The sequence below is a fragment of the Pseudomonas mediterranea CFBP 5447 genome (assembly GCF_000774145.1).
GTDB classification, from domain to species: domain Bacteria; phylum Pseudomonadota; class Gammaproteobacteria; order Pseudomonadales; family Pseudomonadaceae; genus Aquipseudomonas; species Aquipseudomonas mediterranea.
This window is the reverse complement of record NZ_KN322956.1, coordinates 1-56105: the sequence shown is the minus strand read 5'-3', so window position 1 is coordinate 56105 and position 56105 is coordinate 1. Positions and strand designations below refer to the sequence as shown.

Here is a 56105-nt window from a genome sequence, read left to right as displayed (position 1 = left end):
CATCCTTTCAGGCTGTCGACGAGGGCGGTGGAGTAGTCATCGATTGGCTGGCCGACCAGGTCGTGCATGCCCAACAGGTTCAAGGCGCTTTCGTTGGCCAGTTGCACCCGGCGTTGACGATCGAGCACCAGGATGCCGGTGCGCATGCGTTGCAGGATCAAGGCGTTGAGGGTTTCCAGGCTGGTCACCTCGCTGGCCCGCCGCTCGGCCAGGGTTTCGCTGGCTTCCAGTCGTCGGGTCAGGCCCTGCACCAGCAGCGCGGCGGCAAAGCACAGCGCACCGAGGGTACCGGCCTGCAAATAGCTGCCGGGAGGGTTCGAGTCGTTCAGGCCAAGGAAGAAACTAGAGCCGACGATGCCGATCGTGGCGACCGCGGCGATCAACAGGCCGATCCGGCCGCGCAACAGCGTATTGCCGATGGCCACCGAGACGATGAGCAGGTTGCCGATGGCACTGGGGGCACCGCCCGCGACGAAGAACAGCCACGACAGCAGCAGCACGTCGGTGAGCGCCAGGCCGAACAGCCGGGCCGGGCGGCGGGTGTTTTCCAGGAACACCACCAGCAGGATGTTCAGTACCAGGTACAACCAACTGCCACTGCGCAGCAGGTCGTCGTTGGCGAAGGCCAGCAGGCGGTTGTCCATGTTGCTGGAAATCAGCAGCACCAGGGTGATGCCGATGCTCAAGCGGTACAGGTGATAGAGACGCAGCAGGCGCTGCGTCTGTCTGACGCGGGGGCTTGAAGCCTCAGTGATCACGAGGGCCCGGGCCTTGCTCGAGGTGAGCCTGGCTGCAGTACCACTGTTGTTGGAGGGGGAGTGCCCGGTCACGCGGCAGGTGCACGCCACAATGGGCGCAACGCACCATGGGCGGCGCATCCTGTTCCCGGGAGGACTTTGCCGCGGAGGCCTTGGGCTTCACGTTGCGAAAGATCCATATGGCAGAGGCAACTACGGCGAACAAGATTATTAGACGAAGCATGATGGGCGGCTTTCTGGCGAGAGATGAGCCAGTTTAGCCAAGGACTGGAGCGGCGCACAGTTCAATAGGGACCAGGCATGAAAAAGGGAGACCGTCGGGTCTCCCTTTCTGTTGATGCCCTGTACTCAGTCGAACAGGCCGAAGGTCATGTAGCTGAACCAGGAGCGGTCGCTGGAGCTGCTCTCGGACTCCGGTTCTTCGATCACATCGCCATTCTCATCCTTGGGCTTGAGCTCGTTCGGAATGGCTTCCTTGGCATCCTGGAACTGACGCTGTACGTCCTGGTTGGCGCGGGTTTCACCCGGCGGCAGCGGTGGACGGGATTCGATCAGGCCCAGGGTCGCCTTGCTCAGCCATGAACGGTTGTCGGCTTCTGCAACGCGTGGGGTGAACTGGCCGTCGACCAGGGTAGGGTGGTCCGGGTAGTTCAGTTTCAGGGTTTCCAGGCTGCTGGCCGCCAGTTCGTCCAGGTGCAGGCGTTGGTACGCCTCGGTCATCACCGCCAGGCCGTCACCCACCGAAGGGGTTTCCTGGAAGTTTTCCACCACGTAGCGGCCACGGTTGGCGGCGGCGACGTAGGCCTGACGGGTCAGGTAGTAGTCGGCCACGTGGATCTCGTAGGAAGCCAGCAGGTTGCGCAGGTAGATCATGCGCTGCTTGGCATCCGGCGAGTAGCGGCTGTTGGGGAAGCGGCTGGTCAGCTGGGCGAACTCGTTGTACGAGTCGCGCGCGGCGCCCGGGTCACGCTTGGTCATGTCCAGCGGCAGGAAGCGCGCCAGCAGGCCGACATCCTGGTCGAAGGAGGTCAGGCCCTTGAGGTAGTAGGCGTAATCGACGTTCGGGTGCTGTGGATGCAGGCGAATGAAGCGTTCGGCAGCGGATTTCGCCGCTTCCGGCTCGGCGTTCTTGTAGTTGGCGTAGATCAGCTCCAGCTGGGCCTGATCGGCATAGCGACCGAACGGGTACCGCGACTCCAGGGCCTTGAGCTTGGCAGTGGCGCTGGTGTAGCTGTTGTTGTCCAAGTCTTTCTGCGCCTGTTGGTACAGTTCGACTTCGCTCAGGTTTTCGTCTACGACTTCCTTCGACGAGCAAGCAGCAGTCAATGCGAGGATGGCGATCAGCAGCAGGTGTTTCACTTGCATGGCGGCTTGCGTCCCTATGACGGCCGCTGTCTTGGGCGGGGCCGTCCTGTTATGATGAGCGCCCCGTTGAAAGCCTCGGGGCAAAAGACGCCGTATTTAACCACAAGCGCGCAGCCGAAACCAAAGGCTGTGCCGACGCCCAGTCCGAGCATGTCCGATAAAATAGAACTTCGCGCAGAGGTGCCGTCCGATTTGGGCGGCCAACGCCTCGATCAAGTCGCCGCCCAACTCTTCACCGAGCATTCGCGCTCGCGCCTTTCCGCCTGGATCAAGGACGGCCGCCTGACGGTGGATGGGGCGGTCATCCGTCCGCGCGACATCGTCCATGGCGGCGCCATCCTCGAGCTGACCGCCGAACAGGAGGCCCAGGGCGAATGGGTTGCCCAGGACATTGCCCTGGACATCGTCTATGAAGACGACGACATCCTGGTGATCAACAAGCCGGCGGGCCTGGTGGTGCATCCGGCCGCCGGTCACGCCGACGGCACCCTGCTCAATGCCCTGCTGCACCACGTGCCGGATATCGTCAATGTGCCCAGGGCCGGTATCGTGCATCGGCTCGACAAGGACACCACCGGTCTGATGGTAGTGGCCAAGACCATCCAGGCGCAGACCCAGCTGGTCGCACAACTGCAAAGCCGCAGTGTCAGCCGTATCTATGAATGCATCGTGATCGGCGTAGTGACCGCTGGCGGCAAGATCAACGCCCCCATCGGTCGTCACGGTCAGCAACGCCAGCGCATGGCGGTGATGGAGGGCGGCAAGCCGGCGGTCAGTCACTACCGCGTGCTTGAACGCTTCCGCTCCCACACCCATGTGCGGGTCAAGCTGGAAACCGGTCGTACCCACCAGATCCGCGTGCACATGGCCCACATCAACTTCCCGCTGGTGGGCGACCCGGCCTATGGCGGCCGCTTCCGCATTCCGCCGGCCGCCAGTGTGACCATGGTCGAATCCCTGAAGCACTTCCCGCGTCAGGCGCTGCATGCGCGTTTCCTGGAACTGGATCATCCGACCACCGGTAAGCGCATGAGCTGGGAGTCGCCGTTGCCGGATGACTTCGTCTGGCTGCTGACATTGCTCAAGCAGGACCGCGAGGCGTTCGTCGGATGAGTGACTGGCTGATACCCGACTGGCCCGCGCCGGCCCGGGTCAAGGCCTGCGTCACTACTCGTGCGGGCGGCGTCAGTGTGGCGCCGTTCGACAGCCTCAACCTCGGCGACCATGTCGATGACGACCCTGAAGCCGTCACCGAAAATCGGCGGCGTCTCACCGATCAGTTCGCCATCCGTCCGGCCTGGCTGCAGCAGGTCCATGGGATTGCCGTGGTCGAGGCCGACCCGACCCGGGTGGCGACCGCCGATGCCAGTTGGACCGCCACGCCGGGTATCGCCTGCACGGCGATGACGGCGGACTGCCTGCCCGTACTGTTCTGTAATCGCGCCGGTACGCGTGTCGCGGCCGCCCATGCCGGTTGGCGCGGGTTGGCGAACGGCGTACTGGAAGCCACCCTCGACAGCCTCGCAACGCCGGCGGATGAGATTCTCGCCTGGCTCGGCCCGGCCATCGGCCCACAGGCCTTCGAAGTCGGGCCGGAAGTGCGTGAAGCATTCATCGCGCACCTGCCCCAGGCGGTACAAGCCTTTGTGCCGAGCCACAACGCCGGCAAGTTCCTGGCCGACATCTATGCGCTGGCGCGCCTGCGGTTGGCCGCGCGGGGTGTCTCGGCGGTCTACGGCGGCGGGCTGTGCACCGTGACCGATCCCCGCTTCTTTTCCTACCGCCGCAGCCCGCGCACCGGTCGCTTCGCCTCCCTGGTCTGGATCGAACGGTAGAAGGCTGTTCGGCGTGCCACCGCTATCGCGAGCAGGCTCGCTCCCACAAGTCCGGCGGCGTCCATAATACTGCGTACACCGCAAATCCTCTGTGGGAGCGAGCCTGCTCGCGAAAGCGGTGTGTCAGCTAACCTTTAACTGATTGGCACACCGCTACCGCGAGCCGGCTCGCTTCCACAGGTCCTCGTTTGACTGATCTGTATCAAACAGGCCCTGCTTGAATCTTCCAGAATCGTCCACATCTATAACGGTATCTGGCAGGTTTCTTCATTCAGGATGTTTTTCGGTCCGGCCTGCTCAAAAGGAAGGTGACCTTATGCGTATTGACCGTTTAACCAGTAAGTTGCAATTGGCGCTGTCCGACGCCCAGTCCCTGGCCGTCGGCCTGGACCACCCGGGTATCGAACCGGCGCATTTGATGCAGGCCATGCTCGAACAGCAGGGCGGCTCCATCAAGCCTCTGCTGATGCAGGTGGGCTTCGACGTCAACAGCCTGCGAAAAGAACTGACGAAAGAACTCGACCAGTTGCCCAAGATCCAGAACCCGACTGGCGACGTGAACATGTCCCAGGACCTGGCGCGGCTGCTCAACCAGGCCGACCGCCTGGCCCAGCAGAAGGGCGACCAGTTCATTTCCAGCGAACTGGTGCTGCTCGCCGCCATGGACGAGAACAGCAAGCTGGGCAAGTTGCTGCTCGGCCAAGGCGTGAGCAAGAAAGCACTGGAGAATGCCATCAATAACCTGCGTGGTGGCGAGGCCGTCAACGATGCCAACCATGAAGAATCCCGGCAGGCGCTGGACAAATACACCGTTGACCTGACCAAGCGTGCCGAGGAAGGCAAGCTCGACCCGGTGATTGGCCGCGACGACGAGATCCGTCGCACGATCCAGGTGCTCCAACGTCGCACCAAGAACAACCCGGTGTTGATCGGTGAGCCTGGCGTGGGCAAGACCGCCATCGCCGAGGGCCTGGCCCAACGGATCATCAACGGTGAAGTGCCGGACGGCCTCAAGGGCAAGCGGTTGCTGTCCCTGGACATGGGGGCGCTGATCGCCGGTGCCAAGTATCGGGGCGAATTCGAAGAGCGGCTCAAGGCCCTGCTCAATGAGCTGTCGAAGCAGGAAGGGCAGATCATTCTGTTCATCGACGAATTGCACACCATGGTCGGCGCCGGCAAGGGCGAAGGCTCAATGGACGCCGGCAACATGCTCAAGCCCGCGCTGGCCCGTGGCGAGTTGCATTGCGTCGGCGCGACCACGCTTAACGAGTACCGCCAGTACATCGAGAAAGACGCAGCCCTCGAGCGGCGCTTCCAGAAAGTACTGGTGGACGAGCCGAGCGAAGAGGACACCATCGCTATCCTGCGTGGCCTCAAGGAGCGCTATGAAGTCCACCACAAGGTGGCCATCACTGACGGCGCGATCATCGCGGCGGCCAAGCTCAGCCACCGCTATATCACCGACCGTCAGTTGCCGGACAAGGCCATCGACCTGATCGACGAGGCCGCCAGTCGCATCCGCATGGAAATCGACTCCAAGCCGGAAGTGCTGGATCGCCTGGAGCGACGCCTGATCCAGCTCAAGGTCGAATCCCAGGCCCTGAAGAAAGAAAGCGACGAAGCGGCGAAGAAGCGCCTGGAGAGACTGCAGGAAGAAATCGTTCGTCACGAGCGCGAATATTCCGATCTCGAAGAAATCTGGAACTCAGAGAAAGCCGAAGTCCAAGGTTCGGCGCAGATCCAGCAAAAGATCGAACAGTCCCGCCAGGAGCTGGAAGCGGCCCGGCGCAAGGGCGATCTCAATCGCATGGCCGAGCTGCAATACGGGGTGATCCCGGACCTGGAGCGCAGCCTGCAGATGGTCGACCAACACGGCAAGAGTGAAAACCAGTTGCTGCGCAGCAAGGTCACCGAGGAAGAAATCGCCGAAGTGGTCTCCAAGTGGACCGGTATTCCGGTATCGAAGATGCTCGAAGGCGAGCGCGACAAGCTGTTGAAGATGGAAAGCCTGCTGCATCAGCGTGTGATCGGCCAGGAAGAAGCGGTCGTGGCGGTCGCCAATGCGGTGCGTCGGTCCCGTGCCGGGTTGTCGGACCCGAACCGGCCGAGTGGTTCGTTCATGTTCCTCGGCCCGACCGGTGTCGGTAAAACCGAGCTGTGCAAGGCGCTGGCCGAGTTCCTCTTCGACACCGAGGAAGCGATGGTCCGTATCGACATGTCCGAGTTCATGGAGAAGCACTCCGTGGCCCGGCTGATCGGCGCACCGCCGGGTTATGTCGGCTATGAGGAGGGCGGTTACCTGACCGAAGCCGTGCGCCGCAAGCCATACTCGGTAATTCTGCTCGATGAGGTCGAGAAGGCCCATCCGGATGTGTTCAACATCCTGCTGCAGGTGCTGGAAGATGGTCGTCTGACCGACAGCCACGGGCGCACGGTGGATTTCCGCAATACGGTGATCGTGATGACCTCCAACCTGGGGTCGGCGCAGATCCAGGAACTGGTGGGGGATCGCGAGGCACAACGGGCGGCGGTGATGGACGCGATTTCTACCCACTTCCGGCCCGAGTTCATCAACCGGGTCGACGAAGTGGTGATCTTCGAGCCACTGGCCCGCGATCAGATTGCCGGCATTACCGAGATCCAGCTGGGTCGTCTGCGCAGCCGCCTCACCGAGCGCGAGCTGAAGCTGCAACTGAGCGATGAGGCCCTGGATAAGTTGATTGCCGTGGGCTACGACCCGGTCTATGGGGCACGGCCGTTGAAACGGGCCATCCAGCGCTGGATCGAAAACCCGTTGGCGCAGTTGATCCTGTCTGGTCGCTTCATGCCGGGTGAAACCGTAACCGGAACGGTGGAAAACGACGAAATCGTCTTCAACTGACAAGCTGCACCGTCGTTGACCGAATGGCCTCGCATTGCGAGGCCATTTTTTTCATCAGGCCGTTGAACTCAAAGGAAAAGGCTTGTAAAGTGCGCCCCGCAGTCAGTCACCCCCACGGGTTACTTCTCCCGGAGAAGGAATCCAAAATAAGTTGCAAATCATTGTCTTGAAAGCAATTTAAGGGGTTGACAGAGGTTTTTAAGATTGTAGAATAGCGCGCCTCAGACACACGAACGCAGCGATGCAGACGGGTAGAAGAGGTTGAAGCTGGCTTCAATCAGGCTTCAAGGTTGCAACTTGAAATATCAGTTCCGTGATAGCTCAGTCGGTAGAGCAAATGACTGTTAATCATTGGGTCCCAGGTTCGAGTCCTGGTCACGGAGCCATTTCAATCGGGGTATAGCGCAGTCCGGTAGCGCGCCTGCTTTGGGAGCAGGATGTCAGGAGTTCGAATCCCCTTACCCCGACCATATTTGGGTCGTTAGCTCAGTTGGTAGAGCAGTTGGCTTTTAACCAATTGGTCGTAGGTTCGAATCCCACACGACCCACCATTTTTGAGACCAGTTCGCTGGAATCGAATCTTAAGATCAGAGGCCAAAAGCGCTGATCGAGGAAGGCGACTTGAAAAGGTCGCCTTTTTATTACCGGGGTATAGCGCAGTCCGGTAGCGCGCCTGCTTTGGGAGCAGGATGTCAGGAGTTCGAATCCCCTTACCCCGACCATATTGAAAATCCCCGTATCGAAAGATATGGGGATTTTTTTTGTCTGCGCAAAAAGCGTTTGTAAGTCTTAAGTTATCGTACAACTTGCCGATAGCCCACCGACAGGGGCGTGGCCCCATCTCAGGCCAATAACAAAAAAGGCGCCCGTTATGTTTCTTCGTCAACTGAATATCGCCCCACGCGCGGCGCTGGGTTTTGCCCTGATCGCCGTGCTGGTGGCACTGCTCGGGATGTTTGCGCTGGGGCAGATGTCGAGCATCCGTGACAGTGAGGTCGCGGTGGAAACCCAGTGGCTACCGAGCATTCGCGGCGGTGACGAGATTCGTGAATGGATGCTGCGCATTCGTACCATCTCCCTGCGCATGGCCCTGGACCAGGACCCCAAGAACACTTCGGTCTACCGTGGGCAAATGGACGTCCGTGACAAGGAACTGAGCGAAAAAATCGCCAGTTACGAAAAGCTTGTCGTGACCCCTGAAGGCAAAGCGCTCTACGATCAGTTCAAGCAGACTTTTGCCGCCTACCGCGCGGGTATCGCGCAATCCTTCGTCCTCGCGGAGCAGGGGCGCCGCGACGAGCTGATCAAACTGCTGCTGGTGGACATGAAAACCGTCGTGGACGGCTCCGGCAAGCAGCTCAACGATCTGGCGGAACTGTTTTCCAAACAGGTGTCCATCGAGAGCCAGAAGTCCCAGGAGCACTACGCCAATTCCCGCATGATCGTCAGCCTCTTCATCGTGCTGGCCGCCCTGGCTACGGTGGCCCTGGCGATGTTACTGACACGCAGTATCGTCAAGCCCCTGGGTGAGGCGCTGAGCGCCGCAGAAAGCGTGGCTGACGGTGACCTGACCCGGCCGATCGAAACCCATGGTAACGACGAAGTGAGCCGTTTGCTCAAGGCCCTGGCGACCATGCAGAAAAACCTGCGCGATACGTTGCAGAGCATCAGTGGTTCGGCGGCGCAGCTGGCAACGGCAGCCGATGAACTGAACGCTGTCACCCTCGACAGCACCCAGAGCCTGCAACAGCAGAACAACGAAATCGAACAGGCCGCCACGGCCGTGACCGAAATGACCACCGCCGTAGAGGAAGTGGCGCGCAACGCGGTTTCCACCTCCGACGCCACGCGCCAGTCCAGTGAGTCGGCATCGCTTGGACAGCAGCGGGTCAGCGACACGGTTGAGGCGATTGGCGCCCTCGCCAGCGACGTGCAGGTGACGGGTGGGCTGGTGCAGTCCCTGGCCAACCAGTCGCAGGATATCGGTAAGGTCCTGGACGTGATCCGGGCCATTGCCGAGCAAACCAATTTGCTGGCCCTCAACGCGGCCATTGAAGCGGCCCGGGCCGGCGAAAGCGGTCGTGGGTTTGCGGTGGTGGCTGATGAAGTGCGAGCGCTGGCTTATCGCACGCAGCAATCGACCCAGGAAATCGAACAGATGGTCCAAGGCATGCGCAGCGGCGCCACCCAGGCCCTGGATTCCATGCAGGCCAGCTCGACGCGCGCCGCCAGCACCCTGGCGATGGCCGAACGGGCGGGGGAGGCGTTGCAGACCATCACCACGTCGGTCAGCGAAATCCACGAGCGCAACCTGGTGATCGCCAGCGCCGCGGAAGAGCAGGCCCAGGTGGCCCGCGAGGTTGATCGCAACCTGGTGAACATCCGTGATCTGTCGGTGCGCTCGGCCACTGGCGCAGACCAGACCAGTGCATCCAGCCATGAGCTGTCGCAGCTGGCAAACTCGTTGCGCACGATGGTGCAGCGGTTTCAGGTTTGAGTGTAGGGTTGTAGATCTGCGCCGACGGCACCGCCGTCTTCGCGAGCAGGCTCGCTCCCACATGGGGGCCGGGGGATGCAGTATTTGTGTACGCCACCAAACCCGGTGGGAGCCGGGCTTGTCCGCGAAGGCGGCGGTACATTCAACCTCTAAGTGACAGGTCCATCGTTTTCGCGAGCAAGCTCGCTCCCACATCGGATCTGCATGTGCGCGGTATCTGCATACGCCACCAAACCCTGTGGGAGCGAGCCTGCTCGCGAAAGCGGTGTGTCAGGCCACTGCTATTTTCAGTGCAACTTGAGCCGCGGCTCGGTCCCGCGTCCGATCTTGCTGCCCAGCATCAACATGGCCGTACGGAACATTCCATACAACGCCATCTGGTGCATGCGGTACAGCGACACGTAGAACATCCGCGCCAGCCAGCCTTCGAGCATCACGCTGCCGGTGAGATTACCCATCAGGTTGCCCACCGCCGAGAACCTCGACAGCGAGATCAGCGAGCCGTAGTCGGTGTACTTGTAATGCGGCAACGCCTTGCCTTCGATCCGCAGCTTCAAAGACTTGGCCAACAGCGATGCCTGCTGGTGCGCCGCCTGGGCGCGGGGCGGTACGTTGCGGTCGCTGCCTGGTTGCGGACAGGCGGCGCAGTCGCCGAAGGCGAAGATGTTTTCGTCGCGGGTGGTCTGCAGGGTCGGCAATACGTGCAGCTGGTTGATCCGGTTGGTCTCCAGCCCGTCGATGTCCTTGAGGAAGTCCGGTGCGCGAATCCCGGCGGCCCAGACTTTCAGGCTGGCATCGATCACCTTGCCATCGACGGTGATCAGGCTGTCGGCCGTCACCTGGCCGACCGCGGCGTTGGTCATGACATTGACCCCGAGCTTTTCCAGGGTCTTGTGCACAGGCCCGCCGATACGCTCCGGCAAGGCCGGCAGCACCCGTGGCCCGGCTTCGATCAGGGTGATGTGCATGTTCTCCGGCTTGATCCGGTCCAGGCCATAGGCCGCCAGCTCATGGGCGGCGTTATGCAACTCGGCCGCCAGTTCGACGCCAGTGGCGCCGGCACCGACGATGGCAACGCTGATCCGCTCGACAGCATCGGCCTGACCGGCGTGGGCCCGCAGGTAATGATTGAGCAGTTGCTGGTGGAAGCGCTCGGCCTGTTTGCGGGTATCGAGGAACAGGCAATGCTGCGCCGCGCCCTCGGTGCCGAAGTCGTTGGTGGTGCTGCCGACGGCAATCACCAGGGTGTCGTAGCCCAGCACGCGGGCCGGCAGCAGTTCCACGCCGGCTTCGTCGTAGGTGGCTGCCAGCTGGATACGCTTGCGTTCGCGGTCCAGGCCGCTCATGCGCCCGAGCTGGAACTCGAAGTGGTTCCATTTCGCCTGGGCGACGTAGTTGAGTTCGTCTTCGGAGGAGTTCAGGGAGCCCGCCGCCACTTCGTGCAGCAGGGGTTTCCAGATGTGCGTCAGGTTCGCGTCGACCAGCATCACACTGGCCGTGCCACGCTTGCCCAGGGTCTTACCCAGACGGGTAGCCAACTCCAGGCCGCCGGCGCCGCCGCCAACGATGACAATACGATGAGTCATGGGGATATCTCGCAAGGCTAAAGGAAATCGGTGCAGTTACCCTCGCGAGCGCCAGTGTCGTATCCCTCGATGGCAGGCAGCTCATAGCGTCAGGTAACTGATCAGTCGGCTCAACAGGCCCAGGCCGATCGTCACGGCCAGCACCACCACCAGGAGCATCCACGGCCGGAAAGGCCGGCGCTCGACTCGGTGCTGGGACAATTGCAGGTACTCTTCGACATGCTTCTGGTCGTCAGGGTTCAGGCGGCTGGTCATAAAGGCCTCGTCAGGTAGACGTTGCGAAGTGTGCGTACGTTACAGGGGATTGCTTGCGGCTGCGAACAGCATAGCCGCCAGGTATCGGATGCGATGATGATTCACAGGCTGATCCCCACATCGAACACGATGCTGCGCCCCAGGTTGCCACGCAGGAAATCCGGCGCATCGGGATGGGCGAACAACACCCGGGCGAAGGTCGGCCCCACCAGCGACAGCGAGCGCCAGCCCTGGCGCAGGTATTCGGTTGGCGGCGGGAAATGGCTGTTGAGATCCAGCACTTCGCGCTTGAGGCTGGCGAAGGCAATGATATCCAGCTCTCCCAGGTCCATGCCGCGTTCGGTGTAGTTGTGGGCTTTCTTGCGCAGGGTCGGCGCCAGCCTCAGCAGGAATTCATTGGCCGGAATCCGCCTGGGCTTGGCTTCGCGGCGCACCAGTTGGCTCAGGGAGAATGCACTGCGGCGGCGTTGCAGTTCGTCACGCCATTCGTCATTGAGCCGCCGGCCCTCGTCGAGGACGAAGAACACCTCGAAGTTGGCGTCACGGAACAACACGTCCGGCGGCTCCCCGGCGGGGGCGAATTCGTCGGCGCGGTAGGGCACGTTCAGCCCTTGCAGCAGTCGCTGGCAGACCCAACGCTCACGCTCCCATTTGCGGGCATTGGAGAGAAACGCGTTGGCTTGCTCGGCCGCGATGGTCAGCAGGCGTAAGTAATCGGAATCATCCATGAACTCAAGCTTAGCGTTCAATTGCGACAAGCTGGAAGCGTTGCGTTGATTAGTGGTTGTCCGGGGCGGTGTAGACTGCCGACATGAAACGACGGTAGCGAGGAAGATACCGTTTGCGGGCGAAGCCCTCAGGAGGGGGCTGCTGCGCCGAACGCGGACCGGCCCAGCGGGAGCAAGCTCCCTCGCCACGGAACTCAAGGGTTAAAAGGTGTAGTCCCTATGATCGGAGCCGAACTGCTTTCACCCCAGACGCTTGCGGTTGGCTGGCTGGTCTATGTCCCGGTGCTGGCCTGGGCGGTGTGGCGGGCGCCGTGGGTGGAGCTGTTTACCGACAGCCGTCGTCAGCATCTGCTATTCGGCACGGTGCTGGCGCTGTTCATGCTGTGGTTGGTGCGACGGGATTTCGATACCGGTGTGTCCTACCATTTCATCGGCATGACCGCTGTGACGCTGCTGCTGGACTGGCCGCTGGCGATCCTCGGTGGCCTCGTCGCCCAGCTTGCATTGGTGCTGCTGGGGCGTCAGGACATGGTCGCGCTGGGTGTGAACGGGGTGCTGTTGGTCTTGCTGCCGGTGCTGGTCACCGAATGCTGCGCGATCCTGGTGGAGCGTACCCAGCCGCGTAATCTGTTCGTGTATATCTTCTGCTCGGGGTTCCTCGCCGCGGCCCTGTCGGCATTGCTGTGCCTGCTGTTGGGACTGGGGCTGCTATGGTACGACGGCGTATTCGCCATGCCTTACTGGCTGAGCGATTTCATCGGCTACCTCTGGTTGATCATTTTCCCCGAAGCGTTCATCAACGGCATGGTGATCAGTGCATTGGTGGTGTTCAGCCCCGAATGGCTGGAAACCTTCAACCGCACGCGCTATCTGTCGGCACCCTGGAAGGATGACGACAAGTCTTGATGCATATCAAGGCCTTGCAGGCAGGCGCCGCTCATGCTCTGGAAAACTTCCAGGAGCACAGCGATGAGTGTTTATGAGTGGGCGAGACAAGAAATCAGGCGTAGTCACGATGCCGCCATGGAAATCGGTTTCGATCCGGGCCTGAGCCTGCGTGCCTTGCTCAGTGCGATCGTGCAGCAGAGCAAGACAGTGCGCAGTACCGAGGATCTGGCCGATGAGTTGAGCTTCCTGGCGGAAAATCTCGACGATAAACAGGACTACGGTTTCATGCGGCCTTAGTGATGTGAGCGGGGGTTGAAGTCTTCGCTGAACAGCTCGTCCTCGGCATCGGGGCTGACGGGGATCTTGTGTTCTTCCGACGCCCAGGCGCCGAGGTCGATGAGTTTGCAGCGGTCGGAACAGAATGGCCGGAACTTGCTCTCCGGAGTCCATTCGACAGGGGCGCCGCAGGTCGGGCAATCAACGGTTGGGATCTGGCTCATGATTGGCCTCCACGCAATGTAAGGTAAGAATGGTGCAAGCGTTCGACCTCGCTGTGCAGCCAAGCGAGGTCGCGGTCGTTGACCACCACGTCGTCGGCATGGTCCAGGCGATCCTGGCGACTGGATTGTGCCTTGAGGATCGCCTGGACCTGTTGTTCGCTGATCTGGTCGCGTTGCAAGGTCCGTTCGACCTGAAGTTGTTCAGGCGCGTCGATCACCAGGATGCGTTGGGTCATGGCGTACTGCCCTGACTCGATCAACAGCGGCGACACCAGGATGGCGTATGACGATCGGGCCTGGGCCAGGTGATGGGCAATTTCGTCGGCGATCAACGGGTGCAGCAGCGCCTCGAGCCAGCGGCGCTCATCGGCGTTCTCGAAAATCAGCTTGCGCAGGGCCGCGCGATCCAGCGTACCGTCGGCCTGAAGCACGTCCGGGCCGAAGTGTTCGGCGATTTTCGCCAGTGCCGGACGCCCCGGTTCGACTACCCAGCGCGCCGCATGGTCGGCGTCGACCACATGCACGCCCAGGTCTATGAAGTGCTGGGCCGCGGCACTTTTGCCGCTGCCGATACCGCCGGTCAGGCCGAGAATCCAGGGTTTTTCCACGGGATTGTTCATAAGGAAATCGTTAGAAACCGACAGAGTGCCAATAGAAGTCGGTTATTTGACCACCCCAGAGCAAGGCAATCCAGCCGGCAATGGCCAAATAGGGGCCGAAGGGGATCTGTGTCGACGCCGGAGCATTGCGCATGCGCAACATGACGACCCCGACCACGGCGCCCACCAGCGACGACAGCAGCAGCGTCAGTGGCAGGATCTGCCAGCCGCCCCAGGCCCCGAGCATCGCCAGCAGCTTGAAGTCGCCGTAGCCCATGCCTTCCTTGCCGGTGATCAACTTGAAGATCCAGAACACCGACCACAACGTCAGGTAGCCGGCCACTGCGCCCCACATCGCCTGGTTCAGCGAGACGAACAGCCCGAAGCTGTTGACGATCAGCCCCAGCCACAATAACGGCAGCACCAGTGTATCGGGCAGCAGTTGATGCTCGGCATCGATCAGGCTCATGCCCAGCAGGCCCCAGCTCAGGACCATCACCAGCGCGGCCTGCCAACCGAAGCCGAAATGCCAGGCGACGAATGCCGACAGTGCGCCGCAGGCCAGCTCGGTAAGAGGGTAACGGCGCCCGATGGGGGTGGCGCAACTGGAACAGCGGCCATGCAGTGCGAGGTAGCTGAACAACGGGATATTTTCCCAGGCCCGGATACGGTGGCCGCAGTGAGGGCATTGGGAATGGGGCAGCATCAGGTTGTAGACCGGGCCGGGCGTTTCGGCAGGCAGGCCCAGCAGGTCGTGGGCCTGTAGTCGCCATTCCCGGGTGAGCATCTTGGGCAGGCGCCACACCAGGACATTGAGGAAGCTGCCGACGATCAGCCCGAGCAAAAGCGCTGTCAGCACGAAGGCCATGGGATAAAGCACGAAAAATTCGCTCAGGGGCATGTCAGATCGCAGAGCCGAGTTGAAAGATGGGCAGGTACATGGCAACCACCAGACCGCCGACGACCACCCCCAGGATCACCATGATGAACGGTTCCATCAGGCTGGTGAGATTGTCCACCAGGTTGTCGACCTCGGCCTCATAGAAACTTGCCACCTTGTCGAGCATGTCGTCCAACGCCCCGGACTCCTCGCCGATGGCGGTCATCTGGATCGCCAGGTTGGGGAATATGCCTGAGGCGCGCATGGAAAAATTCAACTGCATGCCGGTCGAGACATCCTGCCGGATGCGCTGGACCGCACGTTTGAACACCACGTTGCCGGTGGCGCCGGAGACCGAGTCCAACGCCTCCACCAGTGGCACGCCGGCGGCGAAGGTGGTGGACAGTGTCCGGGCGTAGCGGGCTACCGCGGATTTGTACATCAGCGCGCCCACCAGCGGTAGCTTGAGCAGCCATTTATCGCGCCAGTCACGAAAGCCCTGGGAGCGCTTGAGCGCATACTTCACGCCAAAAAACGCACCCACTGCCCCGCCCAGCAGCAGCCACCATGAGTCTTGCATGAACTCAGACAGGCCGATGACCATCACGGTGAACGCAGGCAGTTTCGCGCCGAACCCGGCGAACACCGATTCGAATTGCGGCACCACCTTGACCAGCAGAATGCCGGTGACCACCGCCGCGACGACCACAACGGCCGCCGGATAGGTCATGGCTTTCTTGATCTTGGCCTTGAGGGCCTCGCTCTTTTCCTTGTAGGTCGCGACCCGGTCCAGCAAGGTGTCCAGGGCGCCGGCCTGTTCACCTGCGTCCACCAGGTTGCAGTACAGCTCATCGAAGTATTGCGGGCACTTGCGCAACGACGCGGCGAAACTGTTGCCTGCGGCGACCTCCTGTTTCACCTCGTCCACCAGCTTGCGCATGTTGGCATTGTCGAAGCCCTCGCCAATGATGTCGAAGGCTTGCAGCAGCGGGACACCGGCTTTGAGCATCGTCGCCATCTGGCGGGTGAAGAGGGCGATATCCAGTGGCTTGATGCGTTTGCCCTTGCTGAATATCGAGGTGGATTTCTTGCGTACCTTTTCCGGGTTGATGCCTTGTTTGCGCAATTGCGCCTTGACCAGGGCCGGGCTCTGGCCGGTCAGTTCACCGGACATCTTCATGCCTTTGCGGTCTTTGCCTTCCCAGGTGTAGGTGTCGGTTTTTACTGCCTTGACCGCCATGTTCAGTCCTTGGTGACCCGGTTGATTTCTTCCAGGCTGGTCACGCCTTGCATCACTTTCAGCAGCCCCGAAGTGCGCAGGTCGTTGAAACCGTCCTTGCGCATTTGCAGGTCGATTTCCAGGGAATTGCCCTCGGCCATGATCAGCCGTTGCAGTTCGGGCGTATTTTTAACCACTTCGTAAACCCCCACGCGTCCCTTGTAGCCACTGTTGCACTGTTCGCAACCGACCGGCTCATAGATCGTGAATGAGCCGATGCGTTCCTTGGGGAAGCCTTCCTTGAGCAGGGTTTCCTCGGGAATCTCCGTGGCTTTCTTGCATTGGCTGCACAGTTTTCGCGCCAGGCGCTGGGCGATGATCAGGTGGACCGCCGTGGCGATGTTGAAGCCGGGAATGCCCATGTTCTGCAAGCGGATCAAGGTTTCCGCGGCACTGTTGGTGTGCAGCGTGGAAAGCACCATGTGCCCGGTCTGGGCCGCCTTGATGGCGATTTCCGCCGTTTCCAGGTCGCGGATCTCACCCACCATGATCACGTCCGGATCCTGACGCAGGAACGAGCGCAGGGCCTGGGCAAAGTCCAGTCCCTGACGCGGATTCACGTTGACCTGGTTGATGCCTTCCATGTTGATTTCCACCGGGTCTTCGGCGGTGGAAATGTTGATGTCCACGGTGTTGAGGATGTTCAAGCCGGTGTAGAGCGAGACAGTCTTGCCCGAGCCGGTCGGCCCGGTCACCAGGATCAGCCCTTGTGGTTGCTTGAGGGCTGCGAGGTAGAGCTCCTTTTGATCCGGTTCGTAGCCCAGGGCATCGATGCCCATTTGCGCACTGGACGGGTCGAGGATCCGGATCACCACTTTTTCGCCCCAGAGCGTAGGCAGGGTATTGACCCGGAAATCGATGGACTTGGTTTTCGACAGGCGCATTTTCAACCGGCCGTCCTGCGGCTTGCGCCGCTCGGAAATATCCAGGCTGGCCATGACCTTCAGGCGCGCCGCGATGCGGGTGGCCAGTTGGGTCGGCGGCCTGGCCACTTCCCGCAACATGCCGTCGGTGCGCACCCGCACCCGGTAGGATTTTTCGTAAGGTTCGAAGTGCAGGTCGGAAGAGCCGCCCTTGATCGCGTCCAGCAGCATCTTGTTGACGAACCGCACCACCGGCGCGTCATCGGCGTCCTGACCGGCGATGGCGTCCTGTTTGCGATCGTCGTCCGACTCGATGTCCAGGCCATCGAGGTCGACATCGCCCATGCCTTCCAGGCCCGTGGTGCTGGATTCGAAAAACTTCTCGATGGCGTCGCTGAGTTTGTCGTCTTCCACCAGGATGGCTTCGGTGGTCAGGCCGGTACTGAACTGGATGTCGTTGATGGCCTGGTGGTTGGTGGGATCGGAGATGCCCACGAACAGCTTGTTGCCACGTCGCCACAGCGGCAGGGCATGGTGTTGCCGGACCAGTTTTTCACTGACCAGGCCGGTGGGCTGGCTTTCCTTGTCCAGGCTGTTGAGGTCCAGCAGGGCAACGCCGAAATGCTCCGAGGCGATTTCCGCAACCTGGCGACTCTGGACCAGCTTGTTCTGCACCAGATAGCTGACCAGGGGCATGCGGTTGCGTTGGGCTTGCTGCTGCGCCTGCTGCGCGCTTTGCTCGGTGATCAGCTCGGCCAGCACGAGTTGCTTGGTCAGGCCGCTGAGGGCGATGTCATTCATGGGGATACCGACTGCTGACAGTTCATGACTTATAGCCTAGTCAAGCATCGACGCCAAACCAGCGGGGTAGGGTGACAAAAAACGTCAGATAGTGCGGTTGTTGGGGTAGGACGTTGCCATTCTGCGGCCTGGTACCCCTGGCTGGCAGGGCCGCAAGGGTTGGCATGTGCCATGCACTATCCCCTCCAACCATGAGATTTCGCCTCATGTAATGGAGAGGTCTATGAGCAAGCAAAATGGTTTTACCTTGATCGAGCTGCTGATCGTCGTAGCGATCATCGGCATTCTGGCGACGTTTGCGTTGCCGCAATATTCCAAGTACCAGGCGCGTGCGAAGGCGACGGCAGGGTTGGCGGAAGTGTCCGCGCTGAAAGTGCCGTTCGAAGACGTCATGAATCAGGGGACCAACCCTACGTTAGCCAATATTGGCGGGACGACGCCAACCAGCAATTGCACGATGAGTGCTTCAGGTACCGCTTCGGACGGTACGGGCACAATATCATGCGCCCTGTTGAATGCGCCTTCTCCGGTACTTGGCAAGACCATCACAATGACCCGCTCGGCAGCTGGGGTCTGGACCTGTGCTTCGACGGCGGCCCAGGAATACCTGCCGGCTGGATGCACCGGTGCCGCTGCCGGTAGTTGAGGGCATGGCTTTGCGAGGAACCCCGCTTTGATTGCGGGGTTTTTACGTTCTGTTGCCAGTGAAACTAAAAAAGCTCGTTAATTCAGCCGTTTAAGAGGCCGAAAAACCCGCAACTTGCATGTACAGAATCAGTCGCTCATGCATTTTGCATGATCGAGCAAATCGACGCTTCGCTTAACTTGCTGATTTATAAGGGGTTATTTTATTCGTCAAAACTGGCACACCCTTCGCACTACTCCTGATAACCCTGCCGGGAGTCACCTCCGGCAGTTTCTGAGAAAAACAGGAGTTACTCGTATGAAGAAGTTCGCTATCACTGCCGCTACTGCTGCCGCACTGACCTTGACCATGGCTAACGCATTTGCCGAGACTGCTCAAGCGACCCAGGCTCCGATGATGTTGGCTGCTGGTGAAGTGACTAAAGCCAAGGAAGAAACCAAGGACACCTGGATCACCACCAAGGTCAAAGCCGATCTGGTGACCGAAAAAGGTATTCCAGGTTCCGATATCAAGGTTGAAACCAACAAAGGCGTTGTATCCCTGTCTTCGACCGTAGCCATTACCGAAGCTCAAAAGACCACCGCCGTGGCGATCGCCAAGAAAATCAAAGGCGTCAAAGCCGTATCGGCTGATGGCCTGAAGGCCGAATAAGGCCAAGACTTCTCGCCTGGACTGGGAGAGGGCGCGGCAAACGGGCTGTGTCATACGTTTGCCGTTGCTTTGGAGTTCATGCGAAAGGCCACAGGGACGTGGCCGCCACAGGCCCTCGGCGTTTGCCGGGGGCCTGTTTTATTTTGGATGTAAGTCAGCCGACCCTTGTATTGGCTGGTCTGCCGCCATCGCGAGCAGGCTCGCTCCCACATTGGTACTGGGTTGTTCCAAAAATGTACGCTCGGCGCCGATCCCCTGTGGGAGCGAGCCTGCTCGCGATAGCGGTATCATTGCCAGCCTCAGTGCCCACGCCGACTGGTGATCTGCACCAACCGATTACCCTCGAAGCGCAGGAACTGGTACATGCCGCTGTTGGGGCCGTAGGTCCATTCTTCCACCGGGTATTCCTCCCGGCGATTGACGCTGCGTTTGTAGCCCAGGTCGTCCCGCGCCACCGGTTGCCCGCACTTTTGCAGCACTTCGCTCGAACGGTCGCCAACGCTGATCAACTGGCTGCCGCAACGCAATGTGTCGGCAGCCGATGCATAGGGGGTGACGAGCAGTAAGCCCAGGCCGAGCCAGTAGAGACGCTTCATCCTATTCGGCATCCAGATGCAGAGGAGTGATCACACGCCCGTCGCTTTCGGCCTGGCCGAGGCTGGCGTCGATGAAGTAGACACGGTCATCGGCCAGTTGGCCCTTGTCCACCAGGAAATCCTTGATGCTGCTGGCCCGCTCCTGGCCCAGTTCGCGCAGCAGTACGTCGCTGCCGCTCCAGAACTTGATGACGCCTTCACGCAGTTTCTCGATGCGGGCCTTTTTATCCAGTTGTGCCCATTCGGCCGGCGGCTGGGTCTTGAGACGGGTTCGGTAGATGCCTTCCAGCAGCGGGGCCTTTTCATCTTCCGGTACCTGCAGCAGCGAGGCCTTGGCGGGAACCTTGTCGCCCCGGCGTTGCAGCATCTTGTAGTAGTTGTACTGGTATTCGCGTTCCAGGCGCTGGCCGGCGAGCAGCGGCCCGTCGCTGCTTTCGGCGGCGGTGCCTTCGATTTCCAGGCGCAATTCCGGACGCTTGGCTAACGCCTCGGAGAGCTTGAGCAGTACGCCTTCGTTTTCCGGGCTCAGGTCGCTGGAGCCCGGTGCGAAGGCCACACTGCCCAGGTCTTCCGAGCCACCGCCGGCCACCAGTCCGCCGATGAGTTTGAACGGCGCCTGGGCCGCTCGCACCACCAGGTTGCGCAGGGTCTGCCAGACAATCGGCATCACACTGAACTGCGGGTCATTGAGGTTGCCGGACACCGGCAGTTCGATGGAGATCCGGCCCTCGGAATCCTTCAGCAGCGCGACGGCCAATTTCAGCGGCAGACTCACGGCGTCCGGGCTGTCGACCTTTTCCCCCAGTTGCAGTTGCTCGACCACCACTTTGTTCTCGGCCTGGAGCTGACCCTTGGTGATCCGGTAATGCAGGTCGAGATTGAGTCGGCCCTTGCGGATGCGATAGCCGGCGAATTTGCCGGAGTAGGGCGTCAGCGTCGTCAGCTCGACCCGCTTGAAGCTGGTGGCGATATCGAGGCTTTCCATCGGGTTGAACGGGTTGAGTGCGCCCTTGATCGTTACCGGCGCATAGCGGTCGACCTTGCCCTTGACGTCCACGCTGGCCGGTTTGGCCTGGCGACTGTCGATGGTGCCGATCTGGCCGTTGAGCTGCTGGATGGCGGTGGCGAAATTCGGCGTCAGGCTGAAATCGGCGAAGTTGGCCGAACCGTCGTTGATGGCAATCGCGCCGACGTGGATACCCAGCGGTTTCTCCTGGGAGGCCGGTTTCGCTGCAGCGTTCTTGGTGCCGCTGTCCGCCGGCTGCGGGACCAGCAAGTCATCGACGTTGGTGGTGCGGTCGTCGTTGATCATGAAGCGAGCATAGGGCTGGAACAGGTTGACCTTGTCGATGGACAGGCTGTCGCCATGTTGATAGTTGAGACCTTCGAGCACCAGGCTCTGCCATTTGACGAAGTCACGGGTCTTGAGGGTGTCGAGGGTGTGCAGTTGGTCGACCTGGGCGCGACCGGTGACCGCGAAGGCCAGCGGCGCGGTGCTCTTGAGGTCGACCGCCAGGTCGCTGCCGAGCATCCCGGAGCGTAGCTCCAGGCGAATGAACGGGGTGATATAGGCCTGGGCGACACGCAGGTCGATGTCCTGGGTCTTGACCTTGAGCCGGGCGGTGATCGGGTTCAGATTGACTTCGCCATCGGCCAGGAGCTTGCCCTGTTTACCCACGCCACTATCGAGCTTGAGGGTAAAAGGCGAGCCGTTGAGGGTGTCGTAGTTCTGCAGGTCGAGGTTCAGCGGGCCGACGTCCAGTGCCACGGCGGGTTGCGCCTGGCGGTCGGCCAGGTGCACCCGGTAATCGCGCAACTGAACATCCTTCAACAGCACCTGCCACGGCTTGCCGGGTGCCTTTGGTTCGGGTTTGGGGGAATCGGCCGCTGCCGGAGCGGTTGCCGGCTCGACCTTGGCCTGCGGTTTTGCCGGCTGGCTGGCGAAGAGTTTCTGCCAGTCCAACTGGCCATCGGCCTCGCGTGCCGCCCAGGTTTCGAGCTTCTGGCTGCGGATCTTGCCTACGACCATCTGTTGCTTCGCCAGGTCCACCGTGGTTTCGCTGACATCCAGGCGTTCGAGTTTCGCCAGCGGACGGCCATCGGGGGCCTTGATGGCGAAAGGCGCGACGCTGACGGCCACGTTGTTGAGCAGCAGCTCGGTGCCCTTGGCCAGGTTGAGCTTGTAATCGGTGCTCAGGTTGAGAATGCCGTTCTCCAGCACCAGCGGTACCGCATCGCGGACGTAGGGCCACCAGAATTTCATCTGGCCATCGGTGACCTTGAGCTTGCCCTCGGACGCGATCGGCGAAAGGCTGAAATTACCGGTCCAGTCGATCTTCCCACCTTCGGGACCGGCAGCCACCAGGGTCATGTCGGCGCTGTCGTCGGGCAGGGTGCTGAGGTTCTTCAGCTCGAAATCCAGGGCGTCGTACAGGAATTCAATGGGTTCGCTGGGGCGAAGGTCCTGGAAATGGACATAACCGGTGGCCAGCTTGATCCGGTCGACCCGCAGGGGAAACGGCTTGGCCTCGGGATCGGCCGGGGTCGGCTCGCTGGGTGGCAACTTGAACAGGCCCAGGAGGTTCAACTGGCCGTCCTTGGCGAACACCACCTCGGTCCTGGGCTTGTCCAGCTCGATGTCGGCCAGGTGCAGCGCGCCGGACCAGAGGCTGTCGACCTGCAGGTTGGCGTACAGCCTTTCGAAGCCCACCTGCTCCTTGCCTGGTTCACCGATGTTCAGGCCCCAGACGGTGACTTCAAGGCTGAAAGGATTGAGTTCGATGCGCTGGATCTGGGCCGGTACTGTCGCATGGTTGGCCAGTTGCTGATTGGCGATTCGCAGGGCGATGCCTGGCAGTATCAGGAAACCCAGCAGGCTGTAGAGGGCCAGTGCGGTGAACAGGGCGCCGAGGGCGCGCAGCAATCCTTTGGGCATGTGTGGCTTCATCTGGTGGAATCGGAGTGCCTTGGAGTATGGCATGCGTTTACGGTTCCGAAGCCACTGGTATTTATGAGAATTGTCCGTTTTTTCCGTAGGAGTCCTGAGGTTGGCTTACAACTGCAGGATCAATGTCTTGAGCGGAGGATTACCGTCCTTGGAAGGAAAGTCTTCACCGGGCGTCAGCACGCTCCATTCGCGCACCGGCCGACCGGTCTTTTCCGCACAGCGCAGGACCTGTTCGCGCCAGTCGTCCATGGACACCTTCGCCAGGTTGTTGCAGCAGATCAGCACGCCATTGTCGGCGGTAGTGAGCAGCGCCGGCTTGAGCAGGCTCTGGTAGTCGCGCAACAGGTCGACGGTGCCGAAGGCGCTCTTGGCCCAGGCCGGCGGGTCGAGCAGCACCAAGTCGAATTGGCGTTGCTCCAGGCGCACGTAGCTGGGCAGTTTCTGCCCGCGTCGCTGGCTGATGGGCAGGCCCGCCAGCTGGCGGATCGCCGGGAAGTAGTCCGATTGCACGAACGCCATGGGCGGTAACGCGGGGTTGAGCAGGCCGTTCTCGCGACCCACCGCCAGGTTGCCTTCGGCAAAGTCCAGGTTACACACCTCCCGCGCGCCACCGGCTGCGGCGCTCAGGCCAACGCCGCAGGTGTAGGCGAACAGGTTCAGCACGCTTTTATTGCGACTGTGCGCTTTGACCCAGCCCCGGGCGTTGCGCAGGTCGAGAAACAGCAGCGGATCTTGCCCGGCATGGCGTCCACGAACGCGATAATTCAGGCCCCATTCATGGCCGACCAGGTCTTGCAGGGCGGCTTCTTCGGCTTGGTGGACGGTGTCCTGGCGGTCGATCCGCGAATTGCCCCGGGCGCGGTCGTTGTAGACCAGCAGGGTGTCGAGGCCCAGGGTTTCGTTGACGATGCCGTGCAGTTGCAACAAGGCGTCGCGCTCCAGCGACTGATGAAAGCTCTGCACCAGCAATTGCGGGCCGTAGCGGTCGACGGTCAGGCCGGGCGCGCCTTCCTGGCTGCCATGGAACAGGCGATAGCAATCGGTGCCTTGCTGGTGCAACTGGCTGAGCAGGTCCTGACGCTGGTCGAGGGCGGCGCGCAGCGCCTGATTCAAGGAAGACATGCCAAGCGCGCCTTAAGGAAATGAGGCGCGGGAGTTTAGCAGCTTCGGGAGGGATCGTTCCCACGCTCTGTGGGAGCGAGCCTGCTCGCGATGACGGCGATACATTCAGAATCGTTGCAAGCTAACTCACCGCTATCGCGAGCAGGCNGTAGGAGCGATCAGTACGGTGGTCGTTTAGCGATTCAGGCGCTTGTCGATCAGCCCCTCCACCACACTCGGGTCGGCCAGGGTCGAGGTGTCGCCGAGGCTGTCGAGTTCGTTGCAGGCAATCTTGCGCAGGATGCGCCGCATGATCTTGCCCGAGCGGGTCTTGGGCAGCGCCGGGGCCCACTGGATCAGCTCCGGTTTGGCGAAGCTGCCGATTTCCTTGCTGACGTGGGCCAGCAATTCTTTCTTCAATTCATCGTTGGCCTCGACCCCGTTCATCGGCGTGACAAACGCATAGATGCCCTGGCCCTTGAGGTCATGGGGGTAACCGACCACCGCCGCTTCGGCGATGCTGTCGTGCAGCACCAGGGCGCTTTCCACCTCGGCGGTGCCGATGCGGTGGCCGGAGACGTTGATCACGTCATCGATGCGCCCGGTGATCCAGTAATCGCCGTCTTCGTCACGGCGGGCGCCGTCGCCGGTGAAGTAATAGCCGGGGTAGGGTTTGAAGTAGGTGTCGACCATGCGCTGATGATCGCCGTAGACACTGCGGATCTGTCCCGGCCAGCTGGATTTGATCGCCAGTACGCCGCTGCCGGGGCCGCTGATTTCCTTGCCCGTTTCATCCAGCAATACCGGTTGCACGCCGAACATCGGGCGAGTGGCGCAGCCCGGTTTGAGCCGCTGGACGCTCACCAGCGGGCTGAGCATGATGCCGCCGGTTTCGGTCTGCCACCAGGTATCGACAATCGGGCAGCGTTGCTCGCCCACCGCGTTGAAATACCACTCCCAGGCTTCCGGGTTGATCGGCTCACCAACACTGCCGAGCAAGCGCAGGCTTTTGCGCGAGGTGGCCTGTAACGGCCCGGCCCCTTCGCGCATCAGCGCACGCAGGGCGGTGGGGGCGGTGTAGAAGATGTTGACCTGGTGCTTGTCGATCACTCGCCAGAACCGCGAGCTGTCGGGATGGCTGGGGACGCCTTCGAAGATCAGCGTGGTAGCGCCGTTGGCCAACGGGCCGTAGACGATATAGCTGTGGCCGGTGACCCAGCCGACATCGGCGGTGCACCAGAACACTTCGTTGTCGCGATAGTCCAGCACGTACTTGAACGTCATGGCTGCCTGCAGCAGATAGCCGCCGGTGGTGTGCAACACGCCCTTGGGTTTGCCGGTGCTGCCCGAGGTGTAGAGGATGAACAGCGGGTCTTCGGCGTCCATCGGTTCGGGCGGGCAGTCGTCACTGGCGTCGTGCATGGCCTGGTGATACCAGAGGTCGCGGCCTTCGACCCAGTTCACTTCGGCCTGGGTACGCTCGACCACCAGGACCGTGCTGACGTTCGGACAGCTTTCCAGGGCTTTGTCGACGTTGCGCTTGAGCGGGACGAAGCGCCCGCCGCGCACGCCTTCGTCGGCGGTGATCACGGTGCGGCAATCGGCATCGAGAATCCGGTCACGCAGCGAGTCCGGCGAAAACCCGCCGAACACCACCGAATGCACCGCGCCAATACGGGTGCAGGCGAGCATGGCGTAGGCCGCTTCCGGAATCATCGGCATGTAGATGCACACCCGGTCACCTTTCTTCACGCCACGGCTTTTCAACACATTGGCCAGGCGGCACACATGGTGGTGAAGTTTTCGATAAGTGATTTCCGCCGATTCGGCGGGATCGTCGCCTTCCCAGATGATTGCCGTCTGGTCGCCACGGTTTTCGAGATGGCGGTCGATGCAATTGGCGCTGACGTTCAGTTTGCCGCCCGCGAACCAGGTGGCGTCGCCGTTCTTCAGGTCATAGCGCTGGACGGTTTGCCAGGGCGTCATCCAATCGAGAAACCGGGTGGCCTGTTCAGCCCAGAAGGTACTGGGGTGTTCGATGGATTCTTTATAGAGGCGCTGGTATTCGTCCTGACTCAGTTGCGCAGCCCGGCGGACGGCATCGGCTTGGGGGTACTGGCTGATATCGAACATGACGGTTCCTTATTCTTGTTTTTGCGACAAGTCATAAAGATGCGCCGAGTAGCCGGAGGGTTCAAGCCATGCACAAACGACTGTGGGAGCGAGCTTGCTCGCGATGGCGGTGTGTCAGTCGACATTGATGTCAACTTATCCACCGCTATCGCGAGCAGGCTCGCTCCCACAGGGGTAGTGCGCCGTTTGGATCAGCCGCGATGGCGTCCACGGAAGTAGTTGATCAGGCCCTGGGTCGACGCGTCTTCGGCGGCGCTTTCTTCGCTGCCCACCAGACGGTTGTAGACGCCCTTGCCCAACTCCTTGCCCAGCTCCACGCCCCACTGGTCGAAGGCGTTGATGCCCCAGACCACGCTTTGTACGAACACTTTATGTTCGTACAGCGCCACCAATGCGCCAAGACGCCGTGGACTGATGCGTTCGACCACCAAGGTGTTGCTCGGACGGTTGCCCGGGATGACCTTGTGAGAGGCGAGTTTCTGCACGTCCTCTTCACTGGCACCCTTGTCCCGCAGCTCGGCTTCGGCCTCGGCGCGGGTCTTGCCGAGCATCAGAGCCTGGCTTTGTGACAGGCAGTTGGCGTACAGCCACTGGTGATGATCGGAAACCGGGTTGAAGCTGACGACCGGCACGATGAAGTCGGCCGGGATCAATTGGGTGCCCTGATGCAGCAACTGATGGTAGGCGTGCTGGCCGTTGCAGCCGACGCCGCCCCAGATCACCGGGCCGGTATCGGTGGACACCGGTGTACCGTCCTGGCGCACGCTCTTGCCGTTGGACTCCATGTCCAGTTGTTGCAAGTGCTTGGTGATGTTGCGCAGGTAATGGTCGTACGGCAGGATCGCGTGGCTTTGCGCACCCCAGAAGTTGCCGTACCACACGCCCAGCAAGGCCAGCAGCACCGGCATGTTCTGTTCGAACGGCGCACTTTGGAAATGCTGGTCCATGGAATAGGCGCCGGACAGCAGTTCCTTGAAGTTCGACATGCCGATGGCGAGGGCGATCGGCAGGCCGATGGCCGACCACAGCGAGTAGCGCCCGCCGACCCAGTCCCACATCGGGAAGATGTTTTCTTCGCGGATGCCGAAGGCCACGGCCGCCGCGTTGTTGCTCGATACGGCGATGAAGTGGCGATACAGTTCCGCTTCGGAGCCGCCCTGGGCGAGGTACCAGGCGCGGGCGGCCTGGGCGTTCTTCAGGGTTTCGAGGGTGTTGAAGGATTTCGACGAGACGATGAACAGCGTGGTCTCGGCGCGCAGCTTCATGGTCAGCTCGTGGAACTCGCTGCCGTCGATGTTCGCCAGGTAGTGGCAGCGAACGCCTTTTTGCGCGTAGGACAACAGGGCTTCGGACACCAGTTCCGGGCCGAGGAACGAGCCACCGATACCGATGTTCACCACGTCGGTGATCGGCTTCTCGGTGTAGCCGCGCCACAGGCCATCGTGAATTCGGCCCACCAGGTCGGTGATCTGGTTCAGCACCTTGTGCACATCCGGCATCACGTTGACGCCGTTTACCAGCAATCGGTCGCCCACCGGCCGACGCAGGGCGGTGTGCAGGGCCGGGCGGTTTTCCGAGGCGTTGATGATTTCGCCTTCGAACAGCGCCTTGATCGCGCCCTTGAGGTCGACTTCATTGGCCAGGCCCACCAGCAGGTCGCGGGTCTGGGCGGTGATCAGGTTCTTTGAATAATCGAGAAACAGGCCGCAGCTCGACAGGGTGAATTGGTTGAAACGCTGCGGATCGGCATTGAACGCTTCGCGCATGCTGAAATCCTGCATGGCCTTGCGGTGGTCATTCAGCGCCTGCCAGGCGGGCAGGGCGGTCACGTCATGAGGGTTTCGGTAGTACGCCATCGCTGCGGGTTTCCTTTTACTTGAACGACCTTTTGTACACTAAAAATTCCGGCATGGCCCGCGCTGGGCGTCCGGACACCTGCGTCGACATGATCTGCGGGCGCAGGGCGACTACAGTAAACCTCGCGTTGCGATCTGTCTTGGCTTTGTCAGACCGGTTCCCGGTACTTTTTTATACAACGGGGCTGGGAAAGGTCCGACAGACGGGAGGACGAAGCATTCTTTTGGACAAGAATTACTCACTGTGGGAGCGANCGGTGTGTCAGTCGCCAGCAACGCTAACTGAACTACCGCAATCGCGAGCAGGCTCGCTCCCACAGGGGAGATGTGCGGGGGCGATCAGGCGACCTGCACCGGAATGGCATTGCTGGTGTGGCTCAGTTCATTGCCCGGTGCCATGTACAGCATGCGGGGCTTGAAGTTGACCAGCTCGGCTTCGCTGTAGTGGGCGTAGGCGCAGATGATGACGCGATCCCCTACCTTGGCCTTGTGGGCCGCGGCACCGTTGACCGAGATCATCCGCGAACCTTCTTCGCCGCGAATGGCGTAAGTGGTGAAGCGCTCGCCGTTGTCGACGTTGTAGATCTGGATCTGCTCGTATTCACGGATCCCCGACAGGTCCAGCCACTCACCATCGATGGCACAGGAGCCTTCGTAGTCGAGCACGGCGTGAGTGACTTCGGCGCGGTGCAGCTTGGCCTTGAGCATGATGGCGTGCATGGGTTTCTCCTCTGGTCGGGTCCGAACGGCGGGCAGTTTGCCCGAAGGCTGTTGGGGCGGCAATAACACCGTGGCCCCCTGTGGGAGCGGGCTTGCTCGCGAAAGCGATGGATCAGTTGATATTAAAGATACTGACACACCGCCTTCGCGAGCAGGCTCGCTCCCACAGGTTTTGTGTGTTCAGACCGGGGCGTCGAGATCCAGGTGCAGGTTGTCGATCAGCCGTGTGGTGCCGAGGAACGCGGCGACCAGGATCACCAGGTCGCGATCTTCAGGCATGGCCGGGCGCAAGGTCCGGGCGTGGCGAATCTCCAGGTAATCGGGGCGCATACCGGCGGCTTCGAGTTGCTTGACCTGTTCGGCAACCAGGGCCGGGAAGTCCCGCTGTCCTTGTCGGATCGCCTCGGCAATGCTGCTGAGGCTGCGGTAGACCACCGGCGCCACGGCACGTTGTTCTGGGCTGAGGAAACCGTTGCGCGACGACAGCGCCAGGCCGTCTTCGGCACGGACGGTCGGTTCGCCAATGATCTGGATCGGTAGGTTCAGGTCGTGGACCAGCGCGCGGATCACTGCCAGTTGCTGGAAGTCTTTCTGGCCGAATACAGCCAGGTCGGGCTGGACCATGTTGAACAGCTTGCTGACCACCGTCGCCACACCCTCGAAGTGCCCGGGACGGCTGGCGCCGCACAGGCCTTCGGACAATTGCGGCACGCTGACCCGGGTTTGCCCGGCCATGCCGTCGGGGTACATCTCCTCGACGGACGGGGCGAACAGCAGATGGCAGCCGGCCTGGAGCAGTTTTTCCTGGTCGGCGGCGAGGGTGCGCGGGTATTTGTCCAGGTCTTCGCCGGCGCCGAACTGCAGCGGGTTGACGAAAATGCTCGTCACCACGAAGTCGGCTCGCTGCGCCGCCTTGGTGACCAGCGCTACGTGGCCGCTGTGCAGGTTGCCCATGGTCGGCACGAAGGCAATGCGTTTGCCTTCGCTGCGGGCGCGGGCCACGGCGGCCCGCAGTTCACGTACGGTCTTGACGGTGTTCATGCGGAGAATCCGTGTTCGGCGCCGGGGAAACTGGCCGCTTTGACTTCAGCCACGTAGGCGCTCAGGGCGGCCTGGATACTGGGTTGTCCGGTCATAAAGTTCTTCACGAACTTCGGTGCGCGCCCCGTGAGCGATAGCCCGAGCATGTCGTGCAGTACCAGCACCTGACCATCGGTGGCATTGCCGGCGCCAATCCCGATGACCGGAATCTTCACCGCCTGGGTGATTTCTTCGGCCAGTTCGCTGGGCACACATTCGAGCAACAGCATCGCCGCCCCGGCCTGTTCCAGCGCGATGGCATCGGCGCGCATCTGCCGCGCCTGGTTTTCGTTGCGGCCCTGGACCTTGTAGCCACCGAGCACGTTGACCGCCTGGGGTGTCAGGCCCAGGTGTGCGCACACCGGGATGCCACGCTCGGCCAGCAAGCGGATCGACTCGGCCAGCCACAACGCGCCTTCGACTTTCACCATGTGGGCACCGGCCTGCATCAGCACGGCGCTGTTGGTCATGGTCTGTTCGAGGGTGGCGTAGGCCATGAACGGCAGGTCGGCGAGGATCAGCGCATCGGTGTTACCGCGTTTGACGCAGGCCACGTGATAGGCCATCTCGGCAGTGGTCGCCGGCAGCGTGCTGTCGTGACCCTGCAACACCATGCCGAGGGAATCGCCCACCAGCAGCACTTCGACACCGGCCTCGTTGCAGGCGTGGGCGAAGGTTGCGTCATAGCAGGTCAGCATGGCGATCTTTTCGCCTTTCTGCTTGAGACCTTGCAGCGTGGTCAGGGTAATAGCTGGCATGAAAAAGTCCTCATTAGGCGCTCGTGAACTACTGCGAGTAACGCGCATGATTCGTCATTTATACAGGCGCACCTTCTATGCGTGGTGCTTGTAAGGCCTGGATTGCGCCCTTCAATGCCGCGTTGGCGGCAACGGGACGCCTATAGTCGTGAGGAGCACCGGGGAAGTCAATTGGATGTGTTACCGGCGGGTGTTACCGGGGTTACTGATGCGTTTCAGCGGGGAGAGGTGTTCAGGATGTGACTGCCTGGTGCCGGATCCTGTGGGAGCGAGCCTGCTCGCGATGGCGGTGTGTCAGTCAACATATGCATTGATGAATCCACCGCTATCGCGAGCAGGCTCGCTCCCACTAGAGGGGCCGCATCAGTGAGGCGGGAGGCGTTCCAGGCCGACAAACGGGCAGGCTGCGAGCAGATCCTGGAGCAGGCGTCCATCGGCCAGGCGCAGGTCGGCGGGGGCCAGTTCCGCCAGCGGGTACAGCACGAAAGCCCGGGCGTGCATGTGGTAGTGGGGGACCTTGAGCCGAGGCTCGTCGATCAGCCGATCGCCGTACAGCAGAATGTCCAGGTCCAGGGTGCGCGGGCCCCAGCGCTCCAGCCGCTCGCGGCCCTGGCCGGTTTCGATGGCTTGCAGTGCATCGAGCAGGTCCAGTGGTGCCAGTTGGCTGTCCAGCGCCGCCACTGCATTGGTGTAGCGCGGTTGGCCGGGCAGCAGTGAATCGCTTTGATAGAACGCCGAGACGCCGACGAATCGGCTATCGGGCAGGCTTGCCAGCGCCTGCAGGGCGCTGCGCAGTTGTGCCGCAGGTTCGGCCAGGTTGCTACCCATACCGATGTAGATGCGTTCCATCGCTTACTCGCCCGACGCGCTCGGCACACCGGCACGCTTACGCTTGGCGCCGCTGCTGCGACGACGCTTGCGTGGGCCGCTGGCGCCGTCTTCCTTGCCGCTGAGCTCGCGAATCATTTCGCGGCGCTCGCTGTCATTGGCATCCTGGTAGTCGGTCCACCATTCGCCCAGGCCATCGGTCTGCTCCCCGGCACTCTCGCGCAGCAGCAAGAAGTCGTAGCCGGCGCGGAAGCGCGGGTTGTCGAGCAGCAGGTCGGCGCGCTTGCCGCTGCGACGGGGCAGGCGTTCCTGCATGTCCCAGATCTCGCGGATCGGCATCGTGAAGCGCTTCGGAATCGCGATGCGCTGGCACTGTTCGGCGATCAACTCGTGGGCGGCTTCCTGCATGGCCGGGATCGGCGGCATGCCGCGGTCCTGCAGGCGCAATACCCGGGCCGGCAAGGCTGGCCAGAGCAGGGCGGCGAACAGGAAGGCCGGGGTCACCGGCTTGTTCTGCTTGATGCGCAGGTCGGTGTTGATCAGCGCTTCGCTGATCAGGGTGTGGGTGTAGGTCGGGTTGTGTTCCAGCGCCTCGGCACTGGCCGGGAACAGCGGATCGAACAACTGCAGGTCCACCAGCATTTCGAAGGTGTCCGCCGCGTTACCCGACAGGAACAGCTTGAGCACTTCCTCGAACAGCCGCGCCGAAGGGATTTCCCGCAGCATCGGTGCCAGGTCGCGGATTGGCGCGGCGCTGTGTTTTTCGATGCCGAAGTTCAGCTTGGCGGCGAAACGCACGGCCCGCAGCATCCGTACCGGGTCCTCCTGGTAACGCTGCTTGGGATCGCCGATCAGGCGGATCAGGTGATTGCGGATGTCGTGTACGCCGTTGGCGTAATCGAGGATGCGTTCGCTGACCGGATCGTAATACAGGGCATTGATGGTGAAGTCGCGGCGTTGCGCGTCTTCTTCCAGCGTGCCGTAGACGTTATCCCGCAGGATGCGCCCGCTCTCGTTGCGAGAAGACTGGTTGCTGTCCTCTTCTTCATCGTTTTGCGGGTGGTTGGCGCGGAACGTCGCCACTTCGATGATTTCGCGGCCGAAGTGGATGTGGACGAGCTTGAAGCGCCGGCCAATGATCCGCGCGTTGCGGAACTCGGCCCGGACCTGTTCCGGCGTGGCGCTGGTGGCCACGTCGAAATCCTTGGGAGTGATGTTGAGCAGCATGTCGCGCACGCAACCACCGACCAGGTAAGCCTGGTAGCCGGCGTTCTGCAGGCGTTCGACGATGTTCACCGCATAACGGCTGAACTGGGCCTTCTGCAATGAGTGCTGGCCGCTGTTGAGCACTTCAGGCGTGCTGCGGATGTGTTGCGTACGACGCAAGGGAGAACGGAATGACTGGAACAGCTTCTTCAGCATGGGATGCACTGTTTGAAGGAATGTTCGGCCAAAACGAAGAATGACCGCATGATGGGCGGGGATTCTAGCATTTAGTCAGGGGATCGTGTAGGACGCAGCAGATTTGCGCTGCAAGCTTAAAGCGACGAGCCTTGTAGGCTGTTGGGAATGGGAACGACAGAAACCACAAGGGGAGCCGAAGCTCCCCCAGAATTAGTTGCGTGCTCTGTTTTTATTATTGGTTTCGGGCTTCTTGTTTTTGTTGAGTGCCCGCGTCACCAGGTTTCCCTGCGTGACCCTCCCAATCGGGAGCCAAGAGCAAACGGATTGCTTTGGTCGCTGTGTTGCAGTGATCGAGCGATCCAACCAGTTCAGGCACCTGTCTTGAGACAGTTTTTATTGTTCTCGGCCTGGTTGTGGGGCAAGCCCCAAATACAACGCCTCTCCAAAAGAATCAGTTAGCTGCGCCTCTCGCCGTCTTGTTTTTATTGTGCGTGAGTCGATTCGTCTTATTTTTATTGTCTTGTGCATTGCTTGTTATTGTTCTTGTACCAAAGCTATAGCAGGGTGCGTGCCAACTTTTGCGAGACCCAGCGAAACCGGGGGTTCTAAGGTTATGCCGTTTTTTTCGAGGCGAAAAAAAGCCGGGATTTCGTTACCGTAAACCCCGGCTTCTGTTACGTGAAAAAGCTGGGGTAACAGTTTTTTCACATTTGCGGCGTTGTAACCGTGTCACCTGTGGGAGCGAGCCTGCTCGCGATTGCGGTGTGCCAGCCGCCTGAAAGCAAGCTGATGCACCCACATCGCGAGCAGGCTCGCTCCCACCTTGATCTCAGCTTTCGCTGGCCACGCCGGTCTTGCGACGCGGTATCCCCAGGCGCTGGCGACGTTCCCACAGGCACTTGCGGCTTACCCCCAGCTTGCGTGCCAGTTCGGTCTCGGTCATGTGGTCCTGGTGTTCCAGGACGAAATGCTGGAAGTAGTCTTCCAGGGACAGGTCCTCGGTAGGCTCGTGGCTGGTGTTGTTGGCGGCGACCCCCTGTTGCGGGGCCAGGCCGATGAACTCTTCATCGTCGAGATCGCTGAGCTCGACGTCGATCCCCAGCAGGTCGGCGGAGATTTCCGGGCTCTCGCACAGGATCACTGCCCGTTCCACTGCGTTTTCCAGCTCCCGGACGTTACCCGGCCAGGCGTAATGACGAATGGCCTGTTCTGCGTCGGGGGCAAACTTCAGGTCGGTGCGGTTGACCCGCGCGCTCTGGCGGGCGAGGAAGGCATTGGCGATTTCGTTGACGTCCGCACCCCGTTCGCGCAGGGCAGGCAGTTTCAGCGCAATAACGTGCAGGCGATAATACAGGTCTTCACGGAACTGGCCGATTTTCGCCAGGCTCTTGAGATCGCGGTGGGTCGCGGCGATCAGGCGGACGTCGACTTTCTGCGACTGCACCGACCCGACCCGACGGATTTCGCCTTCTTGAAGGACCCGCAGCAGCCGTGCCTGGGCCTCCAGCGGCAGTTCGCCGATTTCGTCGAGGAACAGCGTGCCGCCGTCCGCGGCCTCCACCAGCCCGGCGCGCCCGGCGCTGGCCCCGGTGAAGGCGCCTTTCTCGTGACCGAACAGCTCGGACTCGATCAGGCTTTCCGGAATCGCCGCGCAGTTCACCGAGATCATCGGCGCCTTGGCTCGACGGGACAGGTTGTGCAGGGCACGGGCCACCAGTTCCTTGCCGGTCCCGGATTCGCCCTGGATCAGCACGTTGGAGTCGGTGGGCGCCACCTTGCGGATCTTGACGTACAGATCCTGCATGGGAGGGCAGGAGCCGATGATGCCGATTTCGCCGTTATTGTTGCCGGCAGCGCCTTTCGTGGCGGCAGCTTTACCGTTCGTCGGCTCTGCCGGGTTGCCGGTCGCCGTCTGTCGGTCACGCAGGATACGGGCCACGGCCTGGAGCATCTCGTCGTGGTCGAACGGCTTGGCGATGTAGTCCACCGCGCCCATTTTCATGGAGTCGACCGCCGAGCGCAGGCTGGCATAGCTGGTCATGATCAGCACCGGTGTGCCCTGGCCGAGCTTGATCAGCTCGGTACCGGGTGCGCCGGGCAGGCGCAGGTCGCTGACGATGAGGTCAAACGTTGGGATGCTGAATCGCTCTTGTGCTTCCTGCACGGAACCGGCTTCGCTGACCTGGTACTGGTTGCGTTCCAGCAGGCGGCGCAAGGCGGAGCGGATAATTGTTTCGTCTTCGACGATCAAAATGTGCGGCATTGATTCGATTCTCTCGACGGTCTCAGTTCACAGCGGACGTCGCTTCGACATGACGCGGCAAGGTCACCCGTATACGGGTGCCACGTTGGCCTTGTACATCGGCCGGGCTGTCGATGGTGATTTGTCCATAATGCTCTTCAACGATGGAATAGACCAGTGCAAGGCCCAGTCCGGTGCCTTCGCCAGGATCCTTGGTGGTGAAGAAGGGTTCGAACAACCGATCCATGATGTTCTGTGGAATACCGCTGCCTTCGTCTTCGACGATCAGATCGATCGTGTGTTCGCTGGCTTCGCTCTTGACCCGCACGGCGCTACCGGCCGGTGAGGCGTCGCGGGCGTTGGAGAGCAGGTTGATCAGCACCTGGGCGAGCCGCTGGGGATCGCCGTCGACCCAATGGTCCGGGTCACACAGGTTGAAGAATTGCACTTCGAAATTGCGCCGGTTCAGGGCCAGCAGACCAATGGCATCCTGGGCCACTTCGGCCAGGCAGACGGGCTCGTCGTTGTGCTGGTGGCCGCCGGCGTGGGCGAAGCTCATCAGCGACTGCACGATACGCGACACGCGCCGGGTCTGCTCGAGAATCTGGCTGCTGATTTCCGTCAGCTCGCCATCCTCCTCGCGCTCTTCGCGCAGGTTCTGCGCCAGGCAGGCGATACCGGTGATCGGGTTGCCGATCTCGTGGGCCACCCCGGCTGCCAGCCGGCCGATGCTCGCCAGGCGTTCGGAGTGGACCAGTTTGTCTTCCAGCATCTGGGTGTCGGTCAGGTCTTCCACCAGCAGCACCAGGCCGCTGTTGCCCGGTGCAAGCGGCTCGTCGATGGCTGCCTTGTGCAGGTTCAGCCAGCGGGTCTGGCCGTCGAGGGCCAGGTGCTGCTTATGCAGATGCTCGTCCGGCAAGTCGATGAAGCCTTGCAACAAGCCTTTCCAGGGCTCGCCCAGGGTGCTCAGGCGGGAACCGACCACGCGTTGGGCGGCGATTCCGGTCAGTTCTTCCATGGCCTTGTTCCACATCAGGATTTCCTGGTCCTTGGCCAGGGAACACACGCCCATCGGCAGTTCCTGCAGGGTCTGGCGGTGATAGCGGCGCAGGGCATCCAGCTCGGCGGCCAGGCCGGTGAGGCGCGAGTGATAATCCTCGAGGCGGCTTTCGATGAAATGGATGTCCTCGGTGACGTAGTTTTCGCCGCCGGCCTTGTAGGGCAGGAACGTCTCGACCATGTCCTGGGCCACGCTGGGACCCATCAGCCCGGACAGGTTGGCTTCGATCCGGTCGCGCAGGCGACGCAAGGCATAGGGGCGGCGCTCATCGAAAGGCAGGTAAAGGTCCCGCAGGGCTTGTTCGACTTCTTTTTGCGCGGCCTTCGCACCCAGGGGCTTGGCCAGTTGCGTGGCGAACTCCTGGGGTGAGGCCGCGTGCAGTTCACGGCGCTGCGGGCGGCGAACGTTGTCTACGGCACAGGCTTCGGCGGCGCTGGCCTCTTCGCTGCTGGCGTTGGTGAACAGCGAGATCAGGGTGAACATCAGCACGTTCGCTGCCAGGGAGGCGATGGCCGCCATGTGCCAGCTGGTGTCGTCGAGCACATAGATCATGTTCAGCAACGGGATATAGAAACCCTGCAAGTTGCCCAGCAGCGGCAACAGCATGGCGACCAGCCAGACCAGGATGCCCGCCAGCAGGCCAGCGATAAAGCCGCGGCGGTTGGCGGTCGGCCAGTACAGCACCGACAGCACGCCCGGCAGGAATTGCAAGGTGGCAACGAAAGCGACAATCCCCAGGTTGGCCAGGTCCTGGCCATCGCCCAGCATCAGATAGAAGCCGTAGCCGGCCATGATGATCGCAACGATCAGTGCCCGCCGGGTCCATTTCAGCCAGCGGTAGATGTTGCCCTCGGCCGGTGGCTGGTAGAGCGGCAGCACCAGGTGGTTGAGGGCCATGCCCGACAGCGCCAGGGTGGTGACGATGATCAGGCCGCTGGCCGCCGACAGGCCGCCGATATAGGCCAGCAAGGCCAGGGCCTGGTTGTTGGCGGCGATGCCGATGCCGAGAGTGAAGTATTCCGGATTGGTGCTGGCCCCGAGCTTCAACCCGGCCCACAGGATCAGCGGCACCGCAAGGCTCATCAGCAGCAGGAACAGCGGCAGGCCCCAGCTCGCGCTCACCAGCGAGCGTGGGTTGAGGTTCTCGGTAAAAGTCATGTGGTACATGTGCGGCATCACGATCGCCGACGCGAAGAACACCAGCAACAGCGTGCGCCACGGGCCTTCCTGCAATGGCGTGTGCAGGGCGGCGAGGGCGGTCTGGTTCTGCAGCAACCACAATTCGAGCTGTTGTGGGCCGTTGAACACACCGTACAACGCATAGAGGCCGACGCCACCGATGGCGATCAGCTTGATCACCGACTCGAAAGCGATGGCGAACACCAGGCCTTCGTGTTTTTCCCGGGTGGCGATGTGCCGGGAACCGAAGAAAATGGTGAACAGGATGATCAGGACGCAGAAGCTCAGGGCCACCCGATGCTGCACCGGCTCGTGGGTCAGGATGCTGATGGAATCGGCCACGGCCTGCATCTGCAGGGCCAGCAACGGCAACACGCCCACCAGCATGAACATCGTGGTCAGCGCACCGGCCCAGGTGCTGCGGAAACGAAAGGCGAACAGGTCGGCCAGGGATGACAGCTGGTAGGTGCGGGTGATTTTCAGGATCGGGTAGAGCAACACCGGTGCCAGCAGGAATGCCCCCGAGACGCCCAGGTAACTGGACAGGAAGCCATAGCCATATTGGTAGGCCAGCCCGACCGTGCCGTAGAAGGCCCACGCACTGGCATAGACGCCCAGCGACAGGGTGTAGGTCAGCGGGTGGCGGATGATCGCCCGGGGGATCATGCCCCGTTCACTGATCCAGGCCACGCCGAACAGCACTGCCAGGTAGGCCGCGCTGATCAGGATCATCTGGGTCAGGCTAAAGCTCATCGGCATCTTTTTGGCTCTGCAGGATGAAGGTCACGACGATCAGGATCAGCCAGAGCAGATACGGCCGATACCAGGCACCCGTGGCATCGATCCACCAATCCATGATGGCCGGGGAAAACAGATAAATCCCCACTACCAGGAGCAGGACCAAGCGATAGATGTACATCCCGGCCTCTCTTTTTTACGCGCGTGCCCGAAAACGTGCGGCGATGGTAACGGATGGGCGCCAAGCTGCAAGGGTCGTCAACGTATTTGCGCCTCGGGCAGGGTCATTGTGCGCGGGATCCTTGCCGCATCCCAGTGGCGAATGCCCCAGGCCAGCAGCTCCCGAGGATTGGCATCGACCAGTTCGGCACCTGGCTCCTGGCCCAGCGCCCGCAAGGCCCGGCACAGCAACGGCGTGGCCTGGTCGGCCGCCAAGGGTGGCGAACGGTAGGATTTGCCCAGCTTGTGCCCGTCCGGTTGGGTGATCAACGGTACATGCAGGTATCGCGGTTGCGGTAATCCGAGCAGCTCTTGCAGATAGAGCTGGCGCGGCGTGGAGTCCAACAGGTCGGCGCCACGCACGATATCGGTCACCCCTTGCCAGGCGTCGTCCAGCACCACGGCCAGTTGATAGGCATAGAGCCCGTCGCGGCGGCGGATGACGAAATCGCCGGCTTCGCGGCTCAGATGCTGGCGGAACTCGCCTTGCACCCGGTCGATGAAGTGATACTCGAGCTCGGGGACGCGCAGGCGGATGGCGGCGTCTTCGGTACCGTGCCCGGCGTTGCGGCACAACCCTGGATACACACCCTGATACGCTTCCAGTTGTTTGCGCGAACAGGTGCAGGCGTAAGCCAGGCCTTGGCTGAACAGGCGGTTGATAACCTGATCGTAGGCCGCATGGCGCTCGCTCTGGCGGACCATCTCGCCGTCCCATTCGAAGCCGTAGCTTTCCAGGGCCTTGAGAATCGCCATTTGCGCGCCAGGTTCTTCCCGGGGCGGATCGAGATCTTCCATGCGCAGCAGCCAGCGCCCACCGACGGCCCTGGCGTCCAGGTACGACGCCAGGGCGGCGACCAGCGAGCCGAAATGCAGGTGTCCGCTGGGGGTGGGGGCGAAGCGGCCGATGTAAGAGGAGGTGGCAGTCATAGGGAAATAATAGTGGAGGAACACTGCCCGCTTGTTGGAGCGAGCCTGCTCGCGATAGCGGTATGTCTGCCACAGCAGAGGTGGCTGATCTGGCGCTATCGCGAGCAGGCTCGCTCCCACAAGGGGTTCATGGGTTCTAAATGGGCCTGATACAAACAAAAAACGGAGCGTATGAACGCTCCGTTTTTCGGCAACAGCCCAGGCAAATTACTTGCCGACCTGTTTTTCCTTGATTTCCGCCAGGGTCTTGCAGTCGATGCACAAGTCGGCAGTCGGGCGGGCTTCCAGGCGGCGGATGCCGATCTCGATGCCGCAGGACTCACACCAGCCGTACTCTTCGTCTTCGATCAGTTGCAACGTCTTGTCGATTTTCTTGATCAGCTTGCGCTCACGGTCACGTGCACGCAGTTCCAGGCTGAATTCTTCTTCCTGACTGGCACGGTCGGCCGGGTCGGGGAAGTTGGCCGCTTCGTCTTTCATGTGGTCCACGGTGCGGTCGACTTCCTGCATCAAGTCCTGTTTCCACTTGTTCAGGATCTTGGTGAAGTGCGCGCGCATGGGGGCGCCCATGTACTCTTCGCCCTCTTTGGGGACATAAGGCTCAAACCCGCTGAGCGACTGATTTTGATTTTGCTTTGCTTGGGTGGGCATGAATGGACCGCCTCTACTCTTGTAATCCACTACGCAGGATTGCTCCATCACCGACACCTGCCGGCCCTGCGGCTGCAAGCGGGCGAACTTACCAGATCGAATCGGGCCGCGCCACTCCCGGTTGTCGAGCCTGCGGCGGGCGGGGCTTCGCAAAGCATGGCCGGGTTCGGTCCGGTGAAGAGGTCATCCTGCTCAATGCTTGATTCTAGTCAAGCCTGGGCCAATCGCCGGAGTCATTTCCTGCGATCCGGGGGCTATGACTGTTTCAGGCTCGCGCTCGTTCCGCAGTTGTTTTCTGACTTGGGCGGAGAGTTGGGTAGAATCGGTTCTTTTTCATGCGAAGGAAGGCTAATGGCTCAGTCCTACAGTGCGCGCAGTCGCGCCATCGAACCTTTCCATGTGATGGCATTGCTGGCCCGTGCCAATGAACTGCAGGCTGCCGGACACGATGTCATCCATCTGGAGATCGGCGAGCCGGATTTCACCACGGCCGAGCCGATCATCCAGGCTGGACAGGCCGCGCTCGCGGCAGGCAAGACCCGCTACACCGCGGCGCGCGGCATTCCCGAGCTGCGTGAAGCCATCGCTGGCTTCTATGGGCAGCGCTACGGGGTGAGCATCGACCCCCGACGTATCCTGATCACGCCGGGCGGGTCCGGTGCATTGCTGCTGGCCAGTGCCCTGCTGGTAGACCCGGGTAAACACTGGTTGCTGGCCGACCCAGGCTACCCCTGCAACCGTCACTTCCTGCGTTTGGTGGAAGGCGCGGCGCAATTGGTGCCGGTGGGACCGGAGGTGCGCTACCAGTTGACCCCCGAGCTGGTGAACCGGCATTGGGACCAGGACAGCGTCGGTGCGCTGGTAGCCTCGCCGGCCAATCCGACCGGAACGCTGCTCTCCCGGGACGAGCTGGCGGGGCTGTCGAAAGCGATCAAGGCCCGTAATGGCCATCTGGTGGTGGATGAGATCTATCACGGCCTGACCTATGGCACCGAGGCCGCCAGCGTGCTGGAAGTCGACGACGATGCCTTCGTTCTGAATAGTTTCTCCAAGTATTTCGGCATGACCGGTTGGCGACTGGGCTGGTTGGTGGCGCCTTCGGCCGCCGTCAGCGAGTTGGAAAAACTGGCGCAGAATCTCTATATCAGTGCGCCGAGCATGGCCCAGTACGCGGCCCTGGCCTGTTTCGAGCCAGCGACCATCGAGATCTTCGAGCAGCGTCGGGCCGAATTCGCGCTACGCCGCGATTTCCTGCTGCCGGCCTTGCGCGAGCTGGGTTTCGACATTGCGGTCGAGCCGGAGGGCGCGTTCTACCTCTATGCCGATATCCGTGCATTCGGTGGCGATGCCTTTGCTTTTTGCCAGCACTTCCTGGAAACCGAACACGTGGCGTTCACCCCCGGGCTGGACTTCGGTCGCCACCAGGCCGGACACCATGTGCGCTTCGCCTACACCCAGAGCCTGCCACGGCTACAGGAAGCGGTGGAGCGAATTGCGCGCGGACTGCGGAGCTGGCAAGGCTGATGCTTTTTTCTCCTGCACTGGAAGAGGGGCGACTGATCCGGCGCTACAAGCGTTTCCTGGCCGATATCGAAACCCTCGATGGCGAACAGCTGACCATCCACTGTCCCAATACCGGCTCGATGCTCAATTGCATGGCCGAAGGCGCACGGGTCTGGTTCAGTCGCTCCAGCGATCCCAAGCGCAAGCTGCCCGGGACCTGGGAGGTCGGCGAAACCCCTCAGGGGCGGCTGGCCTGCATCAATACCGGACGGGCCAACGGCCTGATCGAGGAGGCGTTGCGTGCCGGGGTGATCAGCGAGCTCAATGGCTTCATCGGATTGAAGCGGGAAGTGGCCTACGGCGTGGAAAACAGTCGTATCGACTTTCGCCTGGACTACGAGCACGGCTCGGCCTGGGTCGAAGTCAAGAGCGTTACCCTGGGGTTCGATGGCACGAACATCGCCGCATTTCCCGATGCGGTGACTCAGCGCGGCGCCAAGCACCTGAGGGAACTGGCCTGCCTGGCTCGCGAGGGTGTGCGTGCGGTGCAACTGTATTGCGTGAATCTGAGCGGCATCGACGCAGTGCGCCCGGCCGAGGAAATCGACCCGGGCTACGCGGCGGCCTTGCGCGAAGCGGCAGCGGCGGGGGTGCAGGTGCTGGCTTATGGCGTCACACTGACGCCTGAACAGATGTGGGTGGACCGTGCGTTGCCGGTGCTCCTTGAGCCGTTACAGCTTGACCCAGATGCCTTGCGCGTCCTCCCGGCTGTCTAGCGCCACCAGGAACTGACCGGTACAAGGACCGGCCACGCATTCGCCGCTTTCGATCAGAAACAGCGCGCCATGGGTGGCGCACTGGATCAGGCTGGCACTGGCGTCGAGGAACCGGTCGGAGTGCCACTCCAGCGGGACGCCGCGGTGCGGACAGCGGTTGAGATACACATGGACCTGACCGGCGCGCCGTACCGCCAGCACCTTGCGCCCGTCGATGTCGAAACCGCGACTGTCGTTGTCGGGCAGTTCGGTGTTGCTGCACAGAAATTTCATGCGTGTCTCGATGCTGATGTTGAATGCCTCCCTGCGGGAGTGATTTCACAGTTGACGGTCCGGATAAAGTATTCATCAAATGTCGGGTCGAGAGTACTCGGCCTGACGATTCCATGCCCATCCGTGAACACCTTCGTCGAGAACGCCGCCTGATGCGCCTGATCCTGATTCTGGTCCTGAGTGCCCTGGCCGCTTGCCAGAGCATCGCACCGCCACCCATCAACGGGCGGATCCGTGACCTGCACAACGGTGAGGCGGTTGCGCCCGGGGTTTTGATCGAGCGTCTGGCGAAGGCAACTCGGGTCATCGTGGGTGAGCAGCATGACAACCCGGATCACCACGCGCTGGAATTATGGCTGCTCCAGGCCCTGGACAGGCAGCGGGCGCAAGGCAGTCTATTGCTGGAAATGCTGACGCCAAGTCAGCAGTCGCGGGTCGATGGGATCCGCCAGCAACCTGCCAAGCCGGAAAACCTGCCTGACGCGCTGGATTGGTCGCCGGGTTGGGATTGGAAGCTGTATGGGCCTGTCGTCGAATACGCCTTGGCGCAACGTTACCCGTTGTTGTCCGCCAATCTGGACGCTGTCGAGATCCAGCGCTTCTACCGGCAAGCGCCAGGCTTGAGCGGTGTTCGCTCCAATAGGGTGGCGGTAAAGAACGAATTGCTGGCGCAGATTCGCGATTCCCACTGTGGCTTGCTGCCGGAATCGCAGATGCCGGCGATGGTGGCCGCCCAGCAACAGCGGGATCGGCGCATGGCCGAGCGATTATTGGCTGCGCCAACCCCCGCACTCTTGTTTGCGGGCGCTTGGCATGGACGCAAGGATGTCGGCGTGCCGCTGCATGCGTTGGACCTCGGCACCGGAGAAGCGCCGGTGGTCCTGATGCTGGCCGAGGAAGGCAGCGAGGTCACATCGGCGATGGCGGATTACGTCTGGTACACACCGGCCACGCCGCCGGTGGACTATTGCGCACAAATGCGCGGACAGCCTTAGGCATTTCGCGCGCAAAAAAAGACCCGGCAAAAGCCGGGTCAAATAACCGTGATTAGCCTGATGAGGAGATATCTGAGAGTCCGAACCAAGGGCTTTTCAAATATCGACCAGTCTCGCGACCGGATGTGGTAATCATAGCGATTCTCATTACCATGTCAAACGTTGTTTTCCAATCAGTCCAAATAACTGCTGTGGCCATGGCTGTGACGACAGCGTCAGGCCTTGTGGCGTGTGGAAATGGCGTCCAATTGCTTGTTCAACGCTTCCTTGCGCTCGGCAGGAATGTCATTCCAGTGCATGTCCATCAATGCGCCTTCAATCGCATACAGCAGCACCTTGGAGGCTCGAAAACCACGGGTGCGCACAGCACGATAGGCATCGACCGCTCCGAGTCGACGCAGATCCGAGGCGCTGTGGATCCCTACGGCGTGGAGCCATTGGGCCGACGTCTTGCCCAGATTTTTCAGGTGCTGCAGTTCATCATTCATCGAGCCTCCTTGCGACGGCCGACTGTTCAGTGGGCAAGCTTCTCAGGAGTGTAGCGCTCAGTAGGAAAAGCGTGATTCTTTGGCGGGATTGTCGCAAAAGCTTCTAATGCATTACGCACGATGAGGGCAGGCAGTGGGCACCGTGCGCCCGTCCAGCGCGGGCAGGGGCGCTGGAGGTCGCGTGGGCTTGCCCGGTCTGGTGAATCAGCGGGTGCGGTAGCGCAACCGGGTGCCGAAGTTCATCGACATCAGAATTTCGTCGGCCGATAGCTCAGGTGGGAAATAGGCGCCGGAGATCTGCGCATGGGCCAGGCTCGCGCCTTCCAGCTTCGACTTGCGGAAATCGACGCCACGCAGGTCGGCGGAACGGAAGTAAGCGTCCGTGAAGTCGACGTCGTCCACGTTCAGTTCGCGCAGGTCGAGCCCGCGGAAGTCGCCGCCGCAAAGATCGACCGGGCCTTGGGGGCGTTCCTTGTTGAAGCCTGCGATGTCATCTTTGCGCAGCAAGGCATACAGCGGAGTGTTGAGGATCTTCGGGCGGTTCATGTCAGGTCACCTGTTGGTTTTATGACGCCAGTATAGTGCCACTATTTAATGGCCGTGAAGCCGGGCGTCGCTTCACGGTCGAAATAGTTGGTTACAAGCCTGGCAGCCGCTGGCGAATCTGCGCGACCACGTTGTCGAGCGTGCCGCTTTCATTGGTCTGGACCGGTTTGCTGCAGAGGATCTCCTCCGGCGTCAGCGCTTCGCGGTTGGCCTGCTGTGCGGCGATGACGGCCAGGGTCGCGTCGGAGGGGTCTTTCTGATCGGCCTGACGCTGCGCGAGCCTGCTTTCGACGACCGCTTGCGGGGCATTGCAATCGAGGATCAGGAATGGGGTGCCCGTCGCTTCGGCGATTTTCGCTGCGACCTGACGCTGATCGTGCTTGAGGTAAGTGGCATCGATGACCACCGGGAACCCCGCGCGCAGGATCCCTCCGGCGATTTCATGCAAGCGCGCATACGTGGCGCTGCTGGCATCGCTGCTATAGATGCCGGCCTGGGGATCGTTCTGCACCTGTTGCTCACCGAACAGGCGCTTGCGTTCCACGTCCGAACGCAGGCGAATTGCCCCCAGTGCTTCCACCAGGCGCATCGCGACGTGGCTTTTGCCTACCGCCGAAACGCCGTGGGTGATGGCCAGGAATGGCGATGGAATGGTGCTGTAGCTTTCAGCCAGGTTGGCGTAGTTGCGGTATTGGCGCAGGGTAGTGGCGCGCTGTACCGGGTCGGCTTCGGCCGGCATGCTGAACAGTGCGATCTTGGCCCGGACCAGGGCCCGGTAGGCTTTGTAGAAGTTCAGCAACTCCAGGCCCTGGTAATCGCCGGTCAGCTCCAGGTACTGGCTGACGAATCGTCGTGCCAGGGACTTGAGCCCGCGGTCTTCCAGGTCCATCGCCAGGAACCCCGTGTCGCCGTAGACGTCGGTGAAACGGAACGGTTCGTTGAATTCGATGCAGTCGAAAATCACCACGTTGCCATCGATCACGGTGGCATTGCCCAGGTGAATGTCGCCGTGGCATTCGCGGATGAAACCTTCGGCCTTGCGCTGGATGAACAGTGGCTTGAGGCGTTCGAAACTGCTTTCAGCCCAGGCTTGCAGGGCTTCGAGCTGCGCCAGGTCAGTCTTGTCGCTGAGGAACGGGCGGATCTGTTCGAAATTCTGCCGCACCGGTGCCATCACGCTGTCCGGGGTGCCGGCCGGGTTTTCGGCGGGGACCTTGGGCGTGGAGAGGTGGAACCGGGCGATTTGTTCAGCCATTTCGTCGACGTGGGCAGTGGTCAATTCACCGTTGGCCTGCAACGTGCTGAGCAGTTGGCTCTGCGGGAACTGACGCATCTTCAGGGCGTATTCGATCGCCGGTCCGTCACCGTTCAGTTGTGGCGCTTCGGCGCTGCCGGTGATCGGCAGCACTTCCAGGTACAGATCCTGGGTCAAGCGCTGGTTCAGGCGCAGTTCTTCGCCACAGAAATGCTTGCGAGCGTCCAGGTCAGTGAAGTCGAGGAAGCCGAAATTGACCGGCTTCTTGAACTTGTAGGCATAAGGACCGGTGAGCAAGACCCAGGAAATGTGGGTTTCGATGACCTGGAACCCTTCGACAGGGTGCGGGTAGAGGGCCGGGTTTTGCAGGGCAGCGATCAGTGACTGGCTCACAGGCGATCCTTCAGAGTCTGGAAAAATTCAAGGCCGTCATTATGGCGGCAAGCTGCGTTAACGCAAACCGGATGGCCTGCGCATCACGCTGCGTATCGGGCTCATGTTGAACCCTCGCAAAGTGCGTATAATCCGCCGCCATGACTCGTACCCGATCCCCTCGTACCCCCAAGAAACCACCCGCCAGCCGCCTGCGGCCGTGGCTGGGCTGGGCCCTTAAACTCGGCCTGGTAGGCCTCGTCGTGCTTGCCGGTTTTGCCGTCTACCTCGACGCGGTAGTCCAGGAGAAGTTCTCCGGCAAGCGCTGGACGATCCCGGCCAAGGTCTATGCGCGGCCGCTGGAGCTGTTCGTCGGACAGAAGCTGAGCAAGGACGACTTCCTCACCGAACTCGACGCCCTGGGCTATCGCCGTGAAAGCGTGGCCAATGGCCCGGGCGAAGCTTCCGTCAACGGCAACACCGTCGATCTCAATACCCGCGGCTTCCAGTTCTATGAAGGCATGGAACAGGCGCAAGCGGTGCGCGTGCGGTTCTCCGGCGACTACGTGGCTGCATTGACGGGCGCCAACAATGCCAGTCTTTCGGTGGTACGCCTCGAGCCGTTGCTTATCGGCGGCCTGTATCCGAAGAACCTCGAAGACCGGATCCTGATCAAGATCGACCAGGTGCCGCCGTTCCTGATCGATACGCTGGTCGCCGTCGAAGACCGGGATTTCTATCATCACTTCGGCGTCTCGCCCAAGTCGATTGCCCGGGCCGTCTGGGTCAACACCTCCTCGGGGCATATGCGCCAGGGCGGCAGTACCCTGACCCAACAGCTGGTCAAGAACTTCTACCTGACCAACGAGCGCAGCCTCTCCCGCAAGCTCACCGAAGCCATGATGGCGCTGTTGCTGGAGTTGCATTACGACAAGCAGGAGATCCTCGAGGCGTACCTCAACGAGGTCTTCATCGGCCAGGACGGTCAGCGGGCGGTGCACGGTTTCGGCCTCGCCAGCCAGTTCTTCTTCAGCCAGCCGTTGTCCGAACTCAAGCTGCATCAGGTGGCGCTGCTGGTGGGCATGGTCAAGGGGCCATCTTCCTACAACCCGCGGCGTAATCCGGAGCGGGCCCTCGAACGTCGCAACCTGGTGCTCGACCTGCTGCAACAACAAGGCGTGGCGACGGCCGAGCAGGTCGAAGCGGCGAAGAAGATGCCATTGGGCGTGACCAAGCGCGGCAGCCTGGCGGACAGCTCGTTCCCCGGTTTCCTCGACCTGGTCAAACGGCAACTGCGTGAAGACTATCGCGACGAGGACTTGACCGAAGAAGGCCTGCGGATCTTCACCAGTTTCGACCCGATCCTGCAGATGAAGGCCGAAGCGTCGGTCGAGGACACCTTCAAGCGCCTGGGCGGGCGCAAGGGCGCCGAGGACGTGGAGGCCGCCATGGTGGTGACCAACCCGGAAACCGGTGAAGTCCAGGCCATGATCGGCAGCCGCCAGGCCAGTTTCGCCGGTTTCAACCGAGCCCTGGATGCCGTCCGCCCGATCGGCTCGCTGATCAAGCCGGCGGTGTACCTCACCGCCCTGGAAAAACCAAGCCAGTACACGCTGACCAGTTGGCTGTCGGACGAGGTGTTCTCGGTCAAGGGCGCGGACGGCCAGGTGTGGAAGCCGCAGAACTATGACCGGCGTTCCCACGGTACGGTTTTCCTGTATCAAGGGCTGGCGCATTCCTACAACCTGTCCACGGCTCGCCTGGGGCTGGAAGTCGGTGTGCCGAACGTGCTCAAGACCCTGGCGCGCCTGGGCGTAAACCGCGAGTTGCCGGCCTTCCCGTCGATGCTGCTGGGGGCCGGCGGTCTCACACCGATCGAAGTCGCGGCGATGTACCAGACCCTGGCCAACGGCGGCTTCAATACACCGATGCGCGGGATCCGCAGCGTGCTCACTGCCGACGGCGAGCCACTCAAGCGTTATCCGTTCCAGATCCAGCAGCGTTTCGATCCAGGTTCCATCTACCTGATCCAGAGCGCCATGCAACGGGTCATGCGGGAAGGTACCGGCAGCTCGGTCTATAACGTGCTGCCCCGGACCCTGACACTGGCGGGCAAGACCGGTACCAGTAACGATTCCCGTGACAGTTGGTTTGCCGGTTTCAGCCAGGACCTGCTGGCTGTGGTCTGGCTCGGTCGTGATGACAACGGCAAGACGCCGTTCACCGGCGCCACCGGTGCATTGCAGGTCTGGACCAGCTTCATGCGCAAGGCCGACCCGTTGCCGCTGGATATGCCGCAGCCGGACAACGTCGTTCAGGCCTGGGTCGATTCACGCACCGGCCAGGGCTCCGATGCCAATTGCCCGGGCGCAGTGCAGATGCCGTATATTCGCGGCAGCGAACCACCGCCCGGTGCCGCCTGTGGCGGACAGAATCCAGCCGAGTCGGTGATGGATTGGGTCAAGGACTGGATGAATTAAGCAAAGAGGGTTTCACGTGAACAAGTGGTTGATTCCAGCGGTAACTGCCGTGGCTTTGCTCAGTGGTTGCTCGACCGTACAGCGCGGTTCGATTCCGGTTGTCGACTCCGGCACTGCCGTTTCCAACAGTGAAAGGGTGTCGGCCAACGGCGGTTTCCGTCAAACGACGGTGAAACGGCCGGTGCAGGGCCAGGTCCAGGCGATTCCTCAAGGCGACACCGGTGTGGTCGTGATGGTGCCCGGTGGCGGTGCCACGACCTCGGCGCCGATCAGCACCACGCCGATCACGCCCGGGCCCATCACGCCGGGGCCTGTCGAGACCGCGCCGATCAATCAGGGCAGCTACAACATGCCGGCGTCGCCCGGCAGCATTCCGTCGGCCGGCTCCGGTGGCCTGTCCGCCGATGAACAACTGGATGGTCCGGTGCTAGCGCTGCTGACCACCGCCCAACAGCAACAGGCCAGTGGCGACCTCAACGGTGCCTCTTCCAGCCTGGAGCGCGCCCAGCGCGTAGCGCCGCGTGAACCCCAGGTTCTGTATCGCCTGGCCCAGGTGCGTATGGCCCAAGGCGACGCGCCGCAAGCCGAGCAACTGGCCCGTCGCGGTCTGACGTTCACCAGCGGTCGTCCGGCCCTTCAGGCCAGCCTGTGGGAACTGATCGCCCAGGCGCGTGAGAAACAAGGCGATTCGGCTGGCGCGGCACTGGCCCGTCAGAAGGCCAAGGTTTCGCTCTGATGGATACGCGTTTTCCCCAGATCGCCGATCAGTTGCTGCTGATCGAGCGGGAGTTGCGGGTCCAGGGCTGGTGGAGCAGCGTTTCGCCTTCGATCGAAGCGCTGGCCAGTGTCGAGCCGTTCGCGGTCGACACCCTGGACTTCGAGCAATGGCTGCAATGGATTTTCCTGCCGCGGATGAAAGCCATCCTGGAAAATGACCTGCCGCTGCCCAACGCCTCGGGCATCCTTGCCATGGCGGAAATGGTTTATGCCCAGCGCCCGGGGCAGGGCATCGAGTTGCAGCGACTGCTGTCGCAGTTCGACCGGTTGATCAGCGACGTCAGCTAACTGCCATCACTGGCAGTGTTCCTCGATCTGCTTGCTCGTCTCGTCGATTCGCTGGCGCCGTTCCTCATCAGTGAGGCGACGCATTTCCCCTTCCACGTCTTCACGAACCCGCGGGTTGTTCTTCAATTGCGCGAGGTTGGTCCGGGCCTGCTCGCAGAACACCTTGAGCTGGGCTTCCTGGTCGGCCACCTGCTGCTTGACCTGTTCGTCAATGGCCTTTTGGTCGCCAATGGTGCCGGCGGGGGCGCGCGCGGGCGGTTTGCCGACAGGCGGTGAGGATTTGATTACGGTCGCGGCCCCTGTGCCTTCGGGCGGCTGGGCGCTGAAATGGGTCACCCCTTGGGCGTCTACCCATTTGTAGATCTGACCGGCCATGCATATCGGGCTCAGGCCAACCAGCAGGCTGGCCGTCAGTAGGAACATTCGCATGCTGTTTCCTTGTCATGGATTGCGCAATTGAAGCTAACACAGTTGTCGTTTAAAGGTTTTTTCTTGCGTTCTCATGCGCTTACTTCGAATAAACCCCATAGACGACTTGACTTGCAGAAGGCGAAACAGAAGAATCCAAAGTCCGCTGTAGAGGGACTGCCAGAAGCAGGCCCACTCGGCAGATCATGAGGCGCATATCCGCGTCGACCTGTTACACCCGCAACGCGTTACCTCGCGCTGGGTGGGAAAGGCCCGCAACACTTGGGACGATCCCAATACTTGCTCAGTCAGTGCTGACGTAGTCGGCGACCACCGTCGCTCATGCTCTGCCGAGAAGTAAACCTATTAAGACCCGTCCCCTTTTGAGGGTCGGTATTCTGGCGTTTTAGAGGTGAACAACGTGGAGCTTTTATCTGGCGGTGAGATGCTCGTCCGCTTCTTGCGTGACGAAGGCGTCAAATATATCTACGGGTACCCGGGTGGTGCTCTTCTTCATGTCTATGATGCCCTGTTCAAAGAACCGGAAGTGACCCACATCCTGGTTCGTCACGAGCAGGCGGCAACCCACATGGCTGACGGCTACGCCCGCGCCACCGGCAAGGCCGGCGTGGTGTTGGTGACTTCCGGTCCGGGCGCCACGAACGCCATCACCGGTATCGCCACGGCCTACATGGACTCCATCCCGATGGTGATCATCTCCGGCCAGGTGCCCAGCACCATGGTCGGCACCGATGCGTTCCAGGAAACCGACATGATCGGTATTTCCCGGCCGATCGTGAAGCACAGCTTCATGATCAAGCATCCGTCGGAAATCCCGGAAGTCATGAAGAAGGCCTTCTACCTGGCCGAGTCCGGTCGTCCGGGCCCGGTGGTGGTCGATGTCCCGAAAGACATGACCAACCCGGCCGAGAAATACGAATACATTTTCCCGAAGAAAGCCAAGCTGCGCTCCTACAGCCCAGCCGTACGCGGTCACTCCGGGCAGATCCGCAAGGCAGCCGAAATGCTCCTGGCGGCCAAGCGTCCCGTGCTGTATTCGGGGGGTGGCGTGATCCTCGGCGGTGGCTCCGCGCCGTTGACCGAACTGGCGAAGATGCTCAACCTGCCGGTCACCAATACGCTGATGGGCCTGGGCGCCTTCCCGGGCACCGACCGTCAGTTCATCGGTATGCTCGGCATGCACGGCAGCTACACCGCCAACCTGGCGATGCACCACGCCGATGTGATCCTGGCCGTCGGCGCACGTTTCGATGACCGGGTCATCAACGGTGCGGCGAAGTTCTGCCCGAACGCCAAGATCATCCACATCGACATCGACCCTGCATCCATTTCCAAGACCATCAAGGCAGACGTGCCGATTGTCGGTCCCGTGGAGAGCGTCCTGACCGAAATGGTCGCGATCCTCAAGGAAATCGGCGAGACCCCGAACAAGGAGTCCGTGGCCAGTTGGTGGAAGCAGGTCGATGAGTGGCGTGGCGACCGTGGCCTGTTCCCTTATGACAAGGGCGACGGCAGCGTGATCAAGCCGCAGACCGTGATCGAAACCCTCTGCGAAGTGACCAAGGGCGATGCCTTCGTGACCTCCGACGTGGGCCAGCACCAGATGTTCGCCGCGCAATACTACAAGTTCAACAAGCCCAACCGCTGGATCAACTCCGGTGGCCTGGGCACCATGGGCTTCGGTTTCCCGGCGGCCATGGGCATCAAGTTGAGCTTCCCGGATGTCGACGTCGCCTGCGTCACCGGCGAGGGCAGCATCCAGATGAACATCCAGGAACTGTCCACCTGTCTGCAATACGGTTTGCCGGTGAAGATCGTGATCCTGAACAACGGTGTGCTGGGTATGGTCCGCCAATGGCAGGACATGAGCTACGGCAGTCGTCACTCGCATTCCTACATGGAATCGTTGCCTGATTTCGTCAAGTTGGCCGAGGCCTATGGTCACGTCGGTGTGCGCATCACCGAATCGAAGGACCTGAAGTCGAAGATGGAGGAGGCGTTCGCCATGAAGGATCGCCTGGTGCTCATCGATATCGCGGTCGACACCAGCGAACACGTCTATCCGATGCAAATCAAAGACGGTTCCATGCGCGATATGTGGCTGAGCAAGACGGAGCGTACCTAATCATGCGACATATTATTTCCCTGCTTCTGGAAAACGAACCGGGTGCTCTGTCTCGCGTAGTGGGCCTGTTCTCGCAGCGCAACTACAACATCGAAAGCCTGACGGTGGCACCAACCGAGGACCCGACCCTGTCGCGTCTGACGCTGACCACCGTGGGCCACGATGAGATCATCGAGCAGATCACCAAGAACCTGAACAAGCTGATCGAGGTGGTCAAGCTCGTGGACCTGTCGGAAAGTGCTCACATCGAGCGCGAACTGATGCTGGTCAAGGTCAAGGCCACCGGCGCCCAGCGCGCCGAGATCAAACGCACTACCGATATTTATCGTGGGCAGATCGTCGATGTCAGCGCCAGCGTCTATACCGTTCAGTTGACCGGTACCAGCGACAAGCTCGACAGCTTCATCCAATCGATCGGCACTGCCTCGATTCTGGAAACCGTACGCAGTGGCGTCACCGGGATTGCCCGTGGCGACAAAGTACTGAGCATCTAAATCAAATTAGCGAATGGCCTGAATGGCCGGATATAGGGGAAATTCATGAAAGTTTTCTACGATAAAGATTGCGACCTGTCGATCATCCAGGGCAAGAAAGTCGCCATCATCGGCTACGGTTCCCAGGGTCACGCCCAGGCGTGCAACCTGAAGGACTCCGGCGTTGACGTGACCGTCGGCCTGCGCAAAGGCTCGGCCACCGTTGCCAAGGCAGAAGCCCATGGCCTGAAAGTGGCTGACGTGGCTTCCGCCGTTGCCGCCGCCGACCTGGTCATGATCCTGACCCCGGACGAATTCCAGGGCGCGCTGTACCGCGACGAAATCGAGCCGAACATCAAGAAGGGCGCTACCCTGGCCTTCTCCCACGGTTTCTCGATCCATTACAACCAGGTCGTGCCGCGCGCTGACCTCGACGTGATCATGATCGCGCCGAAGGCTCCGGGCCACACCGTGCGTTCCGAGTTCGTCAAGGGCGGCGGTATCCCTGACCTGATCGCGATCTACCAGGACGCATCGGGCAACGCCAAGAACGTCGCCCTGTCCTACGCTGCCGGTGTTGGCGGCGGTCGTACCGGCATCATCGAAACCACCTTCAAGGACGAGACTGAAACCGACCTGTTCGGCGAGCAGGCCGTTCTGTGCGGCGGTACCGTCGAGCTGGTGAAAGCCGGGTTCGAAACCCTGGTCGAAGCTGGCTACGCGCCGGAAATGGCCTACTTCGAGTGCCTGCACGAACTGAAGCTGATCGTTGACCTCATGTACGAAGGCGGTATCGCCAACATGAACTACTCGATCTCCAACAACGCCGAATACGGCGAGTACGTGACCGGTCCGGAAGTGATCAACGCCGAGTCCCGCCAGGCCATGCGCAACGCCCTGAAACGTATTCAGGACGGCGAATACGCCAAGATGTTCATCAGCGAAGGCGCTACCGGCTATCCTTCGATGACCGCCAAGCGTCGCAACAACGCTGCCCACGGCATCGAGATCATCGGCGAGCAACTGCGCTCGATGATGCCTTGGATCAGCGCCAACAAGATCGTCGACAAAGCCAAGAACTGAGTCGCGGACTTGATCGAAAAAACGCGGCCTCGGCCGCGTTTTTTCGTTTGGGTCATGGCTTCTGGTATAAAGCTGCATCGTTTGCGGCCGAACCGTCGTCCCAGACGCCTGTCGAATTTTTTCACACCGTTGCAAGGTACTGTCCATGAGCGAACGTCCCGACGAGCCAAACCAGGCTCCTGACGCCGAAAGCATGCTGCCCATCGATGAACACGTCGAAGAAGGTCATGACGCTGAAGGCCGTAAGGTCCGGCATCGTGGCATCTATCTGCTGCCGAACCTGTTTACCACCGCCAACCTGTTTGCCGGTTTCTATTCCATCATCAGTTCCATGAGCGCCCAGGCTGCCCTGAGCGCCGGTGATGCTGCCGGGGCGAGTCGTTACTTTGCTCTTGCCGCCATTGCCATCTTTGTCGCCATGGTGCTCGACGGCCTGGACGGGCGCGTAGCCCGCATGACCAATACCCAGAGCGCATTCGGCGCCGAGTACGACTCGCTGTCGGACATGGTCGCTTTCGGCGTGGCCCCGGCCTTGCTGGCGTTCGGTTGGGCGCTGGGTGACATGGGCAAGGTCGGTTGGATGGTCGCTTTCATTTATGTCGCGGGCGCCGCGTTGCGCCTGGCGCGTTTCAACACCCAGGTCGGCAAGGCCGACAAGCGTTACTTCATCGGCCTGGCGAGTCCGGCTGCGGCAGGCGTCGTGGCGGGCGTGGTCTGGGCGTTCAGCGACTATGGCATTCAGGGGTCGAAGATGTCCTTCCTGGTGGCGCTGCTGGTCGCGGCGGCCGGTATGCTGATGGTCAGCAACATCAAGTACAACAGCTTCAAGGAGCTGGATCTGAAGGGGCGCGTGCCGTTCGTGGCGATTCTGGCAGTGGTGCTGGTGTTTGCGGTGGTCTTCAGTGATCCGCCGCGGATTCTGTTGCTGGTGTTCCTTGCCTATGCCGCTTCCGGACCGGCGCAATATTTGTTGCGTCTGCGCCGACGCTAAACGTTGCCTTAATGTAATTTCCCCCATACTCCGCAGTCTATTGGTGCATCTGCCCTCCAATACTGCGGAGTTGTCATGCTGATCAAGATCCCGAAGTCGTCCGACTGCCGTGAATCGGACGTCACCCCCGAGTCCCTCTATCTGTCCCGTCGCCAAGTGCTGGGAGCAACCGTGGCCGGCCTTGCCGTGAGCGGCCTGCCGCGTTGGGCGAGTGCCGCCGAAGTGGCGCGTTATCCAGGCGTGGAGCCTGGCAAGGCGCCCTCCTGGTTTGCCGAAAAGCTGCCATCTACCCAGTGGGGCGCGGTTACGGTCAAGAATGAGCCGATTACGCCGTTCAAGGATGCAACCCACTACAACAACTTCTATGAGTTCGGAACCGACAAGGGCGATCCCGCGGCCAACGCCGGGTCCCTGAAAACCGAGCCCTGGAGCGTGGTGGTGGATGGGGAAGTGGGCAAGCCCGGACGCTACGGCCTGGAAGACTTCATGAAGCCCTATCAATTGGAGGAGCGGATCTATCGACTGCGCTGCGTGGAAGCCTGGTCGATGGTCATTCCGTGGATTGGCTTCCCCATTTCTGCGCTGCTCAAGCAGGTTGAGCCAACCTCCAAGGCCAAGTACATCCGCTTTGAAACGTTGCAGGATCCGAAGACCATGCCCGGCCAGCGCTCGGGCTTCGCCTTGATCGACTGGCCTTATGTAGAGGGCTTGCGACTGGATGAGGCGATGAATCCACTGGCCATCCTCGCGGTTGGCATGTATGGGCGGGAGTTGCCGAACCAGAACGGCGCACCGCTGCGGCTGGTGGTGCCATGGAAGTATGGCTTCAAAAGTGTGAAATCCATTGTGCGTATCAGTCTGGTCAGCGAGCAACCCAAGACGACCTGGCAAAGCATTGCGTCGGACGAGTACGGCTTCTATGCCAACGTCAACCCGACGGTCGATCACCCGCGTTGGACCCAGGCGCATGAACGTCGTCTGCCGAGCGGACTATTCAGTCCCAATGTGCGCGATACATTGATGTTCAACGGCTACCAGGATGAAGTCGCTTCTTTATATACAGGGATGGACCTGAGGAAGGACTACTGATGCGTTTTCCAGTGTGGCGGATTGGTGTCTTCGTCGCGGCGGCAATCTGGCCGTTGCTCTGGCTCTACGAGGCGTTGATGAATGCGTTGGGGCCCGATCCCGGCAAAGTACTGGTGGACCGGTTGGGATTGGGCACGCTGATCCTGCTTCTCATCACCTTGAGCATGACTCCTTTACAGAAGTTGACAGGGTGGGCGGGGTGGATCGCGGTCAGGCGCCAGCTCGGATTATGGTGCTTCACTTATGTGGTGCTGCACCTGACTAGCTACTTGGCCTTCATCCTGGGATTCGACTGGTCGCAATTGGGCGTCGAATTGAGCAAGCGGCCATACATTATCGTCGGGGTAGTTGGCTTTCTCGGTTTGTTGGCCCTGGCCGTCACGTCCAACCGTTATAGCCAGCGACGCCTGGGTGTGCGTTGGAAGAAGTTGCATCGCCTGGTTTACCTCATTCTCGGGCTTGGGTTACTGCACATGTTGTGGATCGTGCGGGCGGATCTGAAGGAATGGGCAATCTATGCCTTTATCGGAGGTGTCCTGATGGTGCTGAGGATTCCTTCGATTACGCGCCGGATCCCGCGTTTGATGGGTAAGAAAGTATCTTCTGCCACAAAAGCGTAATTAAGGGTTGACGGCAGATTCTGAGTCTCTATAATTCGCCCCACTTCCGGCGCAGTCGAAACGGAAAACTCCTTGAGTTTCAATGAGT

51 protein-coding genes, 4 tRNA genes and 1 pseudogene (1 of these 56 running past the window's edge) are annotated in these 56105 nt (G+C 61.2%); 25 read left to right on the top strand and 31 right to left on the bottom strand.

The features are described 5' to 3' along the window. The 3 genes from N005_RS00270 to N005_RS00265 form a co-directional block, all read right to left on the bottom strand. Nucleotides 1–758: the beginning of a two-component system sensor histidine kinase NtrB gene (locus N005_RS00270; RefSeq protein ID WP_047698324.1), read on the bottom strand. The gene continues 832 nt to the left of window position 1, outside the view; 758 of the gene's 1590 nt are visible here — the first part of the coding sequence; it begins with the start codon at nucleotides 756–758; its stop codon lies beyond the left edge, outside the window. Next, complete coding sequence (locus N005_RS29590; RefSeq protein ID WP_081993193.1) at nucleotides 748–981, bottom strand: PP0621 family protein; 234 nt, start codon at nucleotides 979–981, stop codon at nucleotides 748–750. Before N005_RS29590 ends, N005_RS00270 begins: the two co-directional genes overlap by 11 nt. Nucleotides 982–1106: 125 nt before the next feature. Further along, nucleotides 1107–2123, bottom strand: coding sequence for an outer membrane protein assembly factor BamD (locus tag N005_RS00265; RefSeq protein WP_047698322.1), 1017 nt, complete (start codon nucleotides 2121–2123; stop codon nucleotides 1107–1109). A gap of 150 nt (nucleotides 2124–2273) precedes the next feature. On the opposite strand from N005_RS00265, the gene rluD reads away from it, so the two are divergent. The 9 genes and pseudogenes from rluD to N005_RS29870 all read left to right on the top strand — a co-directional run bounded on the left by rluD (nucleotide 2274) and on the right by N005_RS29870 (nucleotide 9336). Continuing rightward, nucleotides 2274–3236 carry a 23S rRNA pseudouridine(1911/1915/1917) synthase RluD gene (gene rluD, locus N005_RS00260; RefSeq protein WP_047698321.1) on the top strand — a complete coding sequence of 321 codons (963 nt, stop codon included), beginning with the start codon at nucleotides 2274–2276 and terminating at the stop codon, nucleotides 3234–3236. Beyond that, a complete protein-coding gene (gene pgeF, locus N005_RS00255; RefSeq protein WP_047698319.1) occupies nucleotides 3233–3958 on the top strand; it encodes a peptidoglycan editing factor PgeF in 726 nt (241 codons plus the stop codon). Before rluD ends, pgeF begins: the two co-directional genes overlap by 4 nt. 316 nt (nucleotides 3959–4274) lie before the next feature. Then, nucleotides 4275–6839 (top strand): ATP-dependent chaperone ClpB, encoded by a 2565-nt coding sequence (gene clpB / locus N005_RS00250; RefSeq protein WP_047698316.1) that lies wholly within the window; start codon nucleotides 4275–4277, stop codon nucleotides 6837–6839. 310 nt (nucleotides 6840–7149) lie between these two features. Continuing rightward, nucleotides 7150–7225, top strand: a tRNA-Asn gene (locus N005_RS00245). Nucleotides 7226–7232: 7 nt separating this feature from the next. Beyond that, nucleotides 7233–7309 (top strand) — tRNA-Pro (locus N005_RS00240). Nucleotides 7310–7314: 5 nt separating this feature from the next. After that, nucleotides 7315–7390, top strand: a tRNA-Lys gene (locus N005_RS00235). A gap of 94 nt (nucleotides 7391–7484) precedes the next feature. Further along, nucleotides 7485–7561: transfer RNA gene (locus tag N005_RS00230), tRNA-Pro, on the top strand. 149 nt (nucleotides 7562–7710) lie between these two features. Then, a pseudogene (locus N005_RS29875) lies at nucleotides 7711–8481 on the top strand (MCP four helix bundle domain-containing protein); the annotation flags it as partial. Continuing rightward, nucleotides 8473–9336 (top strand): methyl-accepting chemotaxis protein, encoded by an 864-nt coding sequence (locus N005_RS29870; protein ID WP_392397539.1) that lies wholly within the window; start codon nucleotides 8473–8475, stop codon nucleotides 9334–9336. The pseudogene N005_RS29875 and the gene N005_RS29870, both read left to right, overlap by 9 nt. A gap of 287 nt (nucleotides 9337–9623) precedes the next feature. Here the strand turns inward: N005_RS29870 and N005_RS00220 are convergent, their stop codons facing one another. From N005_RS00220 to N005_RS00210, 3 genes are all read right to left on the bottom strand, one after another. Beyond that, nucleotides 9624–10922 (bottom strand): NAD(P)/FAD-dependent oxidoreductase, encoded by a 1299-nt coding sequence (locus N005_RS00220; RefSeq protein ID WP_047698313.1) that lies wholly within the window; start codon nucleotides 10920–10922, stop codon nucleotides 9624–9626. An 81-nt stretch (nucleotides 10923–11003) separates the two neighbouring features. After that, nucleotides 11004–11177: a DUF3094 domain-containing protein gene (locus tag N005_RS00215; RefSeq protein WP_003185543.1), complete on the bottom strand. Its 174-nt coding sequence runs from the start codon at nucleotides 11175–11177 to the stop codon at nucleotides 11004–11006. 101 nt (nucleotides 11178–11278) lie between these two features. Then, nucleotides 11279–11905 (bottom strand): DUF1780 domain-containing protein, encoded by a 627-nt coding sequence (locus N005_RS00210; protein WP_003185538.1) that lies wholly within the window; start codon nucleotides 11903–11905, stop codon nucleotides 11279–11281. A 219-nt stretch (nucleotides 11906–12124) separates the two neighbouring features. Between N005_RS00210 and N005_RS00205 the strand changes: the two genes are divergently transcribed. After that, nucleotides 12125–12811, top strand: a complete 687-nt coding sequence (locus N005_RS00205; protein ID WP_047698311.1) for an energy-coupling factor ABC transporter permease — start codon at nucleotides 12125–12127, stop codon at nucleotides 12809–12811. A 63-nt stretch (nucleotides 12812–12874) separates the two neighbouring features. Then, nucleotides 12875–13090, top strand: coding sequence for a hypothetical protein (locus N005_RS00200; protein ID WP_047698310.1), 216 nt, complete (start codon nucleotides 12875–12877; stop codon nucleotides 13088–13090). On the opposite strand, the gene yacG is transcribed toward N005_RS00200, so the two are convergent. From yacG to pilB, 5 genes are read right to left on the bottom strand one after another with little or no spacing between them, the layout of a single operon-like run. Then, nucleotides 13087–13293, bottom strand: coding sequence for a DNA gyrase inhibitor YacG (gene yacG, locus N005_RS00195; RefSeq protein ID WP_047698308.1), 207 nt, complete (start codon nucleotides 13291–13293; stop codon nucleotides 13087–13089). The two genes, N005_RS00200 and yacG, sit on opposite strands and share 4 nt — an antisense overlap. Next, a complete protein-coding gene (gene coaE / locus N005_RS00190; protein WP_047698307.1) occupies nucleotides 13290–13913 on the bottom strand; it encodes a dephospho-CoA kinase in 624 nt (207 codons plus the stop codon). Before coaE ends, yacG begins: the two co-directional genes overlap by 4 nt. A gap of 10 nt (nucleotides 13914–13923) precedes the next feature. Beyond that, nucleotides 13924–14793 (bottom strand): prepilin peptidase, encoded by an 870-nt coding sequence (locus N005_RS00185; protein ID WP_047698305.1) that lies wholly within the window; start codon nucleotides 14791–14793, stop codon nucleotides 13924–13926. A gap of 1 nt (nucleotide 14794) precedes the next feature. Continuing rightward, nucleotides 14795–16012: a type II secretion system F family protein gene (locus N005_RS00180; RefSeq protein WP_047698304.1), complete on the bottom strand. Its 1218-nt coding sequence runs from the start codon at nucleotides 16010–16012 to the stop codon at nucleotides 14795–14797. Nucleotides 16013–16014: 2 nt separating this feature from the next. After that, nucleotides 16015–17715: a type IV-A pilus assembly ATPase PilB gene (gene pilB, locus N005_RS00175; protein WP_047698302.1), complete on the bottom strand. Its 1701-nt coding sequence runs from the start codon at nucleotides 17713–17715 to the stop codon at nucleotides 16015–16017. A gap of 223 nt (nucleotides 17716–17938) precedes the next feature. On the opposite strand from pilB, the gene N005_RS00170 reads away from it, so the two are divergent. After that, a complete protein-coding gene (locus tag N005_RS00170; RefSeq protein WP_047698300.1) occupies nucleotides 17939–18361 on the top strand; it encodes a pilin in 423 nt (140 codons plus the stop codon). A 297-nt stretch (nucleotides 18362–18658) separates the two neighbouring features. Next, entirely contained in the window at nucleotides 18659–19012 is a 354-nt protein-coding gene (locus tag N005_RS00165; RefSeq protein ID WP_047698298.1) for a BON domain-containing protein, read from the top strand. Between the two features lie 299 nt (nucleotides 19013–19311). Here the strand turns inward: N005_RS00165 and N005_RS00160 are convergent, their stop codons facing one another. From N005_RS00160 to dksA, 15 genes are all read right to left on the bottom strand, one after another. Further along, nucleotides 19312–19608 (bottom strand): DUF2845 domain-containing protein, encoded by a 297-nt coding sequence (locus N005_RS00160; RefSeq protein ID WP_047698296.1) that lies wholly within the window; start codon nucleotides 19606–19608, stop codon nucleotides 19312–19314. Nucleotide 19609: 1 nt separating this feature from the next. Further along, on the bottom strand, nucleotides 19610–22543 hold the full coding sequence (locus N005_RS00155; protein WP_047698294.1) for a DUF748 domain-containing protein: 2934 nt from the start codon (nucleotides 22541–22543) through the stop codon (nucleotides 19610–19612). 117 nt (nucleotides 22544–22660) lie between these two features. Next, entirely contained in the window at nucleotides 22661–23677 is a 1017-nt protein-coding gene (locus N005_RS00150; protein ID WP_047698292.1) for a class I SAM-dependent rRNA methyltransferase, read from the bottom strand. Between the two features lie 174 nt (nucleotides 23678–23851). Further along, the gene (gene acs / locus N005_RS00145; RefSeq protein WP_047698290.1) at nucleotides 23852–25789 is read right to left on the bottom strand and encodes an acetate--CoA ligase; all 1938 of its coding nucleotides are present in this window, start codon (nucleotides 25787–25789) and stop codon (nucleotides 23852–23854) included. Between the two features lie 191 nt (nucleotides 25790–25980). Continuing rightward, nucleotides 25981–27645 (bottom strand): glucose-6-phosphate isomerase, encoded by a 1665-nt coding sequence (gene pgi / locus N005_RS00140; RefSeq protein WP_047698288.1) that lies wholly within the window; start codon nucleotides 27643–27645, stop codon nucleotides 25981–25983. A 339-nt stretch (nucleotides 27646–27984) separates the two neighbouring features. Next, a complete protein-coding gene (gene panD, locus N005_RS00135; protein ID WP_007963888.1) occupies nucleotides 27985–28365 on the bottom strand; it encodes an aspartate 1-decarboxylase in 381 nt (126 codons plus the stop codon). A gap of 180 nt (nucleotides 28366–28545) precedes the next feature. Beyond that, nucleotides 28546–29406, bottom strand: a complete 861-nt coding sequence (panC, locus tag N005_RS00130) for a pantoate--beta-alanine ligase (RefSeq protein ID WP_047698286.1) — start codon at nucleotides 29404–29406, stop codon at nucleotides 28546–28548. Then, nucleotides 29403–30203, bottom strand: a complete 801-nt coding sequence (gene panB, locus N005_RS00125; RefSeq protein WP_047698284.1) for a 3-methyl-2-oxobutanoate hydroxymethyltransferase — start codon at nucleotides 30201–30203, stop codon at nucleotides 29403–29405. The genes panC and panB overlap by 4 nt, the downstream gene beginning before the upstream one ends. A 363-nt stretch (nucleotides 30204–30566) precedes the next feature. After that, nucleotides 30567–31052 (bottom strand): 2-amino-4-hydroxy-6-hydroxymethyldihydropteridine diphosphokinase, encoded by a 486-nt coding sequence (folK, locus tag N005_RS00120; RefSeq protein WP_047698281.1) that lies wholly within the window; start codon nucleotides 31050–31052, stop codon nucleotides 30567–30569. A 3-nt stretch (nucleotides 31053–31055) separates the two neighbouring features. Further along, entirely contained in the window at nucleotides 31056–32453 is a 1398-nt protein-coding gene (locus N005_RS00115) for a polynucleotide adenylyltransferase PcnB (protein ID WP_024779593.1), read from the bottom strand. An 811-nt stretch (nucleotides 32454–33264) separates the two neighbouring features. Continuing rightward, nucleotides 33265–34698 (bottom strand): sigma-54-dependent transcriptional regulator, encoded by a 1434-nt coding sequence (locus N005_RS00110; RefSeq protein WP_047698280.1) that lies wholly within the window; start codon nucleotides 34696–34698, stop codon nucleotides 33265–33267. Nucleotides 34699–34720: 22 nt separating this feature from the next. Further along, nucleotides 34721–37675 (bottom strand): sensor histidine kinase, encoded by a 2955-nt coding sequence (locus N005_RS00105; protein WP_162843594.1) that lies wholly within the window; start codon nucleotides 37673–37675, stop codon nucleotides 34721–34723. Beyond that, nucleotides 37659–37835, bottom strand: coding sequence for a hypothetical protein (locus tag N005_RS28585; RefSeq protein ID WP_003176118.1), 177 nt, complete (start codon nucleotides 37833–37835; stop codon nucleotides 37659–37661). The genes N005_RS00105 and N005_RS28585 overlap by 17 nt, the downstream gene beginning before the upstream one ends. Nucleotides 37836–37912: 77 nt before the next feature. Then, nucleotides 37913–38803: a tRNA glutamyl-Q(34) synthetase GluQRS gene (gene gluQRS / locus N005_RS00095; protein WP_047698277.1), complete on the bottom strand. Its 891-nt coding sequence runs from the start codon at nucleotides 38801–38803 to the stop codon at nucleotides 37913–37915. Between the two features lie 207 nt (nucleotides 38804–39010). Beyond that, the gene (gene dksA, locus N005_RS00090) at nucleotides 39011–39454 is read right to left on the bottom strand and encodes an RNA polymerase-binding protein DksA (protein WP_047698275.1); all 444 of its coding nucleotides are present in this window, start codon (nucleotides 39452–39454) and stop codon (nucleotides 39011–39013) included. 351 nt (nucleotides 39455–39805) lie between these two features. Between dksA and N005_RS00085 the strand changes: the two genes are divergently transcribed. Both N005_RS00085 and sfsA read left to right on the top strand, forming a co-directional pair. Beyond that, a complete protein-coding gene (locus N005_RS00085) occupies nucleotides 39806–40978 on the top strand; it encodes a pyridoxal phosphate-dependent aminotransferase (RefSeq protein ID WP_047698273.1) in 1173 nt (390 codons plus the stop codon). Beyond that, nucleotides 40978–41733: a DNA/RNA nuclease SfsA gene (sfsA, locus tag N005_RS00080; RefSeq protein WP_047698271.1), complete on the top strand. Its 756-nt coding sequence runs from the start codon at nucleotides 40978–40980 to the stop codon at nucleotides 41731–41733. Before N005_RS00085 ends, sfsA begins: the two co-directional genes overlap by 1 nt. Here the strand turns inward: sfsA and N005_RS00075 are convergent. Further along, nucleotides 41689–42006: a Rieske (2Fe-2S) protein gene (locus N005_RS00075; RefSeq protein WP_047698269.1), complete on the bottom strand. Its 318-nt coding sequence runs from the start codon at nucleotides 42004–42006 to the stop codon at nucleotides 41689–41691. The genes sfsA and N005_RS00075 overlap by 45 nt on opposite strands. Before the next feature lie 152 nt (nucleotides 42007–42158). Between N005_RS00075 and N005_RS00070 the strand changes: the two genes are divergently transcribed. Next, complete coding sequence (locus N005_RS00070; RefSeq protein WP_047698329.1) at nucleotides 42159–43001, top strand: ChaN family lipoprotein; 843 nt, start codon at nucleotides 42159–42161, stop codon at nucleotides 42999–43001. A 215-nt stretch (nucleotides 43002–43216) separates the two neighbouring features. On the opposite strand, the gene N005_RS00065 is transcribed toward N005_RS00070, so the two are convergent. From N005_RS00065 to N005_RS00055, 3 genes are all read right to left on the bottom strand, one after another. Next, nucleotides 43217–43489 carry a TfoX/Sxy family protein gene (locus tag N005_RS00065; protein ID WP_024779602.1) on the bottom strand — a complete coding sequence of 91 codons (273 nt, stop codon included), beginning with the start codon at nucleotides 43487–43489 and terminating at the stop codon, nucleotides 43217–43219. 204 nt (nucleotides 43490–43693) lie between these two features. Beyond that, complete coding sequence (locus N005_RS00060; RefSeq protein ID WP_047698266.1) at nucleotides 43694–44035, bottom strand: pentapeptide repeat-containing protein; 342 nt, start codon at nucleotides 44033–44035, stop codon at nucleotides 43694–43696. A gap of 91 nt (nucleotides 44036–44126) precedes the next feature. Next, nucleotides 44127–45683 carry a bifunctional aminoglycoside phosphotransferase/ATP-binding protein gene (locus tag N005_RS00055; protein ID WP_047698264.1) on the bottom strand — a complete coding sequence of 519 codons (1557 nt, stop codon included), beginning with the start codon at nucleotides 45681–45683 and terminating at the stop codon, nucleotides 44127–44129. A 140-nt stretch (nucleotides 45684–45823) separates the two neighbouring features. Between N005_RS00055 and mrcB the strand changes: the two genes are divergently transcribed. From mrcB to N005_RS00040, 3 genes are read left to right on the top strand one after another with little or no spacing between them, the layout of a single operon-like run. Next, nucleotides 45824–48142 carry a penicillin-binding protein 1B gene (gene mrcB / locus N005_RS00050; protein ID WP_047698263.1) on the top strand — a complete coding sequence of 773 codons (2319 nt, stop codon included), beginning with the start codon at nucleotides 45824–45826 and terminating at the stop codon, nucleotides 48140–48142. A 16-nt stretch (nucleotides 48143–48158) separates the two neighbouring features. Continuing rightward, entirely contained in the window at nucleotides 48159–48878 is a 720-nt protein-coding gene (locus tag N005_RS00045) for a tetratricopeptide repeat protein (RefSeq protein WP_047698261.1), read from the top strand. Continuing rightward, nucleotides 48878–49207 (top strand): YqcC family protein, encoded by a 330-nt coding sequence (locus N005_RS00040; RefSeq protein WP_047698259.1) that lies wholly within the window; start codon nucleotides 48878–48880, stop codon nucleotides 49205–49207. The genes N005_RS00045 and N005_RS00040 overlap by 1 nt, the downstream gene beginning before the upstream one ends. Nucleotides 49208–49213: 6 nt before the next feature. On the opposite strand, the gene N005_RS00035 is transcribed toward N005_RS00040, so the two are convergent. After that, on the bottom strand, nucleotides 49214–49636 hold the full coding sequence (locus N005_RS00035) for a DUF4124 domain-containing protein (protein ID WP_047698257.1): 423 nt from the start codon (nucleotides 49634–49636) through the stop codon (nucleotides 49214–49216). 400 nt (nucleotides 49637–50036) lie between these two features. Here N005_RS00035 and N005_RS00030 point away from each other — a divergent pair, with 400 nt between their 5' ends. From N005_RS00030 to msrQ, 6 genes are all read left to right on the top strand, one after another. Next, the gene (locus N005_RS00030) at nucleotides 50037–51761 is read left to right on the top strand and encodes an acetolactate synthase 3 large subunit (protein ID WP_047698328.1); all 1725 of its coding nucleotides are present in this window, start codon (nucleotides 50037–50039) and stop codon (nucleotides 51759–51761) included. A gap of 2 nt (nucleotides 51762–51763) precedes the next feature. After that, nucleotides 51764–52255: an acetolactate synthase small subunit gene (gene ilvN / locus N005_RS00025; protein WP_003205610.1), complete on the top strand. Its 492-nt coding sequence runs from the start codon at nucleotides 51764–51766 to the stop codon at nucleotides 52253–52255. 45 nt (nucleotides 52256–52300) lie between these two features. Continuing rightward, nucleotides 52301–53317, top strand: a complete 1017-nt coding sequence (gene ilvC / locus N005_RS00020; protein ID WP_024779611.1) for a ketol-acid reductoisomerase — start codon at nucleotides 52301–52303, stop codon at nucleotides 53315–53317. 145 nt (nucleotides 53318–53462) lie between these two features. Beyond that, entirely contained in the window at nucleotides 53463–54308 is an 846-nt protein-coding gene (gene pssA / locus N005_RS00015) for a CDP-diacylglycerol--serine O-phosphatidyltransferase (RefSeq protein WP_047698254.1), read from the top strand. A 75-nt stretch (nucleotides 54309–54383) separates the two neighbouring features. Further along, nucleotides 54384–55397: a protein-methionine-sulfoxide reductase catalytic subunit MsrP gene (gene msrP, locus N005_RS00010; RefSeq protein WP_047698253.1), complete on the top strand. Its 1014-nt coding sequence runs from the start codon at nucleotides 54384–54386 to the stop codon at nucleotides 55395–55397. Beyond that, the gene (msrQ, locus tag N005_RS00005) at nucleotides 55397–56017 is read left to right on the top strand and encodes a protein-methionine-sulfoxide reductase heme-binding subunit MsrQ (protein ID WP_047698251.1); all 621 of its coding nucleotides are present in this window, start codon (nucleotides 55397–55399) and stop codon (nucleotides 56015–56017) included. The genes msrP and msrQ overlap by 1 nt, the downstream gene beginning before the upstream one ends. Nucleotides 56018–56105: the final 88 nt, after the last annotated feature.

Excerpts from the sequence above, each read along its gene's own strand:
- mrcB (WP_047698263.1), top strand. The coding sequence starts at position 45,824 with ATGACTCGTACCCGATCCCCTCGTACCCCCAAGAAACCACCCGCCAGC.
- N005_RS00105 (WP_162843594.1), bottom strand. The coding sequence starts at position 37,675 with ATGCCGATGAGCTTTAGCCTGACCCAGATGATCCTGATCAGCGCGGCC.
- rluD (WP_047698321.1), top strand. The coding sequence starts at position 2,274 with ATGTCCGATAAAATAGAACTTCGCGCAGAGGTGCCGTCCGATTTGGGC.
- dksA (WP_047698275.1), bottom strand. The coding sequence starts at position 39,454 with ATGCCCACCCAAGCAAAGCAAAATCAAAATCAGTCGCTCAGCGGGTTT.
- coaE (WP_047698307.1), bottom strand. The coding sequence starts at position 13,913 with ATGAACAATCCCGTGGAAAAACCCTGGATTCTCGGCCTGACCGGCGGT.
- pilB (WP_047698302.1), bottom strand. The coding sequence starts at position 17,715 with ATGAATGACATCGCCCTCAGCGGCCTGACCAAGCAACTCGTGCTGGCC.
- msrP (WP_047698253.1), top strand. The coding sequence starts at position 54,384 with ATGCTGATCAAGATCCCGAAGTCGTCCGACTGCCGTGAATCGGACGTC.
- msrQ (WP_047698251.1), top strand. The coding sequence starts at position 55,397 with ATGCGTTTTCCAGTGTGGCGGATTGGTGTCTTCGTCGCGGCGGCAATC.
- N005_RS00165 (WP_047698298.1), top strand. The coding sequence starts at position 18,659 with ATGAAGAAGTTCGCTATCACTGCCGCTACTGCTGCCGCACTGACCTTG.
- N005_RS00155 (WP_047698294.1), bottom strand. The coding sequence starts at position 22,543 with ATGCCCAAAGGATTGCTGCGCGCCCTCGGCGCCCTGTTCACCGCACTG.
- folK (WP_047698281.1), bottom strand. The coding sequence starts at position 31,052 with ATGGAACGCATCTACATCGGTATGGGTAGCAACCTGGCCGAACCTGCG.
- panC (WP_047698286.1), bottom strand. The coding sequence starts at position 29,406 with ATGAACACCGTCAAGACCGTACGTGAACTGCGGGCCGCCGTGGCCCGC.
- pssA (WP_047698254.1), top strand. The coding sequence starts at position 53,463 with ATGAGCGAACGTCCCGACGAGCCAAACCAGGCTCCTGACGCCGAAAGC.
- N005_RS00110 (WP_047698280.1), bottom strand. The coding sequence starts at position 34,698 with ATGCCGCACATTTTGATCGTCGAAGACGAAACAATTATCCGCTCCGCC.
- panD (WP_007963888.1), bottom strand. The coding sequence starts at position 28,365 with ATGCACGCCATCATGCTCAAGGCCAAGCTGCACCGCGCCGAAGTCACT.
- N005_RS00170 (WP_047698300.1), top strand. The coding sequence starts at position 17,939 with ATGAGCAAGCAAAATGGTTTTACCTTGATCGAGCTGCTGATCGTCGTA.
- ilvN (WP_003205610.1), top strand. The coding sequence starts at position 51,764 with ATGCGACATATTATTTCCCTGCTTCTGGAAAACGAACCGGGTGCTCTG.
- N005_RS00180 (WP_047698304.1), bottom strand. The coding sequence starts at position 16,012 with ATGGCGGTCAAGGCAGTAAAAACCGACACCTACACCTGGGAAGGCAAA.
- ilvC (WP_024779611.1), top strand. The coding sequence starts at position 52,301 with ATGAAAGTTTTCTACGATAAAGATTGCGACCTGTCGATCATCCAGGGC.
- pgeF (WP_047698319.1), top strand. The coding sequence starts at position 3,233 with ATGAGTGACTGGCTGATACCCGACTGGCCCGCGCCGGCCCGGGTCAAG.
- clpB (WP_047698316.1), top strand. The coding sequence starts at position 4,275 with ATGCGTATTGACCGTTTAACCAGTAAGTTGCAATTGGCGCTGTCCGAC.
- N005_RS00205 (WP_047698311.1), top strand. The coding sequence starts at position 12,125 with ATGATCGGAGCCGAACTGCTTTCACCCCAGACGCTTGCGGTTGGCTGG.
- sfsA (WP_047698271.1), top strand. The coding sequence starts at position 40,978 with ATGCTTTTTTCTCCTGCACTGGAAGAGGGGCGACTGATCCGGCGCTAC.
- N005_RS00115 (WP_024779593.1), bottom strand. The coding sequence starts at position 32,453 with ATGCTGAAGAAGCTGTTCCAGTCATTCCGTTCTCCCTTGCGTCGTACG.
- N005_RS29590 (WP_081993193.1), bottom strand. The coding sequence starts at position 981 with ATGCTTCGTCTAATAATCTTGTTCGCCGTAGTTGCCTCTGCCATATGG.
- pgi (WP_047698288.1), bottom strand. The coding sequence starts at position 27,645 with ATGGCGTACTACCGAAACCCTCATGACGTGACCGCCCTGCCCGCCTGG.
- yacG (WP_047698308.1), bottom strand. The coding sequence starts at position 13,293 with ATGAGCCAGATCCCAACCGTTGATTGCCCGACCTGCGGCGCCCCTGTC.
- N005_RS00200 (WP_047698310.1), top strand. The coding sequence starts at position 12,875 with ATGAGTGTTTATGAGTGGGCGAGACAAGAAATCAGGCGTAGTCACGAT.
- N005_RS00265 (WP_047698322.1), bottom strand. The coding sequence starts at position 2,123 with ATGCAAGTGAAACACCTGCTGCTGATCGCCATCCTCGCATTGACTGCT.
- N005_RS29870 (WP_392397539.1), top strand. The coding sequence starts at position 8,473 with ATGCAGAAAAACCTGCGCGATACGTTGCAGAGCATCAGTGGTTCGGCG.
- acs (WP_047698290.1), bottom strand. The coding sequence starts at position 25,789 with ATGTTCGATATCAGCCAGTACCCCCAAGCCGATGCCGTCCGCCGGGCT.
- panB (WP_047698284.1), bottom strand. The coding sequence starts at position 30,203 with ATGCCAGCTATTACCCTGACCACGCTGCAAGGTCTCAAGCAGAAAGGC.
- N005_RS00075 (WP_047698269.1), bottom strand. The coding sequence starts at position 42,006 with ATGAAATTTCTGTGCAGCAACACCGAACTGCCCGACAACGACAGTCGC.
- N005_RS00085 (WP_047698273.1), top strand. The coding sequence starts at position 39,806 with ATGGCTCAGTCCTACAGTGCGCGCAGTCGCGCCATCGAACCTTTCCAT.
- N005_RS00185 (WP_047698305.1), bottom strand. The coding sequence starts at position 14,793 with ATGCCCCTGAGCGAATTTTTCGTGCTTTATCCCATGGCCTTCGTGCTG.
- gluQRS (WP_047698277.1), bottom strand. The coding sequence starts at position 38,803 with ATGACTGCCACCTCCTCTTACATCGGCCGCTTCGCCCCCACCCCCAGC.
- N005_RS28585 (WP_003176118.1), bottom strand. The coding sequence starts at position 37,835 with ATGTACATCTATCGCTTGGTCCTGCTCCTGGTAGTGGGGATTTATCTG.
- N005_RS00210 (WP_003185538.1), bottom strand. The coding sequence starts at position 11,905 with ATGGATGATTCCGATTACTTACGCCTGCTGACCATCGCGGCCGAGCAA.
- N005_RS00220 (WP_047698313.1), bottom strand. The coding sequence starts at position 10,922 with ATGACTCATCGTATTGTCATCGTTGGCGGCGGCGCCGGCGGCCTGGAG.
- N005_RS00065 (WP_024779602.1), bottom strand. The coding sequence starts at position 43,489 with ATGAATGATGAACTGCAGCACCTGAAAAATCTGGGCAAGACGTCGGCC.
- N005_RS00060 (WP_047698266.1), bottom strand. The coding sequence starts at position 44,035 with ATGAACCGCCCGAAGATCCTCAACACTCCGCTGTATGCCTTGCTGCGC.
- N005_RS00160 (WP_047698296.1), bottom strand. The coding sequence starts at position 19,608 with ATGAAGCGTCTCTACTGGCTCGGCCTGGGCTTACTGCTCGTCACCCCC.
- N005_RS00040 (WP_047698259.1), top strand. The coding sequence starts at position 48,878 with ATGGATACGCGTTTTCCCCAGATCGCCGATCAGTTGCTGCTGATCGAG.
- N005_RS00215 (WP_003185543.1), bottom strand. The coding sequence starts at position 11,177 with ATGACCAGCCGCCTGAACCCTGACGACCAGAAGCATGTCGAAGAGTAC.
- N005_RS00035 (WP_047698257.1), bottom strand. The coding sequence starts at position 49,636 with ATGCGAATGTTCCTACTGACGGCCAGCCTGCTGGTTGGCCTGAGCCCG.
- N005_RS00070 (WP_047698329.1), top strand. The coding sequence starts at position 42,159 with ATGCGCCTGATCCTGATTCTGGTCCTGAGTGCCCTGGCCGCTTGCCAG.
- N005_RS00150 (WP_047698292.1), bottom strand. The coding sequence starts at position 23,677 with ATGTCTTCCTTGAATCAGGCGCTGCGCGCCGCCCTCGACCAGCGTCAG.